Origin of the sequence: Prolixibacter bellariivorans ATCC BAA-1284 (assembly GCF_000621705.1) — a bacterium.
GTDB classification, from domain to species: domain Bacteria; phylum Bacteroidota; class Bacteroidia; order Bacteroidales; family Prolixibacteraceae; genus Prolixibacter; species Prolixibacter bellariivorans.
In genome coordinates this window covers 230,686-284,231 of sequence record NZ_KK211332.1, presented here as the reverse complement: position 1 = coordinate 284,231, position 53,546 = coordinate 230,686, and the positions used below count along the sequence as shown (strand labels likewise).

The 53,546-nt window shown below is 40.4% G+C and carries 52 protein-coding genes (1 of these 52 running past the window's edge); 47 read left to right on the top strand and 5 right to left on the bottom strand.

The genetic code is table 11. The annotated features are described in order from the left end of the window. Window positions 1-304: 304 nt before the first annotated feature. Both T426_RS0120440 and T426_RS0120435 read right to left on the bottom strand, forming a co-directional pair. Window positions 305-784 carry a hypothetical protein gene (locus T426_RS0120440; RefSeq protein ID WP_025866007.1) on the bottom strand — a complete coding sequence of 160 codons (480 nt, stop codon included), beginning with the start codon at window positions 782-784 and terminating at the stop codon, window positions 305-307. Window positions 785-1,109: 325 nt separating this feature from the next. After that, a complete protein-coding gene (locus tag T426_RS0120435; protein ID WP_051539191.1) occupies window positions 1,110-2,195 on the bottom strand; it encodes a 5-aminoimidazole-4-carboxamide ribonucleotide transformylase in 1,086 nt (361 codons plus the stop codon). Window positions 2,196-3,105: 910 nt separating this feature from the next. Here T426_RS0120435 and T426_RS0120425 point away from each other — a divergent pair. From T426_RS0120425 to T426_RS24560, 15 genes are all read left to right on the top strand, one after another. Continuing rightward, a complete protein-coding gene (locus T426_RS0120425; RefSeq protein ID WP_036985035.1) occupies window positions 3,106-4,191 on the top strand; it encodes a toxin-antitoxin system YwqK family antitoxin in 1,086 nt (361 codons plus the stop codon). Between the two features lie 388 nt (window positions 4,192-4,579). Continuing rightward, on the top strand, window positions 4,580-5,359 hold the full coding sequence (locus tag T426_RS0120420) for an SDR family NAD(P)-dependent oxidoreductase (RefSeq protein ID WP_027586214.1): 780 nt from the start codon (window positions 4,580-4,582) through the stop codon (window positions 5,357-5,359). 53 nt (window positions 5,360-5,412) lie between these two features. Then, window positions 5,413-6,078 (top strand): NAD-dependent epimerase/dehydratase family protein, encoded by a 666-nt coding sequence (locus tag T426_RS0120415; RefSeq protein WP_025866012.1) that lies wholly within the window; start codon window positions 5,413-5,415, stop codon window positions 6,076-6,078. Beyond that, window positions 6,075-6,986, top strand: coding sequence for a helix-turn-helix domain-containing protein (locus T426_RS0120410; RefSeq protein ID WP_025866013.1), 912 nt, complete (start codon window positions 6,075-6,077; stop codon window positions 6,984-6,986). Before T426_RS0120415 ends, T426_RS0120410 begins: the two co-directional genes overlap by 4 nt. Window positions 6,987-7,249: 263 nt before the next feature. Further along, on the top strand, window positions 7,250-7,771 hold the full coding sequence (locus T426_RS0120405; RefSeq protein ID WP_025866014.1) for a hypothetical protein: 522 nt from the start codon (window positions 7,250-7,252) through the stop codon (window positions 7,769-7,771). A 33-nt stretch (window positions 7,772-7,804) separates the two neighbouring features. Next, window positions 7,805-8,287, top strand: a complete 483-nt coding sequence (locus T426_RS0120400) for a hypothetical protein (RefSeq protein ID WP_025866015.1) — start codon at window positions 7,805-7,807, stop codon at window positions 8,285-8,287. Window positions 8,288-8,524: 237 nt separating this feature from the next. Next, on the top strand, window positions 8,525-8,896 hold the full coding sequence (locus T426_RS0120395) for a VOC family protein (RefSeq protein ID WP_025866016.1): 372 nt from the start codon (window positions 8,525-8,527) through the stop codon (window positions 8,894-8,896). Window positions 8,897-8,998: 102 nt separating this feature from the next. Further along, on the top strand, window positions 8,999-9,532 hold the full coding sequence (locus tag T426_RS24570; protein WP_051569053.1) for a flavodoxin family protein: 534 nt from the start codon (window positions 8,999-9,001) through the stop codon (window positions 9,530-9,532). Window positions 9,533-9,637: 105 nt separating this feature from the next. After that, a complete protein-coding gene (locus T426_RS0120385) occupies window positions 9,638-10,024 on the top strand; it encodes a hypothetical protein (RefSeq protein WP_025866017.1) in 387 nt (128 codons plus the stop codon). A gap of 576 nt (window positions 10,025-10,600) precedes the next feature. After that, window positions 10,601-10,963 (top strand): hypothetical protein, encoded by a 363-nt coding sequence (locus T426_RS0120380; protein WP_025866019.1) that lies wholly within the window; start codon window positions 10,601-10,603, stop codon window positions 10,961-10,963. A 75-nt stretch (window positions 10,964-11,038) separates the two neighbouring features. Beyond that, entirely contained in the window at window positions 11,039-12,496 is a 1,458-nt protein-coding gene (locus T426_RS25390; RefSeq protein WP_025866020.1) for a S41 family peptidase, read from the top strand. A 166-nt stretch (window positions 12,497-12,662) separates the two neighbouring features. Beyond that, a complete protein-coding gene (locus T426_RS0120370) occupies window positions 12,663-13,193 on the top strand; it encodes a GNAT family N-acetyltransferase (RefSeq protein WP_025866021.1) in 531 nt (176 codons plus the stop codon). 107 nt (window positions 13,194-13,300) lie between these two features. Continuing rightward, a complete protein-coding gene (locus T426_RS0120365) occupies window positions 13,301-13,900 on the top strand; it encodes a helix-turn-helix domain-containing protein (protein ID WP_025866022.1) in 600 nt (199 codons plus the stop codon). A gap of 134 nt (window positions 13,901-14,034) precedes the next feature. Further along, window positions 14,035-14,466, top strand: a complete 432-nt coding sequence (locus tag T426_RS0120360) for a DUF1801 domain-containing protein (RefSeq protein WP_081782537.1) — start codon at window positions 14,035-14,037, stop codon at window positions 14,464-14,466. Window positions 14,467-14,635: 169 nt separating this feature from the next. Then, complete coding sequence (locus tag T426_RS24560; RefSeq protein WP_025866024.1) at window positions 14,636-14,926, top strand: hypothetical protein; 291 nt, start codon at window positions 14,636-14,638, stop codon at window positions 14,924-14,926. Between the two features lie 131 nt (window positions 14,927-15,057). Here T426_RS24560 and T426_RS0120350 read toward each other — a convergent pair whose 3' ends face one another. Next, entirely contained in the window at window positions 15,058-17,112 is a 2,055-nt protein-coding gene (locus T426_RS0120350) for a helix-turn-helix domain-containing protein (RefSeq protein ID WP_025866025.1), read from the bottom strand. Window positions 17,113-17,344: 232 nt separating this feature from the next. Between T426_RS0120350 and T426_RS0120345 the strand changes: the two genes are divergently transcribed. The 22 genes from T426_RS0120345 to T426_RS0120240 all read left to right on the top strand — a co-directional run bounded on the left by T426_RS0120345 (window position 17,345) and on the right by T426_RS0120240 (window position 41,602). Then, complete coding sequence (locus tag T426_RS0120345) at window positions 17,345-17,944, top strand: ankyrin repeat domain-containing protein (protein ID WP_027586213.1); 600 nt, start codon at window positions 17,345-17,347, stop codon at window positions 17,942-17,944. Window positions 17,945-18,097: 153 nt separating this feature from the next. Next, a complete protein-coding gene (locus tag T426_RS0120340; protein ID WP_027586212.1) occupies window positions 18,098-19,144 on the top strand; it encodes a serine hydrolase domain-containing protein in 1,047 nt (348 codons plus the stop codon). Between the two features lie 184 nt (window positions 19,145-19,328). After that, window positions 19,329-20,837 (top strand): adenylyltransferase/cytidyltransferase family protein, encoded by a 1,509-nt coding sequence (locus T426_RS25385; protein WP_169737704.1) that lies wholly within the window; start codon window positions 19,329-19,331, stop codon window positions 20,835-20,837. Window positions 20,838-21,102: 265 nt separating this feature from the next. Next, a complete protein-coding gene (locus tag T426_RS0120330) occupies window positions 21,103-23,541 on the top strand; it encodes a TonB-dependent receptor domain-containing protein (protein ID WP_027586211.1) in 2,439 nt (812 codons plus the stop codon). Window positions 23,542-23,559: 18 nt separating this feature from the next. Beyond that, window positions 23,560-24,588: a sensor histidine kinase gene (locus tag T426_RS0120325; RefSeq protein WP_025866029.1), complete on the top strand. Its 1,029-nt coding sequence runs from the start codon at window positions 23,560-23,562 to the stop codon at window positions 24,586-24,588. Continuing rightward, window positions 24,582-25,277: a LytR/AlgR family response regulator transcription factor gene (locus T426_RS0120320; protein WP_027586210.1), complete on the top strand. Its 696-nt coding sequence runs from the start codon at window positions 24,582-24,584 to the stop codon at window positions 25,275-25,277. Before T426_RS0120325 ends, T426_RS0120320 begins: the two co-directional genes overlap by 7 nt. Before the next feature lie 167 nt (window positions 25,278-25,444). Then, the gene (locus T426_RS24550; protein ID WP_025866030.1) at window positions 25,445-26,287 is read left to right on the top strand and encodes an NAD-dependent epimerase/dehydratase family protein; all 843 of its coding nucleotides are present in this window, start codon (window positions 25,445-25,447) and stop codon (window positions 26,285-26,287) included. Window positions 26,288-26,557: 270 nt separating this feature from the next. Further along, on the top strand, window positions 26,558-27,196 hold the full coding sequence (locus T426_RS0120310) for a hypothetical protein (protein WP_027586209.1): 639 nt from the start codon (window positions 26,558-26,560) through the stop codon (window positions 27,194-27,196). A gap of 195 nt (window positions 27,197-27,391) precedes the next feature. Then, window positions 27,392-28,354 carry an AraC family transcriptional regulator gene (locus tag T426_RS0120305; protein WP_025866126.1) on the top strand — a complete coding sequence of 321 codons (963 nt, stop codon included), beginning with the start codon at window positions 27,392-27,394 and terminating at the stop codon, window positions 28,352-28,354. Window positions 28,355-28,607: 253 nt separating this feature from the next. Beyond that, on the top strand, window positions 28,608-29,537 hold the full coding sequence (locus T426_RS24545; protein ID WP_025866125.1) for a hypothetical protein: 930 nt from the start codon (window positions 28,608-28,610) through the stop codon (window positions 29,535-29,537). A gap of 497 nt (window positions 29,538-30,034) precedes the next feature. Next, entirely contained in the window at window positions 30,035-30,769 is a 735-nt protein-coding gene (locus T426_RS25380; RefSeq protein WP_159103388.1) for an energy transducer TonB, read from the top strand. Window positions 30,770-30,886: 117 nt separating this feature from the next. Beyond that, window positions 30,887-31,315, top strand: coding sequence for a methyltransferase family protein (locus T426_RS25375; RefSeq protein WP_025866123.1), 429 nt, complete (start codon window positions 30,887-30,889; stop codon window positions 31,313-31,315). Window positions 31,316-31,398: 83 nt separating this feature from the next. Then, the gene (locus T426_RS0120285) at window positions 31,399-32,415 is read left to right on the top strand and encodes a pirin family protein (protein WP_025866122.1); all 1,017 of its coding nucleotides are present in this window, start codon (window positions 31,399-31,401) and stop codon (window positions 32,413-32,415) included. Between the two features lie 391 nt (window positions 32,416-32,806). After that, a complete protein-coding gene (locus T426_RS0120280) occupies window positions 32,807-33,304 on the top strand; it encodes a lipocalin-like domain-containing protein (protein WP_051539203.1) in 498 nt (165 codons plus the stop codon). 240 nt (window positions 33,305-33,544) lie between these two features. After that, complete coding sequence (locus T426_RS25370) at window positions 33,545-34,603, top strand: sensor histidine kinase (RefSeq protein WP_025866120.1); 1,059 nt, start codon at window positions 33,545-33,547, stop codon at window positions 34,601-34,603. After that, entirely contained in the window at window positions 34,600-35,355 is a 756-nt protein-coding gene (locus tag T426_RS0120270) for a LytR/AlgR family response regulator transcription factor (RefSeq protein ID WP_025866119.1), read from the top strand. The genes T426_RS25370 and T426_RS0120270 overlap by 4 nt, the downstream gene beginning before the upstream one ends. A 113-nt stretch (window positions 35,356-35,468) precedes the next feature. Further along, window positions 35,469-35,810 carry a hypothetical protein gene (locus tag T426_RS0120265; protein WP_025866118.1) on the top strand — a complete coding sequence of 114 codons (342 nt, stop codon included), beginning with the start codon at window positions 35,469-35,471 and terminating at the stop codon, window positions 35,808-35,810. 236 nt (window positions 35,811-36,046) lie between these two features. Beyond that, window positions 36,047-36,766, top strand: coding sequence for a methyltransferase family protein (locus T426_RS0120260; RefSeq protein WP_025866117.1), 720 nt, complete (start codon window positions 36,047-36,049; stop codon window positions 36,764-36,766). Window positions 36,767-37,437: 671 nt separating this feature from the next. After that, window positions 37,438-38,979, top strand: coding sequence for a serine hydrolase domain-containing protein (locus T426_RS0120255; protein WP_036985074.1), 1,542 nt, complete (start codon window positions 37,438-37,440; stop codon window positions 38,977-38,979). A gap of 295 nt (window positions 38,980-39,274) precedes the next feature. Continuing rightward, window positions 39,275-39,934 (top strand): hypothetical protein, encoded by a 660-nt coding sequence (locus tag T426_RS0120250; protein ID WP_148303866.1) that lies wholly within the window; start codon window positions 39,275-39,277, stop codon window positions 39,932-39,934. A 195-nt stretch (window positions 39,935-40,129) separates the two neighbouring features. Then, window positions 40,130-40,792 carry a hypothetical protein gene (locus T426_RS0120245; protein ID WP_025866114.1) on the top strand — a complete coding sequence of 221 codons (663 nt, stop codon included), beginning with the start codon at window positions 40,130-40,132 and terminating at the stop codon, window positions 40,790-40,792. Between the two features lie 174 nt (window positions 40,793-40,966). Beyond that, the gene (locus T426_RS0120240; RefSeq protein ID WP_025866113.1) at window positions 40,967-41,602 is read left to right on the top strand and encodes a hypothetical protein; all 636 of its coding nucleotides are present in this window, start codon (window positions 40,967-40,969) and stop codon (window positions 41,600-41,602) included. A 148-nt stretch (window positions 41,603-41,750) separates the two neighbouring features. On the opposite strand, the gene T426_RS0120235 is transcribed toward T426_RS0120240, so the two are convergent. Continuing rightward, on the bottom strand, window positions 41,751-42,077 hold the full coding sequence (locus T426_RS0120235; protein WP_027586208.1) for a hypothetical protein: 327 nt from the start codon (window positions 42,075-42,077) through the stop codon (window positions 41,751-41,753). Between the two features lie 183 nt (window positions 42,078-42,260). Between T426_RS0120235 and T426_RS0120230 the strand changes: the two genes are divergently transcribed. The 10 genes from T426_RS0120230 to T426_RS0120180 all read left to right on the top strand — a co-directional run bounded on the left by T426_RS0120230 (window position 42,261) and on the right by T426_RS0120180 (window position 53,074). Continuing rightward, on the top strand, window positions 42,261-43,412 hold the full coding sequence (locus tag T426_RS0120230) for a transglutaminase-like domain-containing protein (protein ID WP_025866110.1): 1,152 nt from the start codon (window positions 42,261-42,263) through the stop codon (window positions 43,410-43,412). A 552-nt stretch (window positions 43,413-43,964) separates the two neighbouring features. Beyond that, window positions 43,965-44,684, top strand: coding sequence for a DUF6624 domain-containing protein (locus T426_RS0120225; protein WP_025866108.1), 720 nt, complete (start codon window positions 43,965-43,967; stop codon window positions 44,682-44,684). A gap of 223 nt (window positions 44,685-44,907) precedes the next feature. Continuing rightward, on the top strand, window positions 44,908-45,555 hold the full coding sequence (locus T426_RS0120220) for a hypothetical protein (protein WP_148303865.1): 648 nt from the start codon (window positions 44,908-44,910) through the stop codon (window positions 45,553-45,555). 179 nt (window positions 45,556-45,734) lie between these two features. Further along, complete coding sequence (locus tag T426_RS25645; RefSeq protein ID WP_148303864.1) at window positions 45,735-45,911, top strand: dihydrofolate reductase family protein; 177 nt, start codon at window positions 45,735-45,737, stop codon at window positions 45,909-45,911. Between the two features lie 99 nt (window positions 45,912-46,010). Then, a complete protein-coding gene (locus T426_RS0120210; protein ID WP_027586207.1) occupies window positions 46,011-46,649 on the top strand; it encodes a hypothetical protein in 639 nt (212 codons plus the stop codon). A gap of 409 nt (window positions 46,650-47,058) precedes the next feature. Beyond that, window positions 47,059-47,589 carry an RDD family protein gene (locus tag T426_RS0120200; RefSeq protein WP_025866211.1) on the top strand — a complete coding sequence of 177 codons (531 nt, stop codon included), beginning with the start codon at window positions 47,059-47,061 and terminating at the stop codon, window positions 47,587-47,589. A 314-nt stretch (window positions 47,590-47,903) separates the two neighbouring features. Beyond that, on the top strand, window positions 47,904-48,638 hold the full coding sequence (locus T426_RS0120195) for an NAD(P)-dependent oxidoreductase (RefSeq protein WP_025866212.1): 735 nt from the start codon (window positions 47,904-47,906) through the stop codon (window positions 48,636-48,638). Window positions 48,639-48,844: 206 nt separating this feature from the next. Further along, window positions 48,845-49,516, top strand: coding sequence for a hypothetical protein (locus T426_RS0120190; RefSeq protein WP_025866214.1), 672 nt, complete (start codon window positions 48,845-48,847; stop codon window positions 49,514-49,516). A gap of 184 nt (window positions 49,517-49,700) precedes the next feature. Next, window positions 49,701-51,911: an AAA family ATPase gene (locus tag T426_RS24525; RefSeq protein WP_025866215.1), complete on the top strand. Its 2,211-nt coding sequence runs from the start codon at window positions 49,701-49,703 to the stop codon at window positions 51,909-51,911. 173 nt (window positions 51,912-52,084) lie between these two features. Further along, the gene (locus tag T426_RS0120180; RefSeq protein ID WP_027586205.1) at window positions 52,085-53,074 is read left to right on the top strand and encodes a putative phage abortive infection protein; all 990 of its coding nucleotides are present in this window, start codon (window positions 52,085-52,087) and stop codon (window positions 53,072-53,074) included. Window positions 53,075-53,278: 204 nt separating this feature from the next. Here the strand turns inward: T426_RS0120180 and nudC are convergent, their stop codons facing one another. Further along, window positions 53,279-53,546, bottom strand: partial view of an NAD(+) diphosphatase gene (gene nudC, locus T426_RS24520; RefSeq protein WP_025866217.1) — the end only. 599 nt of this gene lie beyond the right edge of the window; 268 of the gene's 867 nt are visible here — the last part of the coding sequence; its start codon lies beyond the right edge, outside the window — the gene reads right to left on this strand; it ends in the stop codon at window positions 53,279-53,281.

The window sequence follows — 53,546 nt, the reverse complement described above, 5'->3', positions numbered from 1 at the left end:
TGAGAAAAACGAAACAAAAAGCCCCGATGTACATCGGGACAAGTCAAAGTGATCCGTCCTCCCACAAGGCTAACACACGCTCCGGCGACTTTGACAGGCCAACCCGCTTTTCGCCTTATGGCGAATTTGGGGACTTCGCAATGTTGAAAAAGAAACCTGAATGATAAGGTTCCCGTCTTACTGAGCGAAATCCCGACGGGATGACGTGATTGAAATACCTTCCTTGTTTTGATCGCAATGATGATGGGGAAAGCATTGAGCCGGATTTTTTATATCTCCGGCTGGAATGCACTCGAATCCCGCTTTATTTTGTTAACTCGAAATGGAACGTCACCGACGGATTCTTGTTGACTGTTACACGGGCTTCGTACTCGCCCTTTGCCAGCGACAGGTTATTGCCAAAATGCGTGGTCTCCAATCCCTGACCGGCAACATGCATGCGACACACCGGTAATGAGGTCCAATTACTCTTCTTTGGAGAAAGCTCGCGGTAACTGATTATCACCGAGGCGCTTTCAACGGGTTTTCCTCCTTCTTTTAAAAATGCTACAAGATGGTGATTAGGCTTTGATGCACTATTCATCAATACCGCATCGGCACCACCATCCCATTTCATGTCGGCACCGGCACCCTCATACGTTTCAGCCGGTAAGACCTTCATTGTTACAGAGACCTTTCCTGCCATTTTTGTCTTACTAACCACCTGGGCTTTCGCAACATTGGCTGAGAAAAAGAAGCCCAACGAAGCCGTCATCAACGAAATAAAAATCTTTCTTTTTGTCATAGCTATGTTATTTAATAATTACTGTTATTAAGAAAGTACTTAAAGTTAGGGGCTATTAAGAGTGGCGAAGAAAATTGGTCTCGGTTATTTATACTTGTTCTTGATAACAGTGGAGGAACAAAAGAGTTGTGTTCAATCCGGTATTTAACAGGATTAATTCCTGACAGGGCCTTTTCTTTAGCAAGAAACGAACACGACAAGGCATGGGCTTTCTTCTACGACAGTTTGGAAAATAAAAACGGGGCTAACATCATAAAATGCACCCCGTCTCTATCAGTTATTTCGTTTTATTCTATAACCGGCTTTATGGTTGGCCAACTATTAATCAATGATGAAACAGTCTTACCCCTGTATTGATAATGGTTATTCCATATTTGTTGGCCGTCTCAATGATTTCCTCATCGCGAATGGAGCCCATGGGGGTGGCAATGTATTTGATTCCATATTGGTGAGCCAGCTCGATGTTATCTTTCTGCGGGAAGAATCCATCGGAGAGCAAGCAGGTATTTGGTAGTTCGTTTAACAGGATTTTGTCTCCAAATCGCTCTTGCCTTTCCAGCTCAATCAATTGGTCCAGGTCTGTCCGCTTTTTGTTTTCAAACTGATTTAAAAACGAGTAATCAATTTTGCTCTTCTGGTACCAGACATTGGCTTTCGTTAACGCCAGGCCTGAGCACAGAATTCTTGACTGCTGTCCGGAACCGATACCGATGACATGTCCATTCGATACCACACAAATCGAATTGGATTGCGTAAACTTCAACGTAAGCATACCGAGTTTTAAATCGGTAAGAATACCCGATGGAATGTCTTTATTTTCGGTTACGACATTGGAAAGTTGCTCGTCACTGACTTTTAGACTGTTTCGCTTTTGTTTGATGGTGATTCCAAATATCTCACGCGTTTCAACTTCTTCAGGCTCAAAGTTTTTATCTATCTGGAAAATCACATAGTTGCCTTTCTTCTTCGAACGCAATATCTCCAGCGCTTCATCCGTAAATTCCGGGGCGATAAGTCCATCAGAAACTTCTGATTTGACCAATTGAGCTGTTTCTTTATCGACACAGTGACTCAACGCAATAAAATCACCAAACGAAGCCAACCGGTCGGTTCCTCTTGCCCGGGCATATGCTGCAGCCAGATTCGATAACGGTTTCTTTATCAGGTAAGCTTCTTTCTCATTTTCACTTAGTTCTTTATAAATGGCCACTCCGGAAGGCGTTACATGCTTAAAAGAAGTACTGCATTCAACATTCAATGTCTGGCTGACTTCTTTGACCAATTGCCATGAATTCAAGGCATCTAATACATTGATGACACTTGGATTTCCGTTCAGTAAGCTTAGTGCGTTTGACTGATCAATAACTTCCGCATAATCCTGGTAAGGATTCATTCCGTATTTCAACTTCATGGTGTTCATTTTTTTATTTCGTTTTGCAGCATATTTCTCAGGTTACTAAAACAGTTTGCCTGCATAGCGTCGGATGGCTCACAAAGTTATTGTATTATCTGATTTTACCGGATTTTGTAACCCGGTGAGGCGCATCTTTAACAATTTCTTCTGTTTCGCCGTACTTAAACAGGCATCGCTCCAAAGTCCATCCTTAATCGCTCGTGACCTGCTATGGTTATCGGGGTTGTGGACCAGGGTATTCATTCACTGTAATGTCGTTAGCGACCTGTCCTCCGATAGCGTGATATGACCCCGGAGGGGGGGCAAATATTGATAGCCCGGTCCCGATGCTTCGGGATTAACCCCGGGTAGAGAAATGTGGTGAGGGAAAGCGGTCGTGTGATGAACCTGATTGAAATACTTTCCTTGTTTCGACCGCAATGGTGATGTAACAACCTCGAAAACATTTTTCTTTTTATTCATCCATTGTCCTTCCGGACGGGATTTCATTTTTCTCCTTAGATGAGAAAAACGAAACAAAAAGCCCCGATGTACATCGGGACAAGTCAAAGTGATCCGTCCTCTCACAAGGCTAACACACGCTCCGGCGACTTTGACGGGCCAACCCACTTTTCGCCTAACGGCGAAGTAGGGGTGAGTAGAATTTCAGAATCAATATGAGAAAGAAAAAACCGGATTTGTTTCCCGGAGTGTTGCTATCGAAGAAGACATTGGCATCCTGTCCTCCTCAGGAGACGGATTTTTTGATGAAAATGTTTGAACGGGGGAACGTAAGATTAAGGTAACCTATTGTAAAACAGGTACCATCCTTCATCAATTCCGCTAATATTTTATTAAATTAAGGATCGAAACCTATTACACGTTAAAAAGGCGAAACAATGAACCTATAATCTAACGCTGAAACCCCATGAACCGAATACTAACCCTGATGCTGTTGTTGTTCTCGGGCCTGTGGGCCTCCGGACAGGACACGATCTATTTCGACTCAACCTGGCGGGTATCCACTCACAACAATTCAGCCTACTACCGGATCGATAAGAAAGAGAATAATGGATGGCTGCGCACTGACTATTACCGGGAGAATAACCAGGTGCAGATGAGAGGTCACGTATCATCCCGCGAACCGCAGATAAAGGAAGGTTATTTTGAATATTACTATCAGAATGGAAAGCTCTTGCACAAAGGCAACTATGCCAACAACAAAGAGGTGGGCGAACACATCTGGTATTATGAAAACGGGAACATAGAAGCCATAGAGAAATACAAGGGCGGAAAGCTGGATGGCGAGCTTAAGGAGTATCACGATAATGGTACCATTTCAATGGTATCCTTTTTCCGGAACGGCGTGCAGGAAGGCCAGACAAAGATTTACCGGAATGATGGCAAATTAGTTGCAGAAGGAGAGTATACGGATGGAGACCGAACGGGAACATGGAAATATTACGACGAATCCGGAAATATAGCCGGCACTCACGAATTCAAAACGGAATATCAGTTGGCCGAAGCCGGATTGCACATCAAGCTTCCCAACTCATATTGGAGTTTGATTGATAAGGCTACCGGTGTCCGGACGCGATATTTTTTTAGACGGGAACCGGTTATCGATTCGTTAGGGCGGGCCATCACTCCGTCGATTATGATTTATATTGAAGACGCCAGTCAATATAAACAGGATGTCACCCAATTCTCCATCGATAAGCAGACGCCGATAAAGGAACAGAAAGTTGAAACCGAAAAAATGTTGACTCAGAAGAATGATCCGAACTACCCTTTATCAATCAAAAATTCTTACATCTTCAAATGTCATTATACCGACGGAACCAGTGCCCGACTCGAGCACGTGCTTTATATGGTTTACATTATTACCAGGGAGGATAAAGGGATTCAGATTTATATGGATATGACCAAAGATATTGCGTTTGGTTACGAACAGGAATTCATCAACACCATTAAATCACTTAAAGAAATCAGCCAACTGGTTAAGGCAAATTGACCAGAATAAACTACCATGGCAGTATGCATTGTTTATTTGAAGCAATCTCTTACATGGGAATATTTATCCGTCCTTTTGACAATGTTTGGGGTAGGCAATTCATTAAAGGTGCTGTAGTTCATGCTTGTCCTCCTCCGGATGAGGATTTTGAATGACAATCAGGCTTGTCGCCCGGTTGCAAGTTACACCTACTTCAATGCTTAAAACTGTCCTAACAACAGAAACTTCTCTAACCTGCAACCTTTCTCTTTGCCACTTCTCCGGTCTATAATCTAACGTCTGGAGTCTTCTTTTTATCTGTAAAATGTATTCATCAATCAGGAATAAGTATACGTCGTCAAAATTTGGCTGGCTTACTTTTGTGTTGTAATCATTAAAAAGAAAACAGATGAAGAAAGTAGCCTTAATAACCGGAGCCTCCACCGGAATAGGAAAAGAGCTGGCGACCATTCACGCCGAAAAAGGCGGTGATGTCATTCTGGTTGCCCGTAGCAAGGATAAGCTGGTGCAACTAAAACACGACCTGGAACTAAAGCATCAGGCCAGCGTGCTGGTCATGGCAAAAGACCTGACGCAACCTGGTGCGCCCGAAGAAGTATACGACGAGGTGAAGAAAGCAGGATGGCAAGTCGATTACCTAATCAACAATGCCGGCTTTGGCGGACGGGGCAAATTCCATGAACGGGAGTGGGAAAAGGACCTGGCCATGATTAATCTGAATATCGTTGCACTAACCACCTTAACTCGCTTGTTTTTGCCTGACTTTGTTAAACGAAACGAAGGCAGAATCCTGAATGTATCGTCAACGGCGAGCTTTATGCCCGGTCCGCTGCAGGCTGTCTACTTCGCGACCAAAGCCTATGTCACCTTCTTCAGCAATGCGATAGCAGAAGAACTGAGTGATACGCGCATTACGGTAACGGCCTTGATGCCGGGTGCTACTGAAACAGAATTTGGCCGCGTTGCAGGATTGGATAAGACAGAAATGTTCAAAAATGCAACGAGCGCGCGTAAAGTAGCAGAAGATGGCTACAACGGAATGATGAAAGGGAAGCTGGATGTAGTTTCGGGCCTGCCGTTTGCTATGAAAATGATGTTGCCCATGATTCCGTTTCTGCCGAAAAAGATGGTGCTGAAACAAATCCGTCAGATGCAGGAAGTGAAGTAAGCACTTTCAGATTACTCCAAAATGAAGCATCTTTAAGATTAAAAGCTGAACAGATGAAGAACGTTATCATCACCGGTTCAACCGGAATGGTAGGCAAGAGCGTCTTGCTGGAATGCCTCGAAAGTCCGCACATCGAAAAGGTGCTGGTGATTAACCGGCATTCGCTGGAGATGCAGCACCCAAAACTGGAAGAGCTGTTGTTGCCGGATTTTCTGCAGGTGGAAACCATCAAAGACCAACTCACGGGTTATGATGCCTGCTTTCATTGCATGGGCGTTTCGGCGTTGGGCATGAGTGAAGAGGCTTATCACAAAGTCACGTACGAGGTAACTAAAGCCTTTGCTGATGTGCTGTGTGAAATCAATCCCGGCATAGTATTCAATTACGTGTCGGGTGCCGGTACCGACAGCAGCGAAAAAGGAAAGATCATGTGGGCCCGTGTAAAGGGAAAAACAGAGAACATGATGCTGGCGAAAGGATTTAAGGATGCTTACGCTGTGCGGTTGGGAACCATTCTGCCTGAGAAAGGAATCAAGTCGAGGACGAATTGGTACAGTTACATGTATGTCATCCTGAGTCCGTTCTTCCCGTTGCTGAAGAAATCGAAAAACATCACCACGACTACAAAGTTTGGAAAAGCGATGATCAATACGCTGCGGTTTCCAATGAGCAAAAAATATTTGACGAATAAGGATATAAACGAACTGGCCAACAAATGAAAGACATTATCCGCGTTGAGACGATAAGCCAGGTGCATGAGCTGCTGGGAATTGAAAAGCCCAAACATCCCTTGGTTTCGGTGCTTCATCACCAGGATACCGAGTGGCGGGAGAATCAATACGCCAATGAGCGCGTATCGCTCAATATGTATCAGGTGACCCTGAAGATGTGTTCCCCCGGTTCGTTTGAGTATGGTCGTAATTCGTACGATTTCCGGGAAGGCACCATGATATTTACCGGGCCGGGACAAGTCTTTACCATTCATGAAATGCGGGAGGGCGATGCGGCAGACGGATGGACGCTCCTGTTTCACCCCGATTTGATACGGAAGTCGGAACTGGGCAAAAGCATCGACGATTATTCCTTTTTCTCGTACGATGTGCACGAGGCACTGCATCTTTCCGATGACGAGAAGAAAACGATCCAGGAACTGGTCGGTAAAATCGAAAAGGAGTACCTGCAAAACATTGATCAACACAGTCAGAAACTGATCATCTCCAACATTCAGTTGATACTGGATTACTGCACGCGTTACTACGACCGGCAATTTTATGTTCGCACCAACCTGAACAAGGATATCGTGACCCGCTTCGAGCAATTGCTGAAAAGCTATTTCAACGAAGAGAAACCCGTCGAGGGAGGGATTCCCAGCGTCCGGTATTGTGGCAATGAGTTGGGCATGTCGCCGAATTATCTGAGTGATCTTTTGAAGAAAGAAACCGGCCGGAATGCACAGGAGCACATTCACTATTTTGTGATTGACAAGGCGAAAACCAGACTACTCAATTCAACCGAATCCATCAGTCAGATAGCTTATAGTCTCGGGTTCGAGTACCCACAACATTTCAGCAAAATCTTCAAAGCCAAAACCGGCATGAGTCCGGCCGAGTATCGGAATGTGAATTGAATGAAGCGTGTTGATTTATTCCCCTTTTATTCCCCGTCCAACGGGAAAAGCTTGCCAACCAACTGTCGGATAATGCTCTTTCGTTCACTAAATTGAATTTGTTGCATCGCCTTGGAAATTTGTTGTTTAAGCTTATGAAAGTGCTACAGCTCGCGCTTATCCTCCTCTGGAGGAGGTGGCCGAAGGCCGGAGGAGGATTTCTCGCGAGAAACCGCATGTATATCCCAATTTTTATTATCTTCAATAGGCTAAACTAACCAACTATGAAATTCAGGGCAAGAAGACGTTGGCTTATTATTTTGATTACCATCCTTACGTTGTTCGGCATCGCACTCCTCTTAGTGGAACAGAAAAGTTTTGACTACAAGTCACAAATGCCAAAAGACTTTAATTTTGTAGCGAACTACTACGAGGGAGCGTACATTCTTGATACGTATCATCAAAAGTTAACTGTCGCGTTGGACTGGGACAAGGATACTGTTCTTCCCTTCCAACTGACGAATAAAGAAAAGAAACAGATTTATGATATGATGTGTGATATTGACATCTATCAATATCCTCAAGATTATGGACCAACCTCAAAAGTGATCGTCGATCCAAGTCCGGATTTTAACCTGAAATTTACACTGGATTCCGTTACGTGCATAATTAATTGGGAGGAAAACACCTGGTCGGAAACTAGAGCAGCCAGAAATCTAAGGAAGCTTTTTGATCAATTCTCTGAGATAATAGAAAAGGATAAACGGGTACAAGCTTTGCCGAAATCCCAAAGAGCAGTTTTATAAATATTCAATCAAGAAACCAACTAATTATACCCCATGAAAAGAAGACTAACCAAAGAAGACATCCGCCTTTTGAAGTATGAAAAACGAAACGGTTATGTTTTTGCCGGAATGATTTTAATGGCAGGAGTCCTGTTCAACCTCATCGATCTGGTGATGACAGATATTATTCATCAGCACACCGTGTTGGTAGCTATTGATATGGTTATTATCGGATTGAGCTGGATGACGTTGCATCGGATCAACCGTGATTTGAACCGTGACCTGGAAGCGGGATACCGAACCGTCAGGATGGAAAAAGTCACCGGGAAAATGAAACATACCGCTCATGAAGCCGGAAGTGGTACGTTATCGAATCAGGAAATGAAATCCATCGATAAATTTCAGTTGATCATCAACCAGGCAGCTTATGATGTTTCCCGGGATTTTTTCGATAAAGTCAGCGAAGGTGACGAAGTAGAGATGTATTTTGCGCAACACAGCCATGTATTGTTGGGGCTTGCTTTGTCAGAATTATAGAGCCGAGAAACGCAGAATAGGAGAAGTCGAGAGGGACAGTAAAAGTAATTTTGAATGCTGAATTATAAATGTTGAATTAAAAAATTAGCGTTTCAAACAAGATTCTGCCTTAACCTCGAAGCCAACAATAGGAACAACAGTAACGACAGAAACCACAGGAACAATAAAAACACCAAAGCATAACCTGAAACCTCCTTTCCTCTCATCTGTTATTCCCATAAAACAACTTGACAACAGATGAAACTACGCGTAGCCCGACATACGAACAATTTTACATCACTCATTGAATTTTACTGCGGAGCCCTGGGACTGGAACAATTGGGAGAATTCCGCGATCACGAAGGATACGACGGCATCTTCCTGGGAAAGGAGGGAGCCGGTTGGCATCTGGAATTCACCAAATCAGAGGGGGCACCCAACCATCATTCCGACGATGATGATTTGCTGGTATATTATGTAGAAACGGAGCAGGAATACACAGAGTTGAACCAACAAATCCAAAATAAAGGTTTTCAACCGGTAGAACCAGCCAACCCTTATTGGAAAGCAAACGGAACGACGTATGTCGATCCAGATGGTTTCCGCATTGTTTTGTCCATCCGGAAGTAAAAGACCGTGTTAAACCATTCGCATAAACGTCTGTTGAGGGAATAACTAAAATGCCGGAGGCTGGGGCTCCGGCGAGTACTGGCATAGCTTGAAGAGGAAACGATGAAGAAGGTAATTATAGCGGGAAGTTCGCGAAAAGACGGCGACACGGAAAAGCTGGTCAATCAATTGGCCGACTTATCGGGTTGGGATGTGATTGATTTAAATGATTATCAGTTTGGTTATTACGATTACGAACATTTGAACCGGGATGACGATTACCTTGGGTTGATGCAAAAACTCATTGCAGAATACGATGTGTTTGTCTTTGCCACGCCGGTGTACTGGTATTCCATGAGCGGTATCATGAAGGTATTCTTCGACCGCATTACCGACTTGCTCACCATCGAAAAGGATTTGGGACGAAAACTCCGGGGAAAGAAGATGGCCGCTATCAGCTGTTCGATCGGGAACAACCTGGGGGAAACCTTCTGGCTCCCGTTCTCCGAAACAGCCGGCTACCTCGGCATGGACTACCTGGGACATGTTCACACCATCACCGATAAGGATGAGACAGCCCGGATAGCCGAATTTGTTCAACAGGTGAATGAAGAAAGATGGAAGCCAGTTGATACCGGGAATGTGATCAAATCGTAAGTATAGTCATACGACCACGAAACTTCCATACAGGGTTTCACTGAAATTCCGTAACTTAAAAAACAAGACAGAAATTCAGTTCGTCATAAAACAAAATGCGACCGTATGGAATTCAGTTCGCTTACCATTATTTCCTTACTGGCAATTATTTTAATTGTGCGGTTCTCGTTGCGTCAGCGATATCCGAATCCGACACAACAGATGATGGTATTGGTGGTGTTAAGCCTGCTTGCTGTGGTTTGCATGACATGGGAACGATACTGTGCCGGTTTGGGATTGCCCTGGTGGATATATTATCCGGTGCCTTTGCTGCTGACTTTGTTGTTTCCCATTTTCTGGTTCCGGATGAAACGAAACGAAGCCCTCACATACTTTGTGCTCACTATTTTGGCAGCACCTGTATCACACATGATATACTCGTTACTGGGATGGAAGGAATTCATGCCTTTTATCGAAGTCCCGTCATTGCTCGAACTAATGCCTAAGGTATGAGGAAACTGAATAAGTAGGGGGAATTGTGGAAAAGAGTATCCGGAAACCGGCCGGTCGCCGGGGATATGCTGCAAAGTCCACCTTCTTCGCGTTCTTCGACAGCCCTTTCATCTTAACGAAAGACCTGGGGGGTTAGATCACCCGACGACCGGTACCGGTTAAAATCTTGCTATGGTTGCTTTCGCAACATCCTCATGAATCGATTTCCGGATATGTTGATGTAAAAACGTTGTAATGCAATGATTTATTGTTGTGTTGAAAAAGTTTTGGATATAAAGACCAGAGACACCAGAGGAGAGACAGAAGAAGGAAGACATTCCGGGTTGTGCTTCGGTGTTTTTATTGTTCCTGTTGTTCCTATTGTTTGCTTCGAGGTTAAGGCGGTAGCAGACTTAAAATTCCCGTTCACTTTTACTTTTTACCTTCTTAATTTAACTTTTTTCATTAGTTCTCTTTACTGTAGATCTACGATAGCTATCGGGAGAACGCAAAAGATTCCTGTCTTCAAATCTAGTAACGAACGCCCGAAAAATTGAAAGATTTTGTTAACTTGGGACTGACCTAACAACCAACAAAATGAAGACAGCCAGGATTTTTATTTTTATCCTGTTTCTTATTGTTCTATCTGTTTATTCATGTGAGAACAACGATAATGCAAACGTATCGTATGCCTACGAGGCCGAAGTGCGGGGTCTTAACATGGATTGCGGCTTGTACGAAATAAAAATTACGAAAGGATTGGAAAAGGTGGAGGACATGATTGGTCTTTCGCCGGAAGAAGGCGTTTATATTGCAACGAATTTACCACAGAATTTAGAAGAGCCAGGGTTAATCATACTTCTTGACATGAGAAATCCGACAAGTAATGAACTGGGAATGTGTTCAACGATGGGCTTGTCTTATCCATGGCTATACGTAACCAGGACAGAGAAAAAATAAAGGTATCTCAAAAAAGCGATGAGCCATTTGGCTTTATAACCGAAACACTTTCGACAATTATAAAACCACCAGACTATGACCAAAAAAGTATTGTTTTTAATGATGAGTATTTTAACCTCATTTGTTGTACACGCACAAAAAAGTGAATGCTTAAAAGACTTCGATTACCTGGTTGAAAAGATCAAAAGCGATTATCCGGGTTACAACGATAAGGTAAATAAAGAAACCTTACCCGACCTCAAGCGATTGGAACAGGACCTGAGAAACCGGATCATTCAACATCCCGATTCCTGCCGGAAATACTTCAATCTTTATACCTCGTGGTTCAAAGACTATCATTTGCGGGTGAGCGGGAACCGGGCGAATTTGAACGCAAAGACCAATGAAAAAACGAAAATGCAGCCCCGTTTCTATCCGGTTCATTTGGACAGTATCGATAACACCGGTCAATCAATCGAAGGAATTTGGATCGGCTTTCGGGGAAAGATAGCCATCGCCAAAAAAGACGATGGGCATTACATTGGAGTGGCGGTTCAATATCGAAATTACGAGCGCAACCAGGTAATGTTTGAATTTTCGAAGCCGGAAAACAATATGTTTCCTATGACTTCCTTTAATCCAACGAATTCCCGTACCCCGAACGGTAAGGCTTCATTGCATATCGATAACAACGTATTGGAAATTCATGGTGATACCCGGTTTGTCAGGCAGACCTCTAATGAAATAGCGGACCAGGCTCTTCTCTACTCTTATCTAGCCGAATATCCCAACGGGACAAATAATTATCCGGTTGCCACCACGTTAAGTGACAGCACTTATTATTTGCGTATTCCGAGTTTTGAATCGGAGTGGTCAAATGATGTGGTTATCCGGCATTGGAAGGAGATTACAAGCCGTCCCAATTTAATCATCGACATCCGGTACAATGGAGGCGGTCTGGACACATACTATCAGAAACTGGCTGAACTGTTTTATACCGATCCTTATGAAAGTAAAGGTGTAGAGTGGTATGCAACCAAAGGAAATATACAGTTTTTCGAAGATGTGTTAAAAAACGGGGATATCAGGAATGGAGAAGAGGGAATCAAATGGACGGAAGCCTTGCTACAGGCCATGAAGAAAAATGTCGGTGGTTTTGTAACCCATCCCATGATGGGTGGAGATGGAGAAGTGATAAGAGATACAGTATATCGGTATCCCAGGAAGGTGGGCATCATCATTAATGATGGAAATGCGTCATCTGCCGAACAATTTCTACTGACTGCACAAAACAGCAGAAAAGTAACGTTATTTGGAAATCAACCTACGGCCGGCGTGCTCGATTATTCGAACACTGATATGGTAACACTTCCCTCCGGGAATTACAAACTGATTTATCCATTGACTCGCTCCAAAAGATTACCGGAACATCCGATTGATAACATTGGGATTTCACAGGATGTCATCATACGCTATCCGGCAACGGAACAATTATACGATCGCCTGGACAATTGGGTATATTTTGTGAGAAACTACCTGGAATTGATGGACTAGCACAGAAGCCGGTAAACTTTGATTTGAAGGAAAAGTGAAGTAGGAAATGTACACAATTCGTATATTGCTTAGCTGGTTTCGGGGCACGAGCTTTGGAAAGATGATAACTTAACGCAATCGGTTTTTTATCCGAAGAAACACAAACAAAACAAGCGATTTGAAAACGATGAAACTGGAAACCAAAAGAACGTACCTGCGAAATCTGACGGTCAATGATGCAGCGGATTTCTATCGTCTGAATCTTGATCCCGACGTCTTGAAGTATACAGGAGATGCTCCGTTCCAAGGAGTTGATGACGCCCGGAGATTTCTGGAGCAATACGACCAGTACGAAAAATATGGTGTGGGACGATTGGCAGTTATCGAAAAAGGGACAAATGCTTTTATCGGGTGGTGCGGGCTGAAATACAGTCCCCACATCGATGAGTATGACATTGGCTTCCGGTTTTTCAAAGACGTTTGGAACCAAGGATACGCAACCGAGACAGCCAGTAGGTGCCTGGAGTTTGGTTTCTCTGATTTGAACATTGACGAGATAGTCGGACGAGCCATGACGGAAAATCAGGTATCAATCAAAGTGCTGGAGAAAATCGGGATGACATTCAAACAGCAATTTGATTTTGACGGGCAAGATGGAGTGATTTACCGGATGATGAAAAGTGAATATGATAAAATAAGTGCAACTACAGGCAAGTAGTCCTTATCGCTAACAAAAATGACACCCTTGTCGTAAACATGTCACACGTTAGTCGCAAGCAGCGTAAGGGTTCCAACCTATTTTTACGCTGAACCAAATCAATGAAAATGAAAAACATGAATTTGTCGGAAAGAGTTAAAGAGATTCGAATGAAAAGCGGGTTATCGCAGGAAGTACTGGCAGACGAGACCGGGTTAAGTCTTCGGACCATTCAACGAATTGAAAGCGGGCAAACCGAGCCCAGAGGCGACACGTTAAAGAAACTGGCCAATACACTAAAAGTAACGCCTGACGAGATAATTGATTGGGAAGAACAGACAGACAAAAGCTTTTTGTCAGCTTTGAACGCTTCGTCGCTGGGGTTTATTCTTTTTCCCTTGCTGGGGATTGTCATCCCGCTGTTTCTGTGGATTTTCAAGAAAGGTAAAATCGCAGGTTTAAAGAACCTGATCAGGGAGATACTAAACTTCCAGATAACCTGGACGCTGTTGTTGGTACTGGCTTTTGTAACCTTTACGGGTATAACGATCTACCGGTTTACCAAGGCCCAAGATATGTCGCCCGCGCTGATGATCAATCCAACCATCAAATATGTCGTTTACGGCTTCCTGTATGCCTACAACTTCATTCTTGTCATCATCAACTCCATTCGAATCAAAGAAGAAAAGGAAGCCCGGTACCAACCGAAAATACGATTCATTCGATGAGCAGATTGTATGTTGGAGCCGTTGCCTGGCTGAAATCCCACTTGCCCTCCATTAAAAAGGATTTAGTAACTTGAGAGAGTGCCCGGGAAACAGAATCGTTGTTGGCGGGCCGGGATTGCATGAAAAATGGAGAGATGGTGAAGGAATTGCATATACATACCCACCCGGAAGTCGAACAGATTTTCAATAATTATCCGGAAGGAGTTCGTGACAAAATGCTGTACCTGCGTGAGCTGGTCATTGAAACAGCGAAGGAAACGGACGAGATAACCGAGGTGGAGGAAACACTGAAATGGGGTGAGCCCAGCTATATAACCAAACACGGAAGCACCCTCCGGATGGATTGGAAACCCAAAACGCCGAACCAGTACGCCATGTATTTTCAGTGTACCAGCCGATTGGTGCCAACCTTCAAATTGATGTTTAAAGATATTTTTGACTTTGACGGCAAGAGAGCCATCGTTTTTTCTGTAGATGACGAAGTCCCGGCAGAAGCATTGAAGTTGTGCATCAAAGCCGCTTTGACCTACCACAAAGTAAAGCACCTGCCAACGCTGGGAATTTGAATCAAACCAATTGAGATGGACAATTTTCGCATAGCAGATGGACAATTTTTTCTGATAACTTAAACTATTCCTTTCCCAAATGCTCCAGGTACATCTCGAGCTCAAAACTACACCCGCCTTCTAAATGGAAAGATTTTGTTAACTTGGAATCAACCTAACAACCAACAATATGAAGATATTGGCCATCGAGAAGGAATTGAAAGATGTTGATTGGAAAAGTGAATCCAAGACACTGATTGAAGAGGCAAAATCAGCTTATCATATGATGCTTTCGGGTTATCTGAGAGAAATATACTTCACTGAAAACAAGAATGCTGTTCTCATCCTTGAATGCGAAGATAAATTGAGAGCCAAACGACTTCTGGACGAATTACCACTAGTCCGTAGGGGAATTATCGATTTTAAAATAATAGAATTGCACCCATACACCGGTTTTTCCCGATTAATGGATTCAGAGTAAAAGCTCTACCTGCCGACCCGTTCGGAACGCAGGATATTCAACCTTCTTAAGCAAAATTGTTTTATCTTGAAGCAAATGACAGATATGCTAAACCAAAAGTGAAACTGCTTAACTTTTCTAGATTCGAATGATTATACCAGGCCTTTATTCTCTAGTATCTTTTTCAGATTATCCCTTTTTTTCCAAAACCGGCTTTTGATCTTTTGCATGATCTTGTCAAACTCCGGATTGCTTTTCAACGGTTTCAGGAGCGGGTCCTTTTCCATGAACAGCAAGATCCAGTACTGGTAATTATCTTGTGTGGCGAATACTCTGAGTTGCTCAATTGCCTTGTCGTTTTTCCCTTCGTACGCGTACTTCACCGCCATGCTCGCACTTTTGTAGATTGATTGGTCTTTTTCGCAATATTCAGCATACGCGTTGAAAAATTTTGCGGCCTGTTTATTCAATCCCATCTTTTGGTAAACCCGGGCAATCTTAATATCCTCCTGGGGATAAATATCCAGACCGTTTCTTTCCCTGGCTTTGACAAATTTTTTATAATAATAAAAGGCGCTGTCATATTCTTCGCCGTAATAGTAGAATTTCGCCACTTCCTGCAAGATGTCCAATCGGGTAGTATCCTTATTCCATTCCTTAACCAATCGTTTTTGGGTTTGCTGTATATTGCCATCCCTGGCGTACAGGATATATATTTTCAACAAGGGCGAATAATAATTCTCAGCATCGTAGTCCAGCGATTTATTGATATAAGTAAGCGCTTCTTCCACAAAGCCGTTTTGGATGAGCGCGTTACTCAGAGTCAAATAGATATAGCTTTTGCTGACGGAATCTTTGGCGGCGATATTGAGTTGAATGCCTTTCAAAGCGTACTCCAGGTATTTGTCGGTATTGGGAATAGCACTGGCATATAAACCCGCAAGCATTTGAATCACTGATGATGAATTCGGATTGTATTCCAGGGCCTTCTCAAGATGAGGCAAGGCTAATTGATACTCTTCGGTTTGCATATAGTAGAGCGCCTTGGCCATGAGGCTTTCTGCAGATTTGGGATCGTAAAGCAGCGCCTTGTCAGCAAAGTTGTTGATGAGTTCGGTATAGTGTTTTTGTTTCTGGTCTTCATCGAGAAAATAGTACGAAATGGCAATATGGGCATAGGCCAGGGAAAACTGCGGATCTTCTTCTATCGCCTTCTCAAATAACGGAATAGCCTTTTCCAAACCTTCCCTGGTTCTAGTGTAAAATGGAGTGAGTGCCTGAAGGTAATAATCATAGGCCACCAAATTTTCAGTAGGTATTTTCTCAATTTGTTCCTTTTCGGAAGGCGTTACCTTTGCCTTAATGGCATCTGCAATTTTCCTGGCCACTTCGTTCTGAAGTGCAAATACATCGCCCACTTCACGACTATATTGCTCGCTCCAAATCGGCCGGTCGCCTGATGCGTCAATTAATTGGATATTGAGCAAAACCTGATTTCCAACCCGCTGGCCACTACCTTCTACCAGGTATTTCACGTTGAGCTCGTCAGCGATTTCCGGAATGCCCTTGTTCGTATTCCGATACTGCTCAACCGAGGTTCTGCTAATCACGCGCAGGTCAGCAATTTTTTGCAGGTTATTCAACGTAGATTCCATGAGCCCGTTAACGAAATACAGGTTCAACGAATCGCTGCTTTCATTTTTGAAAGGTAACACCGCAATCGATTTTTCAATATCAGCAGGTACTGTTCTTTTTCTACGGGTAAGTACGACTGACAGAACGATTGTGATTAGAGTCACTGCTGTTACCAGGTGCCACCTGTATTTATTCAAAATATTAACCCGAATATCAGTAGCTTCATCTGCCGGTATTCCTTTTCGTACCTCACCGGGGGAGTACCCATATTGGTCGCGAAAGCATTTGATAAAATAGGAAGTATTCCCAAAACCTACCTGGTCTGAAATTTCAGCAACCGTCAATGTGGTCTGCCGGAGCATCTCCATTCCTTTTGTGAGGCGAACCTGACGAATAAACTGATTCGCAGAAAGCTTAGTATGCGTTTTGATTTTTCGGAGTAGACTGGAACGGCTCATATTCATAGCTTCTGCCAGTTCGGAAACGCCGAATTGTTCATTCGAGATATTCTCAAGAATAACCGCTTCTGCTTTTTGAATGAAGTCTGATCCTAAAATTGATACTTCCGACATGTAATTTCTTATCTAAAACGAAAGTAGAAAAATTAATGCAAATGCAGGGCATTTGGCAATTCCCGGAAAGAATAGAAAAGGCACTTGCTTCAAATTTGTTATTTCTGACTCATATTTTTTATGCCTGACTCAAACTTGACACTTTTGGCTGCATACCTCTTAGGCCTTGCATTCGCGAATGCTTCATCTTTGTAAAACAAATTTCAAAGTCAAAAACTTAAATTATCATGACATGAAAGCACTAAAAATGAATCCATTTAAAATGTTGGTCAGTTTTTCATTCGTTATCCTTTTACTATTCAGTGCATGCGCTCCGTCAGGGGGCAGCAATAACACGAAGGCGGAAAATAAGTCGAAAGCTAAATCAATAACCGAAACGCCCAAAATGGACCTTCAGGCAGCAATCGTTTCCGGCAACCTCGAAGTCGTTAGGCAACACATTGAAGCCGGAACCGATATCAACAGGAAAGATCAAATGAGCGGCTCAACACCTTTAATCACGGCTGCGACCTTCGGAAGAACAGCCATTGCCAAAGCATTAATTGATGCCAATGCCGATTTGGACATTAAAAACAATGAAGGATCGACGGCTCTGCATGCTGCTGCATTCTTTTGCCGTATTGAGATTGTGCAGATGCTTCTTGATGCCGGCGCTGACAAAAACATCAAAAACAACCATGCGGCAACTCCCCGGGATGCCGTTATTGTGTCGTTTGCCCAAATGAAACCCGTTTATGAAACGATTAAGCAGCAATTAGAGCCACTCGGTCTAAAACTCGATTTGAAGGAAGTAGAAATGGCTCGCCCGGTCATTGCCATGATGTTGCAGTAATCGTTTAAGACCTTTGTCCGGACTAAAGTGGAAATTCAACATAGCAGAAAAGAAAAAACCCGAAGAGGGCAGAGTTCGTAAAACGATTTGTTGGTATATTAAGAGCGATGAACAATTGACTAAAAGCACATCATCCCAAAATAATTTGACCTCATGACAAAGAAGCAAACCAAACGAATTATCAGAATCCTATTATTTATCGGAACTGCAATTTCACTGTTTTTTGTGCCATGGATTTTGGTCCGGGCCTGGATAACGCCGCTACCTGATACGGTTCAGGAACAAGTAAATGACGCCATCGGATATGGATTGGACGGGATGATTGTGTACGTGGATGAGGCAGGCAAACCACCGGCATTTTATGCAGCCGGCTGGAAGGACAGAGAGAAAAAGATTCCAGCCGACCCGAACGATCTGTTCAAGATTGCTAGTATCAGTAAGTTATATGTCGCTGTTGCTGTGGCCAAATTAGTCAATGACAAGCGTTTATCATTGGATAAAACGCTTGCTGATTACCTTCCTGAACTTGCAGGAAGGATTGAGAATGCTGATAAAATCACCTTGAGAATGCTGGTGCAGCACCGGAGTGGCATTCCCAATTTTACCGACACTCCCGGCTATTGGGAAAACCCACCGAAAACCAACAGAGAAAATCTTGATTTGGTGCTGGATAAGCCAGCTGAATTTGAACCTGGCAAAAAATATCGATATTCAAATACGAATTATTTGTTGATAGGCGAAATTCTTGATAAAACGCTGGGATATAGCTTTCACCAATATATCAAGAGGGAAATTTTGATGCCACTTAAGCTGAAGAATACCTACGGTTTGCTTAGTGATGTAGATTTAGATAGTGTTATGAGCGGGTATACCGTAGGTTATGATGGCGATTTAAAGCATTATGATTTCACAAGCCCTGCCGGCTCAATGGTCGCTACAGCAGAGGATGTGGGAATATTCCTGAGGGCATTGAACGATGGCTCTTTGCTAAATGATAATGAACAGGCTATTTATTCATCTATATATGAATATGGACATACAGGGCTATTGCCAGGATACTCCAGTATTGCCCGATATTACAAAGATATTGATGCGGTCGTTGTTCAGTTTGTAAATACAAGTGGGGGATACACCTGGAATTTATCGGAAATCGTATACAATCGTATTATCAAAATTTTACGGAAGCAAAGTAGTTTGTAAATTATGAAACCAAATGATTAAGAAAAGGCCGACAGCCAACAAATTGTCGTATGACAGGCGAGAGTGTTAGGCATCGGGGCGCAACGACAACTTAATTAACCGTTAAGCAACATAAAGAATAATGATACTAAGAAAAGCTTATCGATCGATCGATCGGACAGTGGCAACAAACAGGTGGTACTCATTGCTAGAAGAAGTAATAAATAAAGAGTCCATTAGTAATTACAATATACCTGTATTAAAAACAGTAATAAAACATGTTGAAGATAATGGAGGAAGGATTTTGTTCGTAGACAGGCCCAAATTTCCTTCTTCCAATTTATCAAAAAGTGAGAAACAGAGTAATTTTATATTATGGAATAACAGAATAATAAAATTACTATACAACCTCAGACTTATTAGTAATGGCACTAGAGAGAGAGTAACGCGTAGCTATACGCAATCCCCTCTTATCGGGGCGACTCCCAATAAGCTCAGGAAAAATTACATGGTAAATGAAGACTGCGAAAATAAATTTGTTCGGGTAGTCAATGGATATCGTCAAGACACAGAAAAAGAACTTACTGAGAATAGAAATTCCATTTATTTATTCGGGTCATCTCTGGTATATTCAGTTGGTTGTGAAGATAAGGACACTTTATCGTCATTACTGGGAAATGAAATTGGCGATCGCCAGTTTGGTGTCATTAACAGAGGTGTGTTTAGTGCTGATGTTATGAATTCTGCATTTGCCATATTGGACACCCAAATCTCGAAAGGGGATATCATTGTTTTATACGGTTTAAACCCTCTTTCTGAAAAAGAAAAAACAGAATTAAAAAAGGAGGCCAATTTTCTGGACTTGGCAGAAATATTTATGCGTCCGCATAGCTATGGTAATGTGTTTTTTGACCTGGTTCATTTAACCCCGGAGGGGTATAACGCAGTTGCCAGATTCATTGCAAAGGAGATTAAAGATAATCTTAAAAAAAGAACATTTACAGCAATGAATTCATACTCTGATACAGAAAAAAATATATTTCATAAAATTGAGCAATGCAGATTTAGAGCAGCACTTCGCTATATTGACAATGATTTCCCTCATTATATTAATTTTCTGAAATCGAAATATAAACCTGGGAATAATGGAATAGCTGCGATGAATTGTAACCCATTCACATTGGGTCATAGGTATCTTGTATCCACCGCGTCGAAAATGGTTGATACCTTATATGTTTTTGTTGTGGAGGAAGACAAAAGTTACTTCCCCTTCGAACAACGCTTTGAGATGATAAAAGAAGGCTTAAAAAACATTGCTAATGTGGAAGTCGTTCCAACGGGTAAGTTTTTAGTATCATCAATGACCTTTCCTGATTATTTCAGTAAAGAAGAAGGGTTCAATCCCGCTATGAATGTGGCTTATGATTTTGAAATATTCGTCAATTATATTGCTCCTGCTTTAGATCTTCGAAATAGATTTATTGGCAATGAACCATTTTGCAGAACAACGCGGACCCATCATAATATAATGAAGAAAACTTTGCCACAAAAAGGAATCTCTGTTATAGAAATAGAAAGACTGGAAAACAAATTCGGGGCCATAAGTGCATCGACAGTGCGGAAACTAATCAAAGACAAAGAATTTGATAAGCTGGATTCTTTTTTGCCTGGTACATCTATCGATTTATTAACGAGATTCGGATACTTGAACTAAAAATTACTTTGCCTAAAACTGTCTATGCGAAATAGATTAGATTCAAGAGCCTCATTAGTTTATATCAGTTGGATGAGTTTAAAGCCTGCAAGCTTGTACGGTGCATATACGAATCATTGGCAATAACGGTAAAATAGGACAAACAAAAAGCCAATACATAACAATCACACCCAAAATCTGCAGTTCACCCCCAAAATGATGCAGTTGGTCAAAAAAATTTCGCATTTCCTTTGAGGCAAACATCCTTTGCTTCAAAAAGAGAAGGATGAAAAGAGTTATTTTAATCGCTTTAGTGATTCAATGTGTTGGCCTTTCGCATTTGTGGGGACAGGTGACAACCCCGAATACCAGTCAGCAAAGGATAAAACATGTTTCGGAATCCGGTTCCCGACCGAAATCCAAAGAGACGAAAACGATCCGGGGAAAAATTATCGACGAAACAGGAGAGCCCATTACGGGTGCCACGATTTCCATACCGGAAACAACCGTTGGAACCGTCAGCAACCAAAATGGATTGTTTCAGTTATCCATTCCTGCTGGTACCCAATCATTGACGATTTCGTTTATCGGTTATGCGACTCAGGAAGTTGCTCCGGAAAGCCAAATGAAGATAACCCTTCATCCTGACACCACCCAAATCAACCAGGTCGATGTTGTTGCCCAACAGCCCAATGTCCAGGTAACGGCTGCGAAAACTACGATTTATCCGTCCTTGTCGCCGACCACTTCTTCGGGAAGTGCTTATTCGGTATTGAAGAACTTACCCGGGGTGATTATCAACAGTGATGGTTCGTTGTATCTCAACGGAAAGTCAGGAGTGAAAATCCTGGTCGACGGTAAAAACTCCTATTTGAGCGGAACCGATTTGGTTAATTACCTGATGTCACTTCCGGCCAGCTCACTGAAGAAAATCGATCTGATTACACATCCGTCGGCCAAATACGAAGCGGCAGGGAATGCCGGAATTATTGATATCTCCACGCAGAAGACTAATGCCGTCGGATACAACCTGAATGTCAACACCAATTACGAAAAGGGTAAGTACGGACGAGCCAACAACAACGTGGCGTTTGGGTACCGGCAAAACAAGTGGAACGCAAATGGCATGTATGGTTACTATCAGGGAAGCAACTATGTTGATTTGACCATTACCCGTGATTTCCCGGCAACAGCGACCGAACCATTGACTTTTTTCGATCAGGATTCGTACCGTAAACGGGAAAACAGATCGCACTATTTCAATTTGGGAGTTGATTTCTATGCCACTCCAAAAACCACGTTGGGGATGACGGTTAGAGGAAGCTCCACGAACAACAAGGAAAACGGTACCCTCCATTCGGTGTTTCACACGTTAACAACATCAAACGATTCGACCATTCAATCGTTAACCAACAACGATGCTAACCGGAAGAACCTGACTTCTTCTCTGTACATCCAACATCAAATCGATTCGTTGGGAAAAGAAATTTCGGCTTCGGCCAACGGACTCTACTATTCGGCGAACGAAACCCAGTTTCATCAGGATGTGATGAGCCGAACGTCGGGCCCGTCGTCGGAGGATGTCTCGCAGGCGCTAAAGGACGGCTCCATCAAGATGTACTCGGGCCGGGCAGACCTGGTTTACCCCATCAATCACCAATGGCGTTTCGATGCCGGGGCCAAAAGTGATATCGTGAATATCAACGATGGTGCCAACTACGAAAACAGACAGAACGGACAATGGATAACCGATCCCGGATTGAGCACGATGTTTAATTACCGGGAAAACATCAATGCTTTGTACGTTAGTGGTAAAATGCAGAAGAAACCCTGGACGGCCGAACTCGGTTTACGGGTGGAGAATACCAACGTTGAAGCTGGTTCGGTGAGCCAATCATACACCAACTACTTCCCGAATTTGTTATTGAGCTGGCAATTGCCCAACACCAACGCATTGAACCTGACGTATGACAAACGCATCGATCGCCCCAACTATCATGACCTGAATCCGTTTGTGTATGTCTTCGATGGCTACACCTACGAGCAGGGGAACACGGGGTTAAAACCTCAGTTTACCAACCGGTTCATTTTCTCGTACACCATTCGGAAAGCGTACAAGCTCAGTCTGTTCTATACCAACACCACGCAGGCCATTATCAAGTCGTATTTTATACAGCCCGGTACCAAACGGGTACTGGTCATGCCCACGAATATGTCGTCGCATCATTCGTATGGCATCCAGGGCGATGCCGCTCAGTTGGCGCTGACAAAATGGTGGAAAACAAGCCTGCATACTCAACTGGCACAAGACAATTACCAATGGATGGAAAACGGTTCGACACTCAGAAATGAAGGTTGGTCATTTCAGGCGGGACTGCAAAACCGGATCAGTCTGCCGTGGGGATGGTCGGGCGAAGTGAGCGGTTTTTACAATAGCCGGATGGCGAACGGGCAAATCGATGTGTTACCAACGTGGCAGGTTTCCGGCGGCATTCAAAAGAGCTTGTTCCACCGAAAGGCTACCCTTAGCATCTTTTCGAATGATTGGTTTCATTCGAACCATACCCGCATAAAAGGGGTTATTACCGGAGGACACGTCACCACCAATGAGTTTGACGACCACACGGTTTTAGGCGTTTCGTTCACCTGGCATTTCAAAAAAGGGGCCGATGTGAAAAAGGTCAAAGACAAAAAGGGGATTGATTCCAAACGAATATCTTTGTAAATAGTCAATCAGCGATTTATGAAACAAAGCAGTAAATGGTTCTGGATTTCACCGGTCATTTTTGGGATTACGGTACTGGGAACGATTCGGATCATAAACGATATACCCAAGGATGTAAAATTCTGGCAACGTCCGCTGTCTGTAAATGTCATCGAATTCGTATCGATTATTGTTATCTCGTTCGGCATTGAATACTTTTTGCAGCAGTTTGTCAAACGCAACAAGAGGGCAAAAGAAATGTCGATACGGCATTTGGTGTTTGAATATCTACTGATCATGCTGGCGGGGATGATCATCACCATTCCGATTCTCTACGGTATTCATTATATGACAAACGATCCGGTAGGAACCGACGATCTCGTTATTGCCGAAGTGTCGATGACCTTGCTGATTATTATTTATTATTCCATTTTCAGAGGAGGCGATTTGCTACAGGGGTACGTCGATCAAAAAACACTGACGCAGCAAATCAGGAACACCCAAATGGAAACCGAGTTGAAATTCCTGAAAGCGCAGTTTCATCCCCATTTCCTGTTCAATGCGCTCAATGCCATTTATTTTCAGATTGACGAAAACAACGAAGCGCCGCGAAAATCCATCGAGCTGCTATCCGAGCTGTTGCGTTACCAGCTGTACGACATCAACCAGACTGTAAAGCTGGAGCAGGAGTTCGACTTCATTCGTCATTACATCGAATTTCAAAAAGTACGAATGAACGAATCGTTTCAGTTAACGGTCAGTTTCGACCCTGCTTTACGTGAGCAGAAAATTCATCCGTTGCTGTTGTTTCCCTTGGTTGAAAATGCGTACAAATACGTCGGCGGAGAATATTGGATCAAGATTGAAGCCCGTTTGCAGCAAGGCCGTTTGTGTTTTACGGTCGAAAATGCCATTCCGCCAACTCCGCCGACGAAAAAAAAGAAAGCAAACGGCATTGGTCTCGAAAATTTACACCGGAGGCTCAACCTGCTGTATCCGGGAAAGCATTTCTTCGGGACGAAGAAAACCGATCATTCATTCATCGCTAATTTGAAAATAGAATGCTAAAGTTACGATGCGTTATTACCGACGATGAGCCCATGGCCCGAAAAGGCTTGCAGGGATATATCGAAAAGCTTGGCTTTTTGGAACTGGTTGCTGTATGCCAGGATGCCGTTCAATTGGGGAATGTGTTGAAGGAGCAAGCAGTCGATTTGATTTTCCTGGACATCGAAATGCCGTATCTATCCGGTGTTGATTTTCTTTCGGGAATTGCTCATCCGCCCAAAGTCATTATTGTGAGTGCCTACGAGCAATATGCCCTGAAAGGTTACGAACTGGATGTGGCCGATTACTTGCTGAAACCGGTTTCGTTCGAGCGTTTTCTGAAAGCGGTGAACAAAGTCTATGACCAGTTTGAAAAGGAAAACAGGGATCAGGCACAACCCGGTTCTACTTTCGTCAAAACAAGCCAGAAGTACGAGAAGGTGAATTTTGAGGATATTCTTTTCATTGAAGGAATGGAAAATTATATCTCGATACAAACAGCAGATAATAAATTTATTGCCCATTATAAATTGAGCGCATTCATTGAAAAATTACCACCACGAAACTTTGTTCAGATTCATAAATCGTTTGTGGTGAATATTGACAAAGTCACCTCGCTGGAAGGCAATCAATTGGGAATCGGCAGCTACAAATTGCCGGTTTCCCGGAATTACTCGGCGCAGATACGGGAGATGCTGTTGAAACAGTAGCTAATAAAGCATATTCATTACTTTAGGTCAACAAAAGTATTTACGGCAGCAGGGCCGTACGGAAGGGCAATTGTCAATAGTAATGTTAATCATTGCTCTGTTTTTGAAGAAACATAGGCTAATTCTTTAGTCATCAATATAAATACATCACAAACTTAGGTCAGAAAATGAAAAAAGTAGTCGTTACAGGTTCATCCGGAAAACTCGGAAAAGAGATAGTCAGGAAATTAAGAGAGCAAGATTACGAAGTTTTAGGAATCGATTTAATTCCATCTGAAACAACAGATGGTCTATTTGATATTCGGGATGGAAAATTAATGGAAGATGTAACCAAAGGTTATGATGCCATCATTCATACGGCGGCATTACATGGCAAACACACTGACTTGAATTATCCCCGCGAAGAGTTTATCGAAACAAATATCACTGGAACGCTTAATTTGTTGTCGGCTTGTGTTGTTAATGGGATTAAAAAATTCCTATACACAAGCACGACATCAATTTACGGAACAGCAATGGTTAACGAAAAACAAGCAGTTTGGGTTGATGAAGGTTTAACGCCCCAACCGAGGGATATATACGACATAACCAAATTGACGTGTGAATTGCTTTGCAAAGACTATTTTGAGAAGGAGAAAATTGAAACGACCGTTTTAAGAGTATCCAGATTCTTACCGGAAGACGAGAACACAAAAGCCAATCACAGAATTTACAGAGGACTTGATGAAGAAGACGGTGCCATGGGACACTTGCTGGCATTGGAAAAGCGTTTCGATTCGTTTCAGATTTACAATATTTCAAATGAAAGTCCTTTTCAGAAGGAAGACTTAGTCGATTTATATACGAACCCCCGAAAAGTAATGACGAAGTACTATCCTGACATCGAACAGATTTATGCTGATAAGAACTGGGAGTTTTTAGATAAAATAGACAGAGTTTACTCCATCGAAAAGGCTAAGAAAGAGTTGAACTTTAGACCAACTAAAAACTTTGATGCTTTTTTGAAATAGCAAAGACTAACACTTGTTGCTTCTGAGTCCTGTCACCCCCTTTCCCCAAATCTTCAACCATTTCAGCAGCCCGAAACCCCACCCATCCGGGCACTGGAAATATTTTGTTAATTTGGTTGCGCCCAAAAATCCAAAAAATGAAGACGGAAAATCTGACGGCTTGACGGGAAAAATGAAATTATGAATAAACGACCAGGCTTCGTGCGGTTTTGAAAGTTTCCAGCTTTTAATCCCTTACTCCACTTACATAAACCTTTAACCGTAATTAAAATGAGACGAGTAACATTAATCATATTGATAACCTTTTCATTGACAAATTTGTCTTTCGGACAGACAATTCAGGAAATTTTCAAAGCTCTGCCATTGAATTACACTGGCGAATTGACAACTGAAGCTAAGGACTCATTAATAGAGCAAGAAACCTACACGATTCCAGGCGGTGACAGTGATGAGACGGAGAAAGTTGATTACTCAGCCGGAAAAGACTACATAAGACTGGATTATTACTATACTACCGGACAAAGTGGATTTATCGTCATTGAATTAAGGAGATTTCAAAAGGCTGACGGTTCTTTTGTTGTTGTCTACTCAAAATACGGTGGAGCAGAAAGAGCATATGACCAGGATTCTCTGCTCACATTTGACTATGAGAATGGAACGCTAAAACAAAATGAGAATCTTGGGCTTCCCGAAAATTTAAAAACAAGAGCGTTTTTGAAAGACAACCTCCCCGACAGCTTGAAAGAAGAAAAGATTACGCTGAGCACAAGCTACAATTTGAAGCCAAAAGAAACGAATGGTGTTGAATACGAGGTTGATCCACAAAGTGATCAATTTATTAAGTGGATTAAAACAGAGAGGATCTTGTTTACGTGGAATGGGAAAAGATTTGAAAAAAGAGAAGAATAACTACCGCCAATAATTTGTAAATTGCTTTGTGGGGGCTGCGGCGTGCGCTGTCTCTGCTCCTTTCTTGACTGTCATGTTCTGGCGGACACTGACGCTCTTCCCCGAAAATTCGGGGCTGAAGTATAGGAACGCAACGACAACTTACAAGTGACCGTTGCGAATGAGTTTAAGTTCTGACAATCAATATCTTTGGAGATGAATATAAAGGACAAAAGCAGACAAGAATACACAGCAAGAATAAATAGAGTGATTGACTATATTGAGAAGCATTTAAACGATGATATTACACTTGATAAAATTGCTCAAATTGCTTGTTTTTCACCGTTTCATTTTCACCGTATTTTCTCAATTTTAACAAATGAAACAATAAATGCTTTTATTCAACGAAAACGAATTGAAAAAGCAGCACAACAACTTATAAATGAGGAAAATGTTTCAATAAGCGAAGTGGCTTATAATTGTGGGTTTGGTAGTATTGCTCATTTTAGCCGAACATTTCGTAAATTTTTTGGTATGACTGCCAAAGAATTTAGGAAAACAGAGAAAGCAATTTTTGCAAAAGACGGTTTATATTTTAGCAAGAATGGTCAACTGACCCGCAAGATAAATCAAATGGGTCCAGATTATAAAGAGCAACTTTGCAGTGATAGTTTTAATCAATTTGATCACTCAAATTTTATAATTATGGACACAAAAATCGAAATTAAAGAGATGCCTGATATTAATGTAGTTTACTTTAGGCACACAGGTCAGTTTAACCAAATCGGGAAAGCTTATGAAAAGCTCATGAAATGGGCGGGGCCACGAGGTTTATTAAATTTTCCGGAAACAAAAACAATTACTGTTTATCACGATGATCCTACTATAACTGCGATTGAACAGGTTCGTCAAAGTGCATGTATTACTGTAGATAATGATGTGAGGGTTGACGGCGAGATTGGCAAAATGAAATTAGAAGGCGGCAAATATGCTGTCGGTCACTTTGAAATTGATGAGAAAGGATTTGAGAAAGCTTGGAATACAATGTGCTTATGGTTTACAGAAAGTGGATATCAGCCAAGGGATGGTTACCCATATGAGTTATATTACAATTCGCCGGAGGAAGACGCAAGATGCAGATTTGTCCTGGATATATGTATTCCAGTGAAAACGTTATAGTTTCTTGTCCGAGGAACAAAGTAAACAATAGAGCGGTTGAGTTTTCATCTATCGCTCTATTAGGTTTTATTATGAATGACGGACTAATAATAAGAAAAAACCAGCGCCTAATACGGTATGAAAATAATAGCCGAAATAACAGTAGTTTCATAGGCTGTAGCCCGATTCAACTTAGTTGTAACTTGACAGGGAGGTGCCACGCAGTCGGGTACTATTTTTATACTAATCGTTATGGCGCATTAAAGAATGAACGATGAATGAAGATTCCGCTTTGACTTTGACAAAAGCTTATGACAATGAAGAACGGATTGATATTGAAAGAGCAAAAGAAATGTTGACCAAATCTGAACTTGTAAATAAGCTTTTGATTGCTCCTAAACAAAGACCTGAATTATTTGTAGGCATTCGAGCTTATGAGTGGCGATTAACTGAATTATCGGAAATACCTCTTATTGGTTCATTAAAGAAAGTCCGGGATTGGGTAGATCTTTTGGTCGACAAAACGTATACACCTGAAGGTTTTTCATTGACAGGAGACAGAGATGGTATATTGGCCTGCCATAACGCTATGATTACAACTATTCTTTTAAAAACCGGATATAATGACAAAGATAAAATTCAGTCGGGGATAAATTGGATACTTAACTATCAAAGTACTGAAAGAGGTGTAGAATGTAAATGGACAGGCAAAGATTTATATACACGCTTTGGAGGTTGCATGAAAAAAACACCCTGTTTTTACGGAGTTGTAAAATCAATGATAACCCTAACCGAATATAGAAAACGATTTGGAAGCTCTGTCAATATGGATGAAAAGCTAAGATATGGATTGGAATATATCTTGAAACACAAAGTATTCAAAAAATTGTCGACAGATCAGCCAATAGAGAGTTCGATAATAAGGAATTTTTATCCCTACTCTTATAAATCCAATCTAATAGAAATATTGACACTACTAAAATCAAACAATTTGTATAATGATCCCAATTGCAGGGAAGCGATTGGAATATTGACTCAAAAAAGGTACAGTGACGGATTTTGGCGATCAGAAGTGTCACAAATGAAATCGGCATGGGTTGATTTTGATCCATTAAATAAACCTGGCTTATGGATAAGTTACGTGATTGGTAATTTATTAGGATTAAATGAGAAAAAAACGTACCATAACAATGTAAAAAAATAATAATTGGAAAAATAGTAAATTCTGAGGTTGTAGTCTGTTTCAACTTTCTTGTAACTTGACAGAAAATTACCACGTTCCGATGCATTGGGACCACTACTCATACAATTTTCCGTTACCAAACAGCATACGAAACTGTTTTCGAAACAATCGGACACACACCAATGCCCGCCAGGCGCCACTCCAGCGCGAGAAGTAAACTGACAACCATTGCCCCAGCTGAATTTCTCTCCAAACGAAAAATGAAACCCAAAAGATTTTGTTAACTTGGGCGCAGCATAACGACCAACAAAATGAAAACAGAAAATTCGACCAGTCATTATCCGATCTTTAATTACATAAGAAAGGTTTCCTATCTGTATTAGGAATGAACAAGCAATAATGTTCTTCACGACTCAACAGGATAGGTATTTCTATGCGTATAACAAAATGTCAACCAGATCAGAAAAATGGCAACCGTATTGCTATATACTAGTTGGCAATTATTCAAAAAGGAAACGATGAAAACAATTTTGACAATTTTAATGAGCATTTTGACTTTAGCAGTATTTGGTCAAGATACTACCTACTACGCCAATAATGGCGATAGAGTAAATTCTTTGAAATCATGTGACAGGTATGAGATTTTAGAACGAGATCAAACCGATACAAATAAAGTTGTTGTAAAAGTATACTTTAAGTCAGGACAAATTGAATCTGAGAGAAACTACAATCCCTATTGCAAAAGAAGATTAGATGGTAAAAGAAAAGAATGGTACAAGAATGGACAAATCCGGATGAACGTAGATTATAAAAACGGAAAATTGAATGGACAAGTGTTGACTTATTGGGAAAATGGGCAACTTAAAAGACACGACTATTTTGAGAATGGAAAACTAATTAAAGGAAAAGTTTGGAACTTTGACGGAAGAGAAACAGAATATTATGACTTTGAAATCAAACCAAAGTTTCCCGGCGGAACTGATGGCCTTGTCCAATACCTGGGAGCAAAACTTAAATACCCAAGGAAATCACAAAAGAAAGGAATTGAAGGATGGGTATACGTGCACTTTGTTGTGGGGAAAGACGGAAATGTTTCACACGTAAAAGTTGTTAAAGGCATAAACAAAGAAATGGACGCCGAAGCTGTTAAAGTAGTTAAGGGAATGCCCAAATGGGAACCCGGAATGGAAGATGGTAGAAAAGTCTCCAGAAGCTTTTATTTACCAGTTAGGTTTAGATTAACCAGACAGTAAAGATAAGAGAATGTTTCGGGACAGCCCGAACACATACAAATGGACGTTTAATTTCCTCTGGAATTAGCATGACAGACTACCAGGATATTTAATCATTTCTCTTAAAACTCACATAAAATGAGAAATAAGATTTTCAATTATTCGACACTTGCACTGGTTTATTTTGGTTTTTTCCTTCTTATAACTAGCTATTTTAAGGCACATGCTTTGGTTAATAGCTATACGTATGTTGGATTAATTTTGATGATTGTTTCTTTGGTCTTTTTCACCATGGCCAGAATTAAGCTGGATGATTCATTTCAAGTGTCGGCCGAAGCAAATAACCTGGTGAAAAGCGGTATCTATAAAAAAATCCGACATCCTGTATATGTGTTCGGATTTACATTTGTGCTGGGATTTTTCATTTTCACTCAAGTGTTTTATGGACTAATATTTTTAGTAATCATCGCTGTTTTACAGGTAAAACGAATCAAAAAGGAAGAGAAAGTTCTGATAGAGAAGTTTGGGGACGAATATGTAGAATACAAAAAACAAACCTGGTTTTAAATTTTATTATTAAAATAGGTGCAATAATAAACCTAGCCCTGGTTTCATTGTTTCAACTTTATCACATCAACACGGGAGAAACAATGAACGAATCAGTTTTTAATATAAAACCGTTGGGTTTTCAGTGGGAAGCCCTCGACCCATTCTTGTTTTGTGTACATCACGAAGATTTCTTTCCAAAAGGAAATGCCAATTTAGGCCCAGACGAAAAGGAATTAGTGGGAAGAAATATGGGCCAGGATTTCCAGGTGAAAGATGGTTGGCGCATGTACCATGGACAGAGAGTACCCGGTTTCCCGCCGCATCCGCACCGGGGGTTCGAAACGGTAACGGTGGTTCGCAAAGGTTGGGTCGATCACAGCGATTCGATGGGAGCGGCCGGCCGCTATGGCAATGGCGATGTGCAGTGGATGACGGCCGGCAAAGGATTGATGCACGCTGAAATGTTTCCGTTGGTGAATCAGGATGCAGGTAATCCCATGGAGCTTTTCCAGATTTGGTTGAATTTACCGCGTGTCAGCAAAATGGTGGAACCCCACTATAAGATGTTCTGGAACGAGGATATTTCTCGTTACGAAACGGTTGACGCGCAAAACCGAAAGACAACCATTGAATTGATTGCCGGTCAAATAGACACCCTGTCAGCTCCGGTTCCTCCGCCGGATTCCTGGGCTTCGAAAGCCGAAAATGAGGTGGCCATCTGGGTGATACACATGGAACCGAATGCGACGTTTGAGTTGTCCGCTGCTTCACCCGGGGTGAACAGGCGGTTGTATTTTTATAAAGGCGACCAGCTTCAGTTGAATGATACAGACCTGCCGGCCTACCATTCGGCAGATGTAAAAGCCGACCAGCAGGTAAGCATGGTTGCTGGTGATGAAGCCTGTTCTGCCTTACTATTGCAGGGACGTCCTATACATGAACCGGTGGTTCAGTACGGACCTTTTGTGATGAATGCCCAACAAGAGATTGAGGAGGCTTTTTCGGAGTACCGGCAAACACAATTTGGTGGTTGGCCCTGGCCGCAGGAGGAAGTAACCCATGGTGCCGATGCAAAACGTTTTGCCATCTATTCGGATGGTACGAAAGAGGAACGATAATTTTTCCCAGACCAGGGCATATCCGCGATGACAAATCTCCATGGGAATTTCTGTGATAGGATAGAAGCCTACGCATAACAAGTTGTCATATGCCCGACAGCTGTTTCCCTCTTTGCTAACTTAGGCCACTTCTTCCCCAAATCTCCAACCTTCTCACCGGCCCTTCCCAAAAACCGAAAGATTTCGGTAACTTAGTTATGTCTTAACAACCAGTGGAATGAGAACGAAAAACTGACCGATCATCATGCTGTCTGTAAGACGAAAGAAGAGTCTCCCATTTGCAGGTGGGAGAAGCAGCCACCAGGGGTTTCCATAACTCAACTGAAAAGGTACCCTATACATCCCATGCCGGGTGGGTAATTATCAGGTCGATAAACGGCAGTTATAGGTTATGATAAGAAACACAACTCAATATGATGAAGCGGATTTAATCAATACGGTCGAAAATATGGACGATATCAAAATGAAAAACCAAAAATTTGTTGGTTCCTGGGAATTGCAGGAATGGACGATTGAGTCAAAAGATGGAAGAATAGAATCACCTTTTGGCAAAGACGCAATAGGACGAATAACTTATGAGGGGAATGGAAATATGTCAGTTCAGATTATGAGAAACAACAGACCTCAATTTCCGTCAGAGGATCCCCTTCAAGGCCAACCAGATGAAATTGTCATCGCTTTTAAAGGATTTATTGCTTACTCGGGAAATTATGACGTGGATTTTAATTCAAAACAAGTAGTCCATCAAATTAAAATAAGTTCTTTCCCGAATTGGGTTGGTCAAAATCAAATCAGAAAATTTGAGTTCAACGAAGATAAACTGACCTTAAGCACTGATTTTATTGGTTCAAACAAACATAAATTAGTATGGAGAAAAATTGACTTCTAATTAAAGACCCATAAATTGTAATCAGGCAGGTGAGAGCCCGACCACATACAAGTGACCGTTGCCTGCAAGGTTCAGGCAGCTTCGTTACTCAAGACAGAATAATAGGTAAATATATTTTGATTCAACAGGACTATCTTCCTGTTGAGCAATAAGATTAGGCGATTCAGCAATTCTTATTTTTAATCGGTAGTTTATTGAATTTACTTTGATTCAAGAAAAATTTTACCAAAATTTAAAAATATGAAAACACGAGGATTTAAAGATTTATACTTGCCTAAAAGAATCGCCAAACACATAAAATTCTTGCTTTTTTGTGTTGTCGTTACACCTATTTGGGGATTAATAATCAAGGCTCAGCTGAATACGAATTTCCTTCTCAGTACATTGATAATAATGTATATACTGATGGAAATCCTTTACTTCATATCTCAGAAAATTTTAATACTAAATTTTAGTTCTGAAAAAAAAGATATAACAAGGAAAGATGTTACACGGATATATCTTTTTCGTTTAGCGTTGTTTTATATAGTTGCTGTCGCAATAGCAACCTTTAGCGTGGTAGTATATTTATATTTCTTCCACCTGGTCAATGGATATGATATTCCACCCTTAACATGGTTTTTAGGAAGTATAATAGGCACTTTAAAAACTGCCGCAACCGGGTTTTTATTTATGATACCTGTATTCTTTTTTGTACCCTGGCAACAATCCATGAAAAGAGAGTTTGAGTTGAGAGAGCAAAATTTGATATTTCAAAATGAAACATTGAAGAATCAGGTCAATCCGCATTTTCTTTTTAATAGTCTGAATACACTCTCTTCTTTAATCAACAATGAGGTTGAAATAGCCGGACAATTTACTGCAAAGTTATCCATCATTTACAGGTATATTCTTGATAATTCAGCCAGGACAAAAATCCCGCTGAAAGAGGAAATAGATTTTATAAGGGATTATTTTTATATGCATCAAATAAGAAATGAAGGAAAGATAGCCCTTCATATTGATATCAAAGAGAATGAATATGTGCATGAAATATTACCAGTGTCACTGCAGCTTTTGGTTGAGAATGCCATAAAACACAATATGGCTACTGTTGACAAACCATTGATAATTCATATTTATCTGGAAAACGGGTATATTGTGGTTAATAATAACATACAGAAAATGGCCACTCAAATTGCTTCAACAAAAATCGGGCTTAAAAATCTGAATGAACGAATACGACTGGTAACGGGCAAAGAAATTATTATTTCAAAATCAGAAGAGTATTTTATGGTTAAAGTCCCTTTAATAATATGAATGTTTTAATAACAGAAAACGAGAATCCAGCAGTTGAAGGTCTTGTAGGTCTTTTAAAGAAAATTGATACCGATATAAATATTATCGGAATTACTCAAACCGTTGAATCGACAATCAACTGGTTTCAGAGCCATCCTAATCCTGACTTAATATTTATGGATATTCAACTAGATGACGGGCTCTGCTTTGAATTGTTTGAAACGATGAAAATTGATATACCTGTTATTTTCACCACAGCTTACGATGAATATATGCTCTCGGCATTTAAAGTGAATAGTGTAGATTACTTGTTAAAACCCATTGAAGAAAGCAATTTGCGTAGAGCTATCGAAAAGTTTAAATCAATTCATTACAATGCTTCAAAAAATAATGAAGTGATCAGGCAATTACTGAATGAATTGAATAAGGGGTATAAAAACCGTTTTCTGATAAGAGTGGGAGAAAATTATAAATCAATTCCAGACAAAGAGATTGCTTGTTTTTACATAATGGAACGAGCTACATTTCTAAGAACATTGGCAGATAAAGATTATGCGATTGACTATTCTCTCGATAATTTACAGGAAAAAATTGATCCGGATAAGTTTTTCAGAATCAATAGAAATTGCATTGTTAATATAAATGAAATAGATGATATACATAGCTATTCATCAAGCAGATTAAAAATTAAATTGAATAGTGATAAACCTATTTATGATTTAATCGTGAGTAAAGACAAAGTAAGAGAATTTAAAAAATGGATAGATAAATAGAAATCAATAAAACCCAACAAGTAGCAAACGGTATAACCAATAAGGGTTTTGATAAGGATAACCATTGGGGACTTGTTTATGGAGGTGGTCTGTTTGCCGGAATCTGTGTCGATATGCAAATTAGGCATAACACAGAGAATGCTCGCAGTTTAGATAACCTGATGCAGTTTTTCTACAAAGAAACAGCAGGAACCGATACCTTAATTGGCAACCAGGACATACTAAATCAAGCCAATTTACTTGCTCATACAGATTTCACTGGATTTATGAATGCCTATATAAATGGAACAGACGAAGTTCCATTAAGCAAATACCTGGAGTTTGCCGGAATTCATGCAAGTACCAATAGTAAACAATTGCGATTAATTCATGAGTCGGGTAAAACTGATCTTCAACAAAAGTTGTGGCTCGGCTTTTTAGGGTTGAACGAACTATTGAATAAAACGCATCGGTAGGTAGACTGATGCCAACAATTAAGCGTTCGGCCCGTGCTTCCGGTTCTGCTAATTCAAGTTGTTCCTTCCCCAAATTTCCAACCATCCTACCAGCCCGGACCCCCATCCACCCAAAATTGAAAAGATTTTGGTAACTTATGAGTGTCCTAACAACCAGCGAAATGAGAACGGAAAACGGACCAATCATCGTTCTGTCTGGATTGCAAAGACACACCATTGAATAAGGAGGAATCGCTATGGCATCGAAGAAGGTTGATCAAAAGGCACCTCAATCAGTAAGCACCAAATATTTGGCTGGATTAATCATTACGTATCTCCTGGTACCGCTGGTGCTCATGTTAAGCGCCTGGGATTTGGGTTGGTGGCAGGGATGGTTGTATTCAGCGCTGATCACGGTAGCGGCCATCGGTCCGCGGTTGTGGGCCGAAAAGAGGCATCCGGGATTACTGGCCGAACGGGGCAAATTTGGAAAAGACCAGGATGTGAAATCGTGGGACAAAGTATTGGCTCCATTAATGATACTGAGCATATCGTTCCCCTTATACATTGTGGCGGGGCTCGATCACCGCCTGGAGTGGTCACCCCAGTTTCCGATATGGCTCAATATCGTCGGCTTCCTCTTCGTAGCACTTGGATACGCATTCGGGGGATGGGCGATGGTCGAAAACCGCTTCTTTTCAACCATGGTACGTATTCAGACCGACCGGGGACACCAGGTTTGTGACAGCGGTCCGTACCGGATCGTGCGGCATCCGGGGTATGCCGGGAATATGTTGGCGCTGCCCGGCATTGTACTGGCGCTGGGGTCCGCCTGGACCATCATTCCGGTGATAGTCGCCCTGATCATTGCCGTGATAAGGACCCGGCTGGAAGACCAGACGTTACAGGAAGAATTGCCGGGGTACCGCGATTATGCACGCCGCGTGCGTTACCGGTTGTTTCCCGGTATCTATTAAGGAACACCGTTCCGTGTTCACCCTGATAACTGTCGGGGTGCGGTTACTATTTTTTACCACTAAGGAAACAAAGAGGATACGTCCATCGAAGCCGAATAGTAGAAACCACTTTGTCCTTTTGGCTTGTTCCAAAAGAACGAAAAGAACAAGTCAAAGTGATCCTTCTGCCCGCGTCACGGTTTTTTCTTTCCGGCCCACGACCTGAATCCCCTAAAAAAACCGCTCCCGCCTTCTCCTGCCCGGGCGACTTTGACGGGCTCACGCACTTTTCGCCTACCGGCGAAGTGGAGGACTTAGCATTGTCGAACACAAAACATAAATAACCTGCGCCTCATATATCTGAGTTAAATCCCGGAGGGATGAAATCTTATTAGCCCGGGGTGTGAGCCCCAGGTAGGGAAACGTGTGTGAGATAGCGATCGTGTGACGGACATGATTGAAATACATTCGCTGTTTCGAGCGCAATGGTGGTGTAGCCACATTGAAACTATTTCCTTTGTTGTCCTTTTGACCATCTCACCGCTCCGAAACCCCATCCATCGGAAAGCCGGAGAAATTTCGTTAACTTGTTGTAACCTAACAGCCAGTGAAATGCGAACGAAAGAACGGATCAGTTATCATGCTGTATGTACGACGGAAGACAAGCCTTACCTGTTAAAACAACTCGTATCATGAACAAAGCAACCTGTGTTTTCATCGCCATTGGGGTTTTCATTTTTCTTACCGGTTGCCAACCAACCGGACGCCCGGAAGCAAAACAAGCTCAGCCGGTACACAATAAGCACTACGTTTCCATCGACGGACTGTGGCGGGTCACACCGGAGACAGCCCTGAAGTTTCCCAACGGCACTCTGGAACCGGTTATCAGAATCAGCGGAGAGGCGTATGGTGACCTGAAGGTACAAGGGTGTTTCCTGTGGGATAAACGGTTTTATGATGATTGGCCCATCAAGAGCGTGACCTATACCGACAGTACCCGTCAGCTGGAGATTGTTTACAACGAAGGAGCGGTTTACCGGGGAGTCGTCGGTAAGGATAGGAAGACGATTACCGGAGTCGCTTATTCCGATGCCTGGGGCGATACAACAAACCGGGTTCATGAGAATAAACTCGATTTCGTTCGCGATGAGCAGACCGATGAAAACAGGCTGTTCTTTCCCCGTCCTGCCGATGTGCATGGAAGCATGGTGTATCAATATCACCAGCCCGAACAACTGGATCGTTACCTGCAGACTGCTTCATTGCTTGACTATGTAAAAGATACCACGGCCTTTTACCGGTTGATGGAAAGAATCATCAAGCAGAAGTTCGGCCGTCTGGAATCCATCTTGGTGCTGAAAGATCGGAAACTGGTGCTGGAGGAATATTTTTACGGCTACAACCGGACCCATCTTCACCCCATCCACTCCTGCACAAAGAGTGTCACTTCATTGCTGCTGGGAATAGCACTGAATCGGCACAACAAAATGGATGTGGACCAGCCGGTTTTTAGTTTCTTTCCGCAGTATGATTCATTAAAAACACCGGAGAAAGAGAAGATCACACTGAAACATGTTTTAACCATGACGCCCGGATTTACGGACGAGGATGACTTTGATGCACACAGTCCTGACGAAGAGGCGCAAAAAATACTCAGTCTGCCCATGGTATCCGCTCCGGGGGAGAAATTCAAATACAATGGTAATTGTACCAATCTGATGGGCGATATCATCTACTCGCTGGAAAACAAGCAGGCGGATGAATTGGCCCAAGAGGTGCTGTTCAACAAGCTGGGTATTTCAAATTTTGAATGGGAAAGAGAAAATGGTGTGGTGCGCTGCGCAAGCGACCTGCGTATGCTTCCGGGAGATATGGCTAAAATTGGTTTGCTGGTTTTAAATAACGGTAATTGGAATGGCGAACAAATCGTCCCGAAGGAATGGATTGCCGAGTCGACCCAACCCCATGTTGCCGAGAGTCCCTTCTTCGACTACGGCTACCAGTGGTGGTGCCGGTCGAAAAGCAACCGCTCGTGGTGGAAGCATCCGGTGCATGGCAGCCGCGACGAACACGATATGTTCCTGGCGCTGGGCTATGGCGGACAGTACATCATGGTCATCAGAGACCTGAACATGGTGGTCGTAGCTACGTCGTCCGATTACAATGAAGAAAATGGCATGGCCCATCAAAAAGTCCCGATGGTGATAGAAGACGTGGTACCACTGTTTGAATAAACAGGTACCCATCCCTTTTCCCAAATCTCCAACCACCTCACCAGCCCGAAACCCCATCCACCCAAAACTGAAAAGATTTTGTTAACTTGGATGCACCATAAATCCAACAAAATGAAGACAGTAAATTCGACCATTCATCTTCGGGCTTGTGACTTAGCAGAACAGCTTCCCATTTGGATGGGGGAGCAGCAACTCATATTGTTTTTGACAATTCAACACAAAAGGTACACATAACACTCCCTTAATAGAGATATTGAGTAGTTTTAGTACACATATAAACTAGTTATAAGCCATTTTGAAAAACGCAAATATCACGACATTATCGAATATGAATTTGGTTGATACAAATACTAAAATCGAGATTTTAAATTCAATATTGACTCCCTCGCTAACGGATTATGGATTTAAATCAAATGGCGAATATTTGTGGTTCACAGACTGGCAAAATGGAATTAGAAAAATTGTGAAATATGAAAATTTAAAAGGAGAACATGGAACATTAATTTGGGGAGTTTGCCTTGACTTTGTACCTATGATTTCAGCAAATTCTTTAAAATGGAATAGAACTGAGAAATCAATTTCATTGCATCTATTTGACTCTACCGAAGAATATGCAAATTCTTTTGATGGTAAGAAAATGACAGATGGAGTTGCATCTCATTGGGGAAAAATAACATTCGAAAAATCGCTTAAAAATCTGTTCTTAAAAAATCAGGACAAAATTCAAAAATGGTTTTTAAGCTGCGATAGTCTGACAGGTTTGATTGAAATTGCGAATAATCAGATAAACAGTCAGAAAGCATATTATAGATTTCATCATCCGAATCCTCAATATGTTTTAATGTTTCTCCTTGCAAAAATTGGACAAACAGACGAGTCAATGAAAATATTTGACAAGGTGATTACAAATTTGACCGTGAAAGATAAAATACGAAAGCTAATAACGAATGAATAAAAAACGGCTTATAACAATTTGTCATATGGCAGGCGGGTTTTATCTCGGTTTGACAAGTCAAACCAGTGTTGCCACCTCCTGCGGGTCTGACACGATTTCTTCCAGAAATCCCGCCCGACCATATACAAGTGACCGTTGGCGGCAATTGTGGAATTCGTTTCGTTGAATTTGACAACTTATTAAAAAATAAAGGACATGACATCTATAAATCATGAAGTAAGACAATACCTTGCGTTTTTTATTGAAACCGTACAAAAGGATATCTCAAATCTTCTATTGATAGCAAGCAATGGAGAGAACGAATATCTTGAGGGTGTTAGAAATGGTCTATATGACAGGAATCAATTAAAAACAACACTGAATCCTGACACTACCATTTTTTACACATATGGAGAACAGCCATCACGATGTAGTATTCCCCTAGCAATGACGTGCTTATCCAGCATTGAAATATTGGGGTCATTAATTAATCCGACTGGTTATCGAAGAGATTTTTATAATAGTGCCAAACTGTTCTTTGACTATGCTTCAACCCCTATTAGTGACAATGAGCTAAAACTTCTTCGGTCTATTTATCGAAACGGATTAATGCATGGATTTTTCCCAAAAGGACAAAAGATTGGGATAACCTATGATTCAAGTCTCGACTCTCGGACTGAACTATTTTACATTGAGAGCGACCATGTTATTTTGAATGTCAACCGACTTTGTTCTATCACACAAGATGTTTTTACAAAAATATTTACAGACAATCTGGTTCATACCGCAATTGACAAAAATTTGACTGACTTCATTGTGATAAATGATGAAGACTCAAAAAGAGAAATAGGTATTTTCAAATCTAATCATGAGGAATGAACATAAACAACTGCCGCCAACAAATTGCAAATTGCATTGCGGGTGCAGTGGTGTGCGTTGTCTCTGCTCCTTTCTTGACCGTCATGTTCTATCGGACACTGACGCTCTTCGAAATCCGCAACGACAACTTACAAGTGACCGTTGTACGGCATAGCAAAAAAGAGACCTACTAAAATGAAACTTAAGATTAAAGGATTTTTTGGACTAATAATTATCGTTTTATTGACTTCATGCCAAAATGGAAATCAGTCAACTAATGAGAAATATTCTATTGGAACATTAACTGATTCAATTTACACAAATGACTATTTTAGTATAAACTTGACTATTCCGAATGATTGGTATGTATACCCCAGAGAATATTACGATGCATTTTCTGAAAAGGGAAAGGATTACAATCAAACCAAAGAGACCGTTGAAGAATCTGACAATGTTTTATTGAATTTGTTAATGTTTTCGGATAAATCAATCGCTGATTCGACTTTTGCAAGACAGACAATAATCTTGAATGCGGAGAAACCTGCAAATAAGAATGAATATTCATCAGAGTTGGACTATTTAAAAAGGACAAAACAAGAAATGATTAGATATCAATTACCAATGAAATTTTCAAGCGGATTTGACACGATAGTTATTTCAGGTAAAAACTATATCTCATTTCATACTGAATTTCAAACCGAAAAAGGAATAATATATCAGGATTATATGACACGAAAAGAGAAAGATTTTTATTTGAATATTGCTCTTACTTATCCTGACTCAACTAAAAGAAAAGACTTGATTGATTTATTAAGTGAAAAAATAAAATGAACTACGACGGCACAACACGGTACATATTGCAGGGCGGGGTTTGGTGGTACGCCAACTGCGGATTCTCGCATCGCAGTTCCGTGTCCTTCGGACAGGAACGCTCCCCGATTCCGAAGTATCGGAACGCCCCGACAACATGTACCAACCGTTACCAAACCGCATAAGAAACTGTTTTCGAAACAATCCAACACACTCCAATGCCCGCCAGGCGCCACACCGGCGCGAAAAGTAAACCGCCAACCATTGCCCCAGCTGAATTTCTCTCCAAACGAAAAATGAAACTGAAAAGATTTTGGTAACTTATGAGTGTCCTAACAACCAGTGAAATGAGAAAAGAAAAACTCGACCACTCATCATCGGGCTTGTGACGTAGCAGAACAGCTTCCCATTTGTATAGGGGAGCAGCAACCCATGTGGTTTTCGGCAACTCAACATACCAGGTGTTGTTATACCCCTGATTTTGTCGGTGTAACAACACCTGAAAATTTGTTACAAGAGAAATAACAACCCTATATGATACATACTAGTTAGCAAACATTTAAATTCTTCGATTGATGTGTAACCTTTTAACAAAGGTAATGGTCTAACAGGTATATTAATGTTGCGAATAATGATGCATTTGTATTATAAAACAAATGATTATAAAGATTAATAAGAAATGAAACGACTATTTATTTTACTGCCTTTAATAGTATCATATCAGTTCCTGCTTGGACAACAAAGTTTTAAGAAAATTGAAATAGTAGAATCTGACAATCCCATACTCAACAAAAGAATTTACAATACCGTTTCTGTAAGTCCTGAAAAATCAGAAGAGTACATGAAGCTGAAGGACTATGCTATGATGGAATCGAATGTTACAGCAAATATTAGTACCGAATCTGCTTTTTTCTTTGATATGATGAACTGGGTCAGCAATCAATGGGAGCACAATGGTTGGAAAACAGGAGATTCATTATCATCATACGAGATACTGCAAAATGCAAAAAATGGTGAAAAATACAGATGTGTCGAGTATGCAAGGGTTCTAAATGATGTGTTATTGGCATGTGGTCATACATCTCGTGTTGTAAGCTTGAAAAACAGTAATTCAGCATATGGGGGTGCTGAAATGGGACATGTCGCCGTCGAAGCATGGTCGAACGAATTAAAGAAATGGATATTTCTTGATCCTCAGTTTAATGTTTATCTTACTTATAATGGAATTGCATTAAACATATATGAGATTTTCAAGGCCAGGGAAGGTGGTTACTTGCAAGAAGTAAAGGTTAGAAGTGGAAATGCGACGAAGAACATATCGAAAGATGGATATTTAGATTTTTTAACGAATTACCTGGGGTATATAAGCATCAGGCAGACGGACGATTCTTTGCAGTATGAGTTGGCATTAATGTTAGAAGGGAAAAATGAATATTTGACATTCCAGTCTTTGCCTTGGGGGAAAACTGTGTTTACTGATAATTACAAAGAACTGTATTATAATATAAATCAAACAATGATTATTATTGACTTTACAAAAGAAGAATATGAAAGAACCAGTAATGAACTTAAAAAATGTGTTATTAAATCTGTAGAAGACTTCAATAACAATATGCCTTTATTCGCTGCAAAACCTAAGCTAACATTGAGCTTTGACAATAATATGATTGACTTTGAAAAATACGAAGTAACATTTAACGAACAAACATTAACTGTTAAGAACAAACTTGATATTGTACTAGAAACCGGAGTTAATAGTATTACTGCAACTTGTATTAATAAATCGGGTGTAAGAGGAGTTCCAACAAACATCAGGATTAAATATGAATAGCTTTAACAAGACGATTGACAAAGTAACGTTTGCTAACAGCGCCTATAGAAAATAGCTTGGTCGGTGGAGTTCGGGTTTTTCCGGAAGGCGGAAAAATTCGAACAATAGACAGGAATGTAGCACCGAATACCGCTACTTTCGATATGCGAAACACGTTACCAAACCGCATAAGAATCTGTTTTCGAAACAATCCAACACACTCCAATTCCCACGAAGCGATACTCCGGCGCGAGAAGTAAACCGCCAACCATTGCCCCAGCTGAATTTCTCTCCAAACGAGAAATGAAACCCGAAAGATTTTGTTAACTTGTGACGAACCTAACAACCAACAACATGAACACAGAAAATTCGACCAATCCTCTTCGGCCTTGTGACTTAGCAGAACAGCTTCCCGTTAGCGGGGAGGAGCCACCCGTATGGTTTAGCAGCTCAACATAAAAGGACATATATCATCCGGCATTGGAGATATAGGGTAGGTTTAGTACACATTTAAACTGGTTGCAGGCAATATGCCCGTTTATAAATAAAACCTGAAATAAATAATTTTTACAGATGAAACATCTATATAAATACTTATTAATTCTATCAGTAAATTTATTGCCTTTTAGCATAAGTAATCTGTTTGCTCAATCGTATGATTTAAAGAAAATCGACATTGAATTGTGCAAAATTCGCAATGATGATCAGCAAATTCGACATAAACTCATTGAAGCAATGCAAAAACCATCGATAGAGCTGATTTCAATCAAAAATGAAATGGACTCAATAGACACTAATAATCAAATGTATGTAGCAAATTTATTAGACAATTATGGCTGGCCGGACAATCTTTCAGATAGTGCAAATACAGCCATTTTCCTAGTAATTGATCATGGCGGCAAATCCTATTCGGAAAAATATTTTAAAATGGTAAAAGAAAAGGCTAATCAAGGAATTATTTCGAAATCTGACGCTGCAACTCTTGAAGATCGAATATTAATGAGCGCAAATAAACCGCAGAAGTATGGAACTCAAACAAAAGGTGATATAGTATATTATGTGACAGGTAAAGATGCGTCTAAAAGTAAAAATGTGCTTTATATCTGGCCCATTGAAAGTCCTGAAAAAGTTGATGAACTAAGAACTTCTGTGGGATTGAAACCTATTAATTCTTATATGCAACAGATAGAAGAAATGCATCAAATGAAAGTAGTTTGGGATAAGAGTTTGAAAGTAAGCGATTTTAAAGATAAAAAGCGTTCAAAAAAAGCGAAGAAACAAAAGTTGAAATAATATTGCCTACAACACGCGCTCATAAATAATTGCCGTATTGTAATGAAATTAAGATTTGTCGCCCGCATCAATTGCGTAACGGTGCGACAAGAAACCACTTCGCATTCTGCCACTACTCATACAATTTACCGTTACCAACCGAAACCGCTCCCTTTCCCGAAACCCCATCCCTGGAAACCCCAAAAGATTTCCTTAACTTGTATGAGACCTAATGACTAGCAAAGTGAAAATAATCTCCATAATCATATTGTTGCTTTCCGTTTCAATTCATCCAACCCGGTTTGATGGTGATCCGGATGTTGAACATGAAATAATTAATGCTGTTTTTCTCGACATAATTGGGAAGGAGCCTTTAGGCCTTTTCCCGCCGCCACCGCCTCCGGTTCCGGGTGCGACAAAGCGGGATAGCGCTAATCATAAAAAATACCTTAAACAATTTGCCAAACGGAAGGAAGAGTTTATATCGAGGAGGAAATTTGTCTTCATGAATGACTCCCTGATAAATTTCAAAAATAACAGGTCCGCGGAGAGATTACGAAAAGGTTTACAAGAGGACAGTGAATTTGGAAGTCTAGTGACTTCACTAATTTCAGTCGATAGAGATGAAAAAGCACTGAATCTGAGTTTAATCAAAAATCGGGGCGCATATGAGTTTGAGTACATTTCAAATAAAGATAAAGTGAAAGGTGAATTTGAAACCATTGCTCAGATTCATATTTCAAGAATGGCAATCAACGATAGGGCAGACAAAGCATGCTTTTACATGAGTTATTATTGTGGAAGACTGTGCGGATTTGGGATTATTGTTTACGTTTCTAAAATTGATGACACCTGGAAGATTGTCAAAGAAGACGAATTGTGGGTTTCATAATTGGTTTAAGAGCGAAAACCAGTTTTCATCATGCAAACAGGCATCTCTTCGGTTTGCCATTTCAAATTGTTCCCTCCGAATCATCCCCCTTCCCCCTTCCCGAAACCCCATCCCTCGAAAAACCGTAAGAGCTTGTTAACTCTGATGCACCAAAGAATCCTACAATATGAAGACCGAAAATGAACTTTTTAAAGCACGACTTGATAGACGAATCCATAATCTCAGTTATACCGATTTTGCCTGGTGACGGGACAAGATTATTCAAAGACGATAGACCTGAACAACAACTTGAATTTGTGAGTGCAAAGTCATTTGACACCGGTTTAACACAATTGTATGACAAACGAAAAAGATAGAATGACACAAAGAATAAACGAATTGGTTCCGTGCGGTTTTGAACGTTTCCAGCTTTTAATCCCGCACTCCACTTACATAAACCTTTAACCGTAATTAAAATGAGACGAGTAACATTAATCACATTAATCATCTTTTCATTGACAAATTTGTCTTTCGGACAGACAATTCAGGAAATTTTCAAAGCTCTGCCGTTGAGTTACACTGGCGAATTGACAACTGAAGCGAAGGACTCATTAATAGAGCAAGGGACCTACACGATTCCAGGCGGTGACAGTGATGAGACGATGAAAGTTGATTACTCAGCCGAAAAAGACTACATAAGACTAGATTATTACTATACTACCGGACAAAGTGGATTTATCGTCATTGAATTAAGGAGATTTCAAAAGGCTGACGGTTCTTTTGTTGTTGTCTACTCAAAATACGGTGGAGCAGAAAGAGCATATGACCAGGATTCTCTGCTCACATTTGACTATGAGAATGGAACGCTAAAACAAAATGAGAATCTTGGGCTTCCCGAAAATTTAAAAACAAGAGCGTTTTTGAAAGACAACCTCCCCGACAGCTTGAAAGAAGAAAATATTACGCTGAGCACAAGCTACAATTTGAAGCCAAAAGAAACGAATGGTGTTGAATACGAGGTCGATCCACAAAGCGATCAATTTACGAAGTGGATTAAAACAGAGAGGATCTTGTTTGTGTGGAATGGGAAAAGATTTGAAAAAAGAAAAGAATAACCACCACCAACAACTTGCAAATTGCATTGTGGAGGCAGCGGCGTGCGCTGTCTCTTCTCCTTTCTTAACCGTCATGTCCTGGTGGACGCTAACGTTCTTTCCCCGAAAATTCGGGGCCAAAGTATCGGAACGCAACGACAACTCGCAAGTGACCGCTGCCATTTCAAATAACTCCTTCCCAACTCTCCAACCATCTCACCAGCCCGAAACCCCATCCCTCGAAAACCCGAAAGATTTTGTTAACTTGGAACCAACCTAACATGCAACAACATGAAGAGAGAAAATTCGACCAATCAACACGTAACGTACACATATCACTCCCCTAATAGAGATATGGGGTGTTTTGGTGCAAAAAACTAGTTGAGGTGCATTTGAAGCAATATAATTCCCGGAAAATAAGAAATTAAACATGGATTTTATTTATAAGAACAAAAGATATATTTCAACCATTTTAGACTTAGGCGTACTAATAATAATTTCCTTTCCATTTGTAACACTTATTGATAAAACAGTAGACTTTTATCAACCAGAAATAATGCATTTAATTATTGGAACTCCTATAATGACAGCCGCTTTCATGAAAGATATTTTTCACGGAGCAAGCCCATTTAAAAAAGCATTAGGACTACAGGTCGTTGATTCAAAAACTTTAAAGCCAATAACACCATTGCAATCAATTATCAGAAATTCAACATGTATCGTTTTATTACCAATTGAATTAATTTTTATGGCCCTTTCCCCACAAAAGAGATTGGGTGACTTAATAATAAAATCAAAAATTGTAGAAGTCTCCCCGAAACCATTCAATAAAGTAATAGAAGACTTGAAGATTGAAAAAGGGAAAATCAAAATATGGCAACTGATATTAGGCACGATAATATTGGTTGCTGTTGAAGGGATTGCCTATAAATACATTTATTTTGGACAAACGTTGTGGTAACGGCTATAATTACAGTTGATTAGCGTTGTTCGACGATTTGTTATGAAACGAAAGATTAGAAAAATAAGTTTTTGAACCGCCAGTATTTATATGTTGAATCTCAAGAATACAAACCGACAAAAAAGAAAAATAACCTGTGGTAACAAGCAGTCATAATACATAGCGGTTTCAGTGCAACCGCTCCCTTCTCCCAGTTTCCCCTTCTCCCAATCTCCCCATCGCAAACGCTCCCTCCAAAACCCGGCAAATTTCCTTATCTTGATGGTATCTGTTCGGATAGGACCCTTATTTCGATGAATGAATAAACACACGGTATGACAACATTAGTCGTTGGTGCAACGGGAGCAACCGGAAAACATCTGGTGGAGCAACTGCTCAATTCCCGGCAAAAAGTAAAGGTGATTGTTCGTTCACCGGAGAAATTACCCGAAGCCTGGAAAACCAACGACCAACTGTCCATCATTCAAGCCAGCGTATCCGAAATCACGGTAGATGAAATGGCCGGATACATCCGCGATTGTGATGCCGTCGCTTCCTGTTTAGGCCATCATCCGAATTGGAAAGGGATATACGGAAAACCCCGACGACTGGTGACCGACGCCGTCGTCCTCCTTTGCAACGCCATTCAAAAGAACGCACCCGGTAAGCCCGTGAAATTTGTATTGATGAACACCACCGGCAACCGGAACCGCGACTTAAACGAACCCATTTCGATGGGGCAACGGTTGGTCATCGCCATCCTCCGGTTATTGTTACCTCCACATGTCGATAACGAAAAGGCGGCCGATTATTTACGGACGCAGATGGGGCAAACAAACCGTTTCGTTGAGTGGGTAGCGGTTCGTCCCGATGGTTTGGTAAACGAAGACCAGGTCACCGGATACGAGGTTCATCCTTCCCCCACACGAAGTGCGATTTTTAATGCCGGAACCGTCAGTCGGATCAATGTCGGTCATTTTATGGCTGAACTCATCACCAACAACGACGTATGGAGCAGGTGGAAGGGACAAATGCCCGTTATCTATCAAACGGCTCCGAAGAATAGGTAATCGTAAACGCCAACCAGCTCACCAGCCATAAAGCCCATCTATTGAAAATTAAAAGATTTTGTTAACTTGGATGCACCAAAGAATCCAACAATATGAAGACAGAAAATTTGACCACTCAACACAAAAGATACACATATCACTCCCTGTTTGAGATATGGAGAAGTTTTGTTACTCATCTAAACTATTTGGCGGTAAGGTAAAATGAGATGATGAAAGAATATATTGAAAGACATAAAGATAATATCATTTTTAAAGTATCTGAGATTATAAACTCAGATACTATTGATAAAGTAACTAATGAGCTTTTGAGCTTTCATTTATCTGACAAAAGATCAACAAGTTTTCAAAAGTATTATTTCGAAATCTTGACCAACGAAACCATTTTTTTAACTTCAGATAACTTCTTTAGAGACTTTAAATCACAGTACTCATTACAAGGAATTGATAATGGATATTTGGGTATGTTGACAACAAAAAAAGAGTCAATCTTACAACTTATCAAAAATGACTATTTAGCTGAACTTTATTTTGAGCATTTTGCAGCCGCAATGATAAAACATGGTGAATTAAAAAAACCTCGAGAATTGGGTTCATTCTTTGCCAAGTTAGTGCATACATTTAAACCAAATGAGTATTGTGCTCTTGACAATCCAATTAAAAACTATTTGGGAATGAAGAGAGAAGGTTTTTATTTTTCCTTTAAGGTTATCAGTCAAGCCTACAGACAATGGATAAGTCAAAATGAATTAATAATTAATAAATTAAGAAATGAATTTCAGAAAATCGATACTGACAACGTAATGGAACACGATAGAATAACAGATCTAAAACTAATTGATTTAGCAATGTGGACCAAAGCAAATCAAGTGAAAGAATAAGAAGCCAACGGCCAACAATAGAGATAATTCAGCGTAACATTCATGCAAATTTGAAAAAATAGTGACTGTAAAAACCCGATTTCTCTACGGACAAGTCGTTCAGATTTGTCCACGCCGAAATCATAGCCAAAATCATTAGCTGTAAGCCTGGAAAACAAAACCCATAGATAGACACAATTAAAAAATGATTGAATCAATTGACATAAAAGATGTAGCAACATATGACAATCAAGGTGTTCAGATTAACGACTTGAAAAAGATAAACTTTATTTATGGTGCTAATGGTTGTGGAAAGACGACTATTTCTAACTTCACTTACGATAACTCAGATCCAAAATTCAATAGTTGCTCATTGACCTGGGAAAATGAATTGCCATTGAAGGTCTTGGTTTACAACAAAGAATTTAGAATTAGAAATTTTGGAAAGGGAAAGTTAAACGGAGTATTTACTCTTGGTGAAGCGACGGCTGACCAAATCAAAGTGATTGAACAAAAAAGCGAAGAACTTAAAACCATTAAGGCTGACGGAATACAAAAAAGAGAAACTTTAGAAAAATTAAAGGCAGATAAGTTAAAATTAGAAAACGATTTCAAAGAAGCTACTTGGATAAAAGTTTACAAGAAAAATGAAAATAATTTCAAAGAAGCATTTATAGGTTCGCTACAAAAAGAATCTTTTAAGAACAGACTTTTACAGGAAACAACAACTAATACTTCGCCATTAGAAAGCTTTGAAAATTTACGAGAAAAAGCAAAAACAATATTTGGACAGCAACCACAAAAAATTGAACCTATAAGCCAAATTTCGTTTGAAAGAATCTTAGAAATAGAAAAGAATGAAATTTGGAAAAAAATAATTGTAGGAAAAGCTGATGTAGATATTGCTAAGCTAATTCAAAAGCTAAATATCAACGATTGGGTTAATCAAGGTAGAGAGTATATCCAAGATGATATTTGTCCATTTTGTCAACAGAGAACTATAACAGATGATTTTAAGAAACAAATTGAAAGTTTTTTTGATGAAACATATTTGAATGACATTAAACTACTCAAAGAGTTAAAAGAAGAATATAGTACTATAGCCCTAAATATTGTTAATCAGTTAAATACAATTGAAGTAAATCAAAAAGCTATCAGTAATTCAAAACTTGACATTGACAGATTTTCAGCTTACCTAAAAACATTGTTAAGCCAAAACACAACGAACAGCGAATATCTTTTAAATAAGATTAAAGAACCAAGTCGAAGCATAGAATTATTTTCAATTAAGGAGCAATCGGATTTATTAACTGAATTGATTTTTCAAGCCAACCAAGAAATTAAAAAGCACAACGATATTGTCACAAATTACTCAAGAGAAAAAAATAATCTAATTAAAGCAATTTGGAAGTACCTAATTGAAGAATATAATGCTGAAATAACTGCATTCAACAATCAAAAGAGTGGTTTAGATAAAGGTATTGCGAACCTTGATTCGCAGTACAAAGCGAAGTTATTAGAACAGAAAAAATTAGACACTGAAATTAAGGAGCTGAGTAAGAACGTTACAAGTATTCAGCCAACAATTAATGAAATTAATAGAATTTTGAAGTCTTACGGTTTCCTTAACTTTAAAATTGTTCCTGCGACTGAAGACGGGTTTTATCAAATTCTTCGTGAAGATGGTACAGTTGCAGAAACAACGCTAAGCGAAGGAGAAATTACTTTTATAACATTCCTGTACTATATGCAGCTTGCAAAAGGTGGGATTTCTGAAGATGAAGTAAATACTGAAAGAGTCCTAGTAATTGACGACCCAATTTCCAGCTTAGACAGTAATGTTTTATTTGTGGTAAGTACTCTTATCAAAGAAATAATCAAGAATATAAAAGCAGATACGGGAAACATAAAACAGTTAATCCTATTAACTCACAATGTATATTTCCACAAAGAAGTTTCTTTTATAGATGGGAGAACAAAATTTTGCAACAATACGAACTTTTGGATTTTAAGGAAAAATGAAAAGGTCACAAGTTTGCAGAGTTTTGGAATGGATAATCCAATACAATCATCCTACGAACTTCTGTGGCAAGAATTGAAAAGCGAAGGAATCAAATCAAGCCTTACTATCCAAAATATTATGCGGAGAATAATTGAAAATTATTTCAAATTACTTGGCAAATATGGAGACGATGATTTAATTCTGAAATTTGAAACTAAAGAAGAACAAGAAATATGTAGGTCTTTAATTTCGTGGATTAATGACGGTTCACACAGTGTTAGTGATGACTTATATGTTGAACTTCAAGACAGAACAATTGAATCTTACAAAAAGGTATTTAAAGATATTTTTGTGCTGACTAACCACGAAGGACACTATAAAATGATGATGAATTTAGAGGAGGAAACAATATGAAAATAAAAGGCATACTGCTAACAAGGTGCACATAGTATAGGGGAGAACCATCTGCGGATTCTCGCATAGTCGTTCAGTCCTCGCTAACATGAATGCTCTCCGAAATCCTCAATGACAACTACAACTTATCAATAGAAACAAGCTTAAGAGAAGCAAAAAACAGATTAATATACATGAACAGCAAAAAGGGAATTTGGCTTTTTACTGGGATTACATTAATTGTAATTTCCTTAATATTTTTTCTTTTACCATATTTAGTAACTCAAGAATCTTGGTTTTGGAGTTTTGGACAAGAAACAGGCGTAATTGGAGACACAATTGGTGGTATTGTTGGCCCAGCTATTGCGTTCTTTGGAGTAATACTCACGTTTTTGGCATTCTATATACAATATAAAGCAAATCAAGTTCAAGTGAATGCATTAGCTGAACAGAAGAAAGAAGCAAAAGTACAAAGGGACCAAATACTTCTACAGCAGTTTGAAAGTAACTTTTTCGAATTATTAAAATTGCATCGTGAAAACGTTTCGGAACTTAGTTATCGAAATAGTCAAGGAAGAAATGTTATAATTAAAATTATAAATGAATTCTTTGAAATAATGCAAATTATTATCGACAGTAACATCATCAAAGAAAATAGACTGGATCAACAAGATTTAGCAAATATCAGTTATACGATTCTCTTTTTTGGGACAGATGAGTCTGTTGATGATGTTTTGGAAAATCGTTTGTTTGAAAAGTATTCAAAAATGTATGATTCAATTATAACTGAGATTAATAGACTTAGAACAAAACCAAACCCTTACAATCAAGGCAAATATTACTACAATGGCCATCAGTCAAGGTTAGGACATTATTTTAGGCACATGATTCGAATTGTTTTATACGTGCATAACAACAAATTTTTGACAGAAGAGCAAAAATATGAATACATTAGAATTTTAAGGTCGCAACTATCTAATCATGAACAAATCTTACTATTCTTTAATTCTATTTCCGATTTAGGTCTTAATTGGGAACTAGCTGATGGTACCAAAGAAGAAGACAAATTGATAACGAAATACAAAATGATTAAAAATATACCACTAGGGTCCATTTATGGATATAGACCAAGAAGATATTATCCTTCTCTGGAACTCGAACATGACTTTGAAATAGGCTTGTAGATAATAAATAAAATAGCTGCTAATAAAAGCTATATGAAGTGTGAGGTTATCCAGAAATTCACTGCAGTTCTTCGTTGCAACAGGGGGAATTTGTCTATGACCACTTGGATAAAAAATGAAATAAACGAATTGTCTCAGTGCAGTATTGAAAGTGAGGTGTTTCGAGAACCATACTTCACATTGTTAAACCATGGCAACAATCCCTCAAACTCTTACCTTCTTCACCTCCCCGCACCCCTGCAGTTCTCCTTTCTCGAATTGGGCGATCATCTCGCCGGCAATGCTGATGGTGGAGGAGTGGTTGGGCAGGTGGCCACGGGAGAACCAGGCGGCTTCCGCAATCTCGTTGCCGTCCACGCGGATGGGCTGGTGTTCGTCGGCCTCCGCCACAAAGCCAATCATCATCGAACCCGACAGCGGCCAGGGCTGGCTCTTGTAATATTGTATGTTGGTCACGTCGAGGCCCACCTCT

Excerpts from the sequence above, each read along its gene's own strand:
- T426_RS25375 (WP_025866123.1), top strand. The coding sequence starts at position 30,887 with ATGAGAAATAAGATTTTCAATTATTCGACACTTGCACTGGTTTATTTT.
- T426_RS0120265 (WP_025866118.1), top strand. The coding sequence starts at position 35,469 with ATGCAAATTAGGCATAACACAGAGAATGCTCGCAGTTTAGATAACCTG.
- T426_RS0120425 (WP_036985035.1), top strand. The coding sequence starts at position 3,106 with ATGAACCGAATACTAACCCTGATGCTGTTGTTGTTCTCGGGCCTGTGG.
- T426_RS0120350 (WP_025866025.1), bottom strand. The coding sequence starts at position 17,112 with ATGTCGGAAGTATCAATTTTAGGATCAGACTTCATTCAAAAAGCAGAA.
- T426_RS0120230 (WP_025866110.1), top strand. The coding sequence starts at position 42,261 with ATGAAACGACTATTTATTTTACTGCCTTTAATAGTATCATATCAGTTC.
- T426_RS0120415 (WP_025866012.1), top strand. The coding sequence starts at position 5,413 with ATGAAGAACGTTATCATCACCGGTTCAACCGGAATGGTAGGCAAGAGC.
- T426_RS0120255 (WP_036985074.1), top strand. The coding sequence starts at position 37,438 with ATGAACAAAGCAACCTGTGTTTTCATCGCCATTGGGGTTTTCATTTTT.
- T426_RS0120365 (WP_025866022.1), top strand. The coding sequence starts at position 13,301 with ATGAAAAACATGAATTTGTCGGAAAGAGTTAAAGAGATTCGAATGAAA.
- T426_RS0120310 (WP_027586209.1), top strand. The coding sequence starts at position 26,558 with ATGAGACGAGTAACATTAATCATATTGATAACCTTTTCATTGACAAAT.
- T426_RS0120210 (WP_027586207.1), top strand. The coding sequence starts at position 46,011 with ATGAGACGAGTAACATTAATCACATTAATCATCTTTTCATTGACAAAT.
- T426_RS0120405 (WP_025866014.1), top strand. The coding sequence starts at position 7,250 with ATGAAATTCAGGGCAAGAAGACGTTGGCTTATTATTTTGATTACCATC.
- T426_RS0120440 (WP_025866007.1), bottom strand. The coding sequence starts at position 784 with ATGACAAAAAGAAAGATTTTTATTTCGTTGATGACGGCTTCGTTGGGC.
- T426_RS0120245 (WP_025866114.1), top strand. The coding sequence starts at position 40,130 with ATGACATCTATAAATCATGAAGTAAGACAATACCTTGCGTTTTTTATT.
- T426_RS25370 (WP_025866120.1), top strand. The coding sequence starts at position 33,545 with ATGAAAACACGAGGATTTAAAGATTTATACTTGCCTAAAAGAATCGCC.
- T426_RS25380 (WP_159103388.1), top strand. The coding sequence starts at position 30,035 with ATGAAAACAATTTTGACAATTTTAATGAGCATTTTGACTTTAGCAGTA.
- T426_RS0120330 (WP_027586211.1), top strand. The coding sequence starts at position 21,103 with ATGAAAAGAGTTATTTTAATCGCTTTAGTGATTCAATGTGTTGGCCTT.
- T426_RS0120225 (WP_025866108.1), top strand. The coding sequence starts at position 43,965 with ATGAAACATCTATATAAATACTTATTAATTCTATCAGTAAATTTATTG.
- T426_RS0120285 (WP_025866122.1), top strand. The coding sequence starts at position 31,399 with ATGAACGAATCAGTTTTTAATATAAAACCGTTGGGTTTTCAGTGGGAA.
- T426_RS25390 (WP_025866020.1), top strand. The coding sequence starts at position 11,039 with ATGACCAAAAAAGTATTGTTTTTAATGATGAGTATTTTAACCTCATTT.
- T426_RS0120385 (WP_025866017.1), top strand. The coding sequence starts at position 9,638 with ATGGAATTCAGTTCGCTTACCATTATTTCCTTACTGGCAATTATTTTA.
- T426_RS0120410 (WP_025866013.1), top strand. The coding sequence starts at position 6,075 with ATGAAAGACATTATCCGCGTTGAGACGATAAGCCAGGTGCATGAGCTG.
- T426_RS0120180 (WP_027586205.1), top strand. The coding sequence starts at position 52,085 with ATGAACAGCAAAAAGGGAATTTGGCTTTTTACTGGGATTACATTAATT.
- T426_RS25645 (WP_148303864.1), top strand. The coding sequence starts at position 45,735 with ATGAACTTTTTAAAGCACGACTTGATAGACGAATCCATAATCTCAGTT.
- T426_RS0120370 (WP_025866021.1), top strand. The coding sequence starts at position 12,663 with ATGAAACTGGAAACCAAAAGAACGTACCTGCGAAATCTGACGGTCAAT.
- T426_RS0120195 (WP_025866212.1), top strand. The coding sequence starts at position 47,904 with ATGACAACATTAGTCGTTGGTGCAACGGGAGCAACCGGAAAACATCTG.
- T426_RS0120380 (WP_025866019.1), top strand. The coding sequence starts at position 10,601 with ATGAAGACAGCCAGGATTTTTATTTTTATCCTGTTTCTTATTGTTCTA.
- T426_RS0120260 (WP_025866117.1), top strand. The coding sequence starts at position 36,047 with ATGGCATCGAAGAAGGTTGATCAAAAGGCACCTCAATCAGTAAGCACC.
- T426_RS24550 (WP_025866030.1), top strand. The coding sequence starts at position 25,445 with ATGAAAAAAGTAGTCGTTACAGGTTCATCCGGAAAACTCGGAAAAGAG.
- T426_RS0120190 (WP_025866214.1), top strand. The coding sequence starts at position 48,845 with ATGATGAAAGAATATATTGAAAGACATAAAGATAATATCATTTTTAAA.
- T426_RS24570 (WP_051569053.1), top strand. The coding sequence starts at position 8,999 with ATGAAGAAGGTAATTATAGCGGGAAGTTCGCGAAAAGACGGCGACACG.
- T426_RS0120200 (WP_025866211.1), top strand. The coding sequence starts at position 47,059 with ATGGATTTTATTTATAAGAACAAAAGATATATTTCAACCATTTTAGAC.
- T426_RS24545 (WP_025866125.1), top strand. The coding sequence starts at position 28,608 with ATGAATGAAGATTCCGCTTTGACTTTGACAAAAGCTTATGACAATGAA.
- T426_RS0120320 (WP_027586210.1), top strand. The coding sequence starts at position 24,582 with ATGCTAAAGTTACGATGCGTTATTACCGACGATGAGCCCATGGCCCGA.
- T426_RS0120395 (WP_025866016.1), top strand. The coding sequence starts at position 8,525 with ATGAAACTACGCGTAGCCCGACATACGAACAATTTTACATCACTCATT.
- T426_RS0120325 (WP_025866029.1), top strand. The coding sequence starts at position 23,560 with ATGAAACAAAGCAGTAAATGGTTCTGGATTTCACCGGTCATTTTTGGG.
- T426_RS0120305 (WP_025866126.1), top strand. The coding sequence starts at position 27,392 with ATGAATATAAAGGACAAAAGCAGACAAGAATACACAGCAAGAATAAAT.
- T426_RS0120420 (WP_027586214.1), top strand. The coding sequence starts at position 4,580 with ATGAAGAAAGTAGCCTTAATAACCGGAGCCTCCACCGGAATAGGAAAA.
- T426_RS0120400 (WP_025866015.1), top strand. The coding sequence starts at position 7,805 with ATGAAAAGAAGACTAACCAAAGAAGACATCCGCCTTTTGAAGTATGAA.
- T426_RS24525 (WP_025866215.1), top strand. The coding sequence starts at position 49,701 with ATGATTGAATCAATTGACATAAAAGATGTAGCAACATATGACAATCAA.
- T426_RS0120340 (WP_027586212.1), top strand. The coding sequence starts at position 18,098 with ATGACAAAGAAGCAAACCAAACGAATTATCAGAATCCTATTATTTATC.
- T426_RS0120270 (WP_025866119.1), top strand. The coding sequence starts at position 34,600 with ATGAATGTTTTAATAACAGAAAACGAGAATCCAGCAGTTGAAGGTCTT.
- T426_RS0120240 (WP_025866113.1), top strand. The coding sequence starts at position 40,967 with ATGAAACTTAAGATTAAAGGATTTTTTGGACTAATAATTATCGTTTTA.
- T426_RS0120345 (WP_027586213.1), top strand. The coding sequence starts at position 17,345 with ATGAAAGCACTAAAAATGAATCCATTTAAAATGTTGGTCAGTTTTTCA.
- T426_RS0120280 (WP_051539203.1), top strand. The coding sequence starts at position 32,807 with ATGATAAGAAACACAACTCAATATGATGAAGCGGATTTAATCAATACG.
- T426_RS0120435 (WP_051539191.1), bottom strand. The coding sequence starts at position 2,195 with ATGAAGTTGAAATACGGAATGAATCCTTACCAGGATTATGCGGAAGTT.
- T426_RS0120360 (WP_081782537.1), top strand. The coding sequence starts at position 14,035 with ATGGTGAAGGAATTGCATATACATACCCACCCGGAAGTCGAACAGATT.
- T426_RS24560 (WP_025866024.1), top strand. The coding sequence starts at position 14,636 with ATGAAGATATTGGCCATCGAGAAGGAATTGAAAGATGTTGATTGGAAA.